Source organism: Paenibacillus eucommiae, assembly GCF_017874215.1.
In the GTDB taxonomy this organism is placed as follows: domain Bacteria; phylum Bacillota; class Bacilli; order Paenibacillales; family NBRC-103111; genus Paenibacillus_AI; species Paenibacillus_AI eucommiae.
Genome location: NZ_JAGGLB010000007.1, coordinates 173,015 through 230,685, shown reverse-complemented (window position 1 = coordinate 230,685; position 57,671 = coordinate 173,015). Strand labels below are relative to the sequence as shown.

Annotated in this window: 53 protein-coding genes and 1 pseudogene (2 of these 54 running past the window's edge); 42 read left to right on the top strand and 12 right to left on the bottom strand. The window is 45.5% G+C overall.

Annotated features, from left to right (window positions below; all coding sequences use genetic code 11):
- Together J2Z66_RS13085 and J2Z66_RS13080 are read left to right on the top strand one after the other, a co-directional pair.
- Positions 1-472 carry the end of a glucosidase family protein gene (locus tag J2Z66_RS13085; protein WP_209971849.1) on the top strand. It extends 2,180 nt beyond the left edge of the window, so 472 of the gene's 2,652 nt are visible here — the last part of the coding sequence; the start codon falls outside the window, past its left edge; the stop codon is at positions 470-472.
- A 119-nt stretch (positions 473-591) separates the two neighbouring features.
- Positions 592-756, top strand: a complete 165-nt coding sequence (locus J2Z66_RS13080) for a hypothetical protein (protein WP_209971848.1) — start codon at positions 592-594, stop codon at positions 754-756.
- A 147-nt stretch (positions 757-903) separates the two neighbouring features.
- Here the strand turns inward: J2Z66_RS13080 and J2Z66_RS13075 are convergent, their stop codons facing one another.
- Complete coding sequence (locus J2Z66_RS13075; RefSeq protein WP_209971847.1) at positions 904-1,485, bottom strand: type 1 glutamine amidotransferase family protein; 582 nt, start codon at positions 1,483-1,485, stop codon at positions 904-906.
- A gap of 106 nt (positions 1,486-1,591) precedes the next feature.
- Positions 1,592-2,056 carry a ClpX C4-type zinc finger protein gene (locus tag J2Z66_RS13070; RefSeq protein ID WP_209971846.1) on the bottom strand — a complete coding sequence of 155 codons (465 nt, stop codon included), beginning with the start codon at positions 2,054-2,056 and terminating at the stop codon, positions 1,592-1,594.
- A 217-nt stretch (positions 2,057-2,273) separates the two neighbouring features.
- Between J2Z66_RS13070 and J2Z66_RS13065 the strand changes: the two are divergent.
- A pseudogene (locus J2Z66_RS13065) lies at positions 2,274-2,540 on the top strand (multidrug ABC transporter ATP-binding protein); the annotation flags it as partial.
- A 33-nt stretch (positions 2,541-2,573) separates the two neighbouring features.
- Positions 2,574-3,440, top strand: coding sequence for a YitT family protein (locus J2Z66_RS13060; protein ID WP_209971845.1), 867 nt, complete (start codon positions 2,574-2,576; stop codon positions 3,438-3,440).
- A 103-nt stretch (positions 3,441-3,543) separates the two neighbouring features.
- Here the strand turns inward: J2Z66_RS13060 and J2Z66_RS13055 are convergent, their stop codons facing one another.
- Genes J2Z66_RS13055 through J2Z66_RS13045 form a run of 3 tightly spaced genes read right to left on the bottom strand, consistent with a single transcriptional unit; the run spans position 3,544 to position 5,397 of the window.
- Positions 3,544-4,155, bottom strand: a complete 612-nt coding sequence (locus J2Z66_RS13055; protein WP_209971844.1) for an ABC-2 transporter permease — start codon at positions 4,153-4,155, stop codon at positions 3,544-3,546.
- Complete coding sequence (locus J2Z66_RS13050; RefSeq protein WP_209971843.1) at positions 4,148-5,014, bottom strand: ABC transporter ATP-binding protein; 867 nt, start codon at positions 5,012-5,014, stop codon at positions 4,148-4,150. Before J2Z66_RS13050 ends, J2Z66_RS13055 begins: the two co-directional genes overlap by 8 nt.
- Positions 5,011-5,397 (bottom strand): GntR family transcriptional regulator, encoded by a 387-nt coding sequence (locus tag J2Z66_RS13045; RefSeq protein WP_209971842.1) that lies wholly within the window; start codon positions 5,395-5,397, stop codon positions 5,011-5,013. The genes J2Z66_RS13050 and J2Z66_RS13045 overlap by 4 nt, the downstream gene beginning before the upstream one ends.
- Positions 5,398-5,590: 193 nt before the next feature.
- Here J2Z66_RS13045 and J2Z66_RS13040 point away from each other — a divergent pair, with 193 nt between their 5' ends.
- The 7 genes from J2Z66_RS13040 (at position 5,591) to J2Z66_RS13010 (ending at position 12,693) form a co-directional block, all read left to right on the top strand.
- Positions 5,591-6,535: a helix-turn-helix transcriptional regulator gene (locus J2Z66_RS13040; RefSeq protein WP_209971841.1), complete on the top strand. Its 945-nt coding sequence runs from the start codon at positions 5,591-5,593 to the stop codon at positions 6,533-6,535.
- Positions 6,536-6,602: 67 nt separating this feature from the next.
- Positions 6,603-7,508, top strand: a complete 906-nt coding sequence (locus J2Z66_RS13035; protein WP_209971840.1) for a zinc ribbon domain-containing protein — start codon at positions 6,603-6,605, stop codon at positions 7,506-7,508.
- A 325-nt stretch (positions 7,509-7,833) separates the two neighbouring features.
- On the top strand, positions 7,834-7,974 hold the full coding sequence (locus J2Z66_RS13030; RefSeq protein ID WP_209971839.1) for a hypothetical protein: 141 nt from the start codon (positions 7,834-7,836) through the stop codon (positions 7,972-7,974).
- Between the two features lie 305 nt (positions 7,975-8,279).
- Positions 8,280-9,074, top strand: a complete 795-nt coding sequence (gene pdaA, locus J2Z66_RS13025; protein ID WP_312894544.1) for a delta-lactam-biosynthetic de-N-acetylase — start codon at positions 8,280-8,282, stop codon at positions 9,072-9,074.
- 96 nt (positions 9,075-9,170) lie between these two features.
- On the top strand, positions 9,171-9,788 hold the full coding sequence (locus J2Z66_RS13020; protein WP_209971837.1) for an NUDIX hydrolase: 618 nt from the start codon (positions 9,171-9,173) through the stop codon (positions 9,786-9,788).
- A 188-nt stretch (positions 9,789-9,976) separates the two neighbouring features.
- Positions 9,977-11,632, top strand: coding sequence for a ribonuclease J (locus J2Z66_RS13015; protein ID WP_209971836.1), 1,656 nt, complete (start codon positions 9,977-9,979; stop codon positions 11,630-11,632).
- A gap of 170 nt (positions 11,633-11,802) precedes the next feature.
- On the top strand, positions 11,803-12,693 hold the full coding sequence (locus J2Z66_RS13010) for an Rpn family recombination-promoting nuclease/putative transposase (protein WP_209971835.1): 891 nt from the start codon (positions 11,803-11,805) through the stop codon (positions 12,691-12,693).
- 78 nt (positions 12,694-12,771) lie between these two features.
- On the opposite strand, the gene J2Z66_RS13005 is transcribed toward J2Z66_RS13010, so the two are convergent.
- From J2Z66_RS13005 to J2Z66_RS12985, 5 genes are all read right to left on the bottom strand, one after another.
- A complete protein-coding gene (locus J2Z66_RS13005) occupies positions 12,772-13,989 on the bottom strand; it encodes an MFS transporter (protein WP_245375507.1) in 1,218 nt (405 codons plus the stop codon).
- Between the two features lie 263 nt (positions 13,990-14,252).
- Positions 14,253-14,642, bottom strand: a complete 390-nt coding sequence (locus J2Z66_RS13000; protein WP_209971834.1) for a VOC family protein — start codon at positions 14,640-14,642, stop codon at positions 14,253-14,255.
- A gap of 519 nt (positions 14,643-15,161) precedes the next feature.
- Positions 15,162-16,535, bottom strand: coding sequence for a HAMP domain-containing sensor histidine kinase (locus J2Z66_RS12995; RefSeq protein ID WP_245375506.1), 1,374 nt, complete (start codon positions 16,533-16,535; stop codon positions 15,162-15,164).
- Entirely contained in the window at positions 16,519-17,205 is a 687-nt protein-coding gene (locus J2Z66_RS12990; RefSeq protein WP_209971833.1) for a response regulator transcription factor, read from the bottom strand. The genes J2Z66_RS12995 and J2Z66_RS12990 overlap by 17 nt, the downstream gene beginning before the upstream one ends.
- A gap of 168 nt (positions 17,206-17,373) precedes the next feature.
- Positions 17,374-19,410 (bottom strand): serine hydrolase domain-containing protein, encoded by a 2,037-nt coding sequence (locus J2Z66_RS12985; protein WP_245375505.1) that lies wholly within the window; start codon positions 19,408-19,410, stop codon positions 17,374-17,376.
- A 255-nt stretch (positions 19,411-19,665) separates the two neighbouring features.
- On the opposite strand from J2Z66_RS12985, the gene J2Z66_RS12980 reads away from it, so the two are divergent.
- The 14 genes from J2Z66_RS12980 to J2Z66_RS12915 all read left to right on the top strand — a co-directional run bounded on the left by J2Z66_RS12980 (position 19,666) and on the right by J2Z66_RS12915 (position 31,236).
- Positions 19,666-20,418 carry a GntR family transcriptional regulator gene (locus tag J2Z66_RS12980; RefSeq protein WP_245375504.1) on the top strand — a complete coding sequence of 251 codons (753 nt, stop codon included), beginning with the start codon at positions 19,666-19,668 and terminating at the stop codon, positions 20,416-20,418.
- Positions 20,419-20,503: 85 nt separating this feature from the next.
- A complete protein-coding gene (locus J2Z66_RS12975; RefSeq protein ID WP_209971832.1) occupies positions 20,504-20,941 on the top strand; it encodes a PTS sugar transporter subunit IIA in 438 nt (145 codons plus the stop codon).
- A gap of 103 nt (positions 20,942-21,044) precedes the next feature.
- Positions 21,045-21,335, top strand: coding sequence for a PTS sugar transporter subunit IIB (locus tag J2Z66_RS12970; RefSeq protein ID WP_209971831.1), 291 nt, complete (start codon positions 21,045-21,047; stop codon positions 21,333-21,335).
- Positions 21,336-21,337: 2 nt separating this feature from the next.
- Complete coding sequence (ulaA, locus tag J2Z66_RS12965; RefSeq protein ID WP_209971830.1) at positions 21,338-22,609, top strand: PTS ascorbate transporter subunit IIC; 1,272 nt, start codon at positions 21,338-21,340, stop codon at positions 22,607-22,609.
- 55 nt (positions 22,610-22,664) lie between these two features.
- Positions 22,665-23,585 (top strand): phosphotriesterase family protein, encoded by a 921-nt coding sequence (locus J2Z66_RS12960; RefSeq protein WP_209971829.1) that lies wholly within the window; start codon positions 22,665-22,667, stop codon positions 23,583-23,585.
- A 9-nt stretch (positions 23,586-23,594) separates the two neighbouring features.
- Entirely contained in the window at positions 23,595-24,230 is a 636-nt protein-coding gene (locus J2Z66_RS12955) for a bifunctional 4-hydroxy-2-oxoglutarate aldolase/2-dehydro-3-deoxy-phosphogluconate aldolase (RefSeq protein WP_209971828.1), read from the top strand.
- Positions 24,227-24,976, top strand: coding sequence for a creatininase family protein (locus J2Z66_RS12950; protein ID WP_245375503.1), 750 nt, complete (start codon positions 24,227-24,229; stop codon positions 24,974-24,976). Before J2Z66_RS12955 ends, J2Z66_RS12950 begins: the two co-directional genes overlap by 4 nt.
- 2 nt (positions 24,977-24,978) lie before the next feature.
- Entirely contained in the window at positions 24,979-25,248 is a 270-nt protein-coding gene (locus J2Z66_RS12945) for an HPr family phosphocarrier protein (protein WP_245375502.1), read from the top strand.
- On the top strand, positions 25,248-26,993 hold the full coding sequence (gene ptsP, locus J2Z66_RS12940) for a phosphoenolpyruvate--protein phosphotransferase (protein ID WP_209971927.1): 1,746 nt from the start codon (positions 25,248-25,250) through the stop codon (positions 26,991-26,993). Before J2Z66_RS12945 ends, ptsP begins: the two co-directional genes overlap by 1 nt.
- A 558-nt stretch (positions 26,994-27,551) precedes the next feature.
- Complete coding sequence (locus J2Z66_RS12935) at positions 27,552-28,514, top strand: ferredoxin family protein (protein ID WP_209971827.1); 963 nt, start codon at positions 27,552-27,554, stop codon at positions 28,512-28,514.
- 208 nt (positions 28,515-28,722) lie between these two features.
- Complete coding sequence (locus J2Z66_RS12930; protein ID WP_209971826.1) at positions 28,723-29,376, top strand: TetR/AcrR family transcriptional regulator; 654 nt, start codon at positions 28,723-28,725, stop codon at positions 29,374-29,376.
- Positions 29,373-30,242 (top strand): alpha/beta fold hydrolase, encoded by an 870-nt coding sequence (locus J2Z66_RS12925; RefSeq protein WP_209971825.1) that lies wholly within the window; start codon positions 29,373-29,375, stop codon positions 30,240-30,242. The genes J2Z66_RS12930 and J2Z66_RS12925 overlap by 4 nt, the downstream gene beginning before the upstream one ends.
- A gap of 26 nt (positions 30,243-30,268) precedes the next feature.
- Complete coding sequence (locus J2Z66_RS12920; RefSeq protein WP_245375501.1) at positions 30,269-30,811, top strand: hypothetical protein; 543 nt, start codon at positions 30,269-30,271, stop codon at positions 30,809-30,811.
- On the top strand, positions 30,808-31,236 hold the full coding sequence (locus J2Z66_RS12915) for an N-acetyltransferase (RefSeq protein ID WP_209971824.1): 429 nt from the start codon (positions 30,808-30,810) through the stop codon (positions 31,234-31,236). The genes J2Z66_RS12920 and J2Z66_RS12915 overlap by 4 nt, the downstream gene beginning before the upstream one ends.
- A 244-nt stretch (positions 31,237-31,480) precedes the next feature.
- On the opposite strand, the gene J2Z66_RS12910 is transcribed toward J2Z66_RS12915, so the two are convergent.
- A complete protein-coding gene (locus J2Z66_RS12910; RefSeq protein WP_209971823.1) occupies positions 31,481-33,730 on the bottom strand; it encodes a helix-turn-helix transcriptional regulator in 2,250 nt (749 codons plus the stop codon).
- Positions 33,731-33,999: 269 nt separating this feature from the next.
- Here J2Z66_RS12910 and J2Z66_RS12905 point away from each other — a divergent pair, with 269 nt between their 5' ends.
- From J2Z66_RS12905 to J2Z66_RS12885, 5 genes are all read left to right on the top strand, one after another.
- Positions 34,000-35,697 carry an extracellular solute-binding protein gene (locus tag J2Z66_RS12905; RefSeq protein WP_209971822.1) on the top strand — a complete coding sequence of 566 codons (1,698 nt, stop codon included), beginning with the start codon at positions 34,000-34,002 and terminating at the stop codon, positions 35,695-35,697.
- Positions 35,698-35,753: 56 nt separating this feature from the next.
- Positions 35,754-36,650: an ABC transporter permease gene (locus J2Z66_RS12900; protein WP_209971821.1), complete on the top strand. Its 897-nt coding sequence runs from the start codon at positions 35,754-35,756 to the stop codon at positions 36,648-36,650.
- Positions 36,651-36,689: 39 nt separating this feature from the next.
- A complete protein-coding gene (locus J2Z66_RS12895) occupies positions 36,690-37,574 on the top strand; it encodes a carbohydrate ABC transporter permease (RefSeq protein ID WP_209971820.1) in 885 nt (294 codons plus the stop codon).
- 42 nt (positions 37,575-37,616) lie between these two features.
- Positions 37,617-39,809, top strand: a complete 2,193-nt coding sequence (locus J2Z66_RS12890; RefSeq protein ID WP_209971819.1) for a hypothetical protein — start codon at positions 37,617-37,619, stop codon at positions 39,807-39,809.
- A gap of 94 nt (positions 39,810-39,903) precedes the next feature.
- Positions 39,904-40,653, top strand: a complete 750-nt coding sequence (locus J2Z66_RS12885) for a gamma-glutamyl-gamma-aminobutyrate hydrolase family protein (protein ID WP_245375500.1) — start codon at positions 39,904-39,906, stop codon at positions 40,651-40,653.
- 185 nt (positions 40,654-40,838) lie between these two features.
- Here the strand turns inward: J2Z66_RS12885 and J2Z66_RS12880 are convergent, their stop codons facing one another.
- Positions 40,839-41,702, bottom strand: coding sequence for an AraC family transcriptional regulator (locus J2Z66_RS12880; RefSeq protein WP_209971818.1), 864 nt, complete (start codon positions 41,700-41,702; stop codon positions 40,839-40,841).
- 240 nt (positions 41,703-41,942) lie between these two features.
- Here J2Z66_RS12880 and J2Z66_RS12875 point away from each other — a divergent pair, with 240 nt between their 5' ends.
- From J2Z66_RS12875 to J2Z66_RS12820, 12 genes are all read left to right on the top strand, one after another.
- Entirely contained in the window at positions 41,943-43,025 is a 1,083-nt protein-coding gene (locus J2Z66_RS12875; RefSeq protein ID WP_209971817.1) for a hypothetical protein, read from the top strand.
- Positions 43,026-43,690: 665 nt separating this feature from the next.
- A complete protein-coding gene (locus J2Z66_RS12870) occupies positions 43,691-44,032 on the top strand; it encodes a hypothetical protein (RefSeq protein WP_209971816.1) in 342 nt (113 codons plus the stop codon).
- 315 nt (positions 44,033-44,347) lie between these two features.
- On the top strand, positions 44,348-46,525 hold the full coding sequence (locus J2Z66_RS43800) for a helix-turn-helix domain-containing protein (protein ID WP_209971815.1): 2,178 nt from the start codon (positions 44,348-44,350) through the stop codon (positions 46,523-46,525).
- Between the two features lie 183 nt (positions 46,526-46,708).
- A complete protein-coding gene (locus J2Z66_RS12860; protein ID WP_209971814.1) occupies positions 46,709-48,268 on the top strand; it encodes an extracellular solute-binding protein in 1,560 nt (519 codons plus the stop codon).
- Positions 48,269-48,297: 29 nt separating this feature from the next.
- Positions 48,298-49,959 (top strand): ABC transporter substrate-binding protein, encoded by a 1,662-nt coding sequence (locus J2Z66_RS12855; protein WP_209971813.1) that lies wholly within the window; start codon positions 48,298-48,300, stop codon positions 49,957-49,959.
- A gap of 131 nt (positions 49,960-50,090) precedes the next feature.
- Entirely contained in the window at positions 50,091-51,050 is a 960-nt protein-coding gene (locus tag J2Z66_RS12850; RefSeq protein ID WP_209971812.1) for an ABC transporter permease, read from the top strand.
- Positions 51,051-51,067: 17 nt separating this feature from the next.
- The gene (opp4C, locus tag J2Z66_RS12845; RefSeq protein WP_209971811.1) at positions 51,068-51,940 is read left to right on the top strand and encodes an oligopeptide ABC transporter permease; all 873 of its coding nucleotides are present in this window, start codon (positions 51,068-51,070) and stop codon (positions 51,938-51,940) included.
- A gap of 25 nt (positions 51,941-51,965) precedes the next feature.
- Positions 51,966-52,973: an ABC transporter ATP-binding protein gene (locus J2Z66_RS12840; RefSeq protein ID WP_312894531.1), complete on the top strand. Its 1,008-nt coding sequence runs from the start codon at positions 51,966-51,968 to the stop codon at positions 52,971-52,973.
- Positions 52,970-54,037, top strand: a complete 1,068-nt coding sequence (locus J2Z66_RS12835; protein WP_209971810.1) for an ABC transporter ATP-binding protein — start codon at positions 52,970-52,972, stop codon at positions 54,035-54,037. Before J2Z66_RS12840 ends, J2Z66_RS12835 begins: the two co-directional genes overlap by 4 nt.
- A 105-nt stretch (positions 54,038-54,142) precedes the next feature.
- On the top strand, positions 54,143-55,549 hold the full coding sequence (locus J2Z66_RS12830) for a hypothetical protein (protein WP_209971809.1): 1,407 nt from the start codon (positions 54,143-54,145) through the stop codon (positions 55,547-55,549).
- Between the two features lie 18 nt (positions 55,550-55,567).
- Positions 55,568-56,959, top strand: a complete 1,392-nt coding sequence (locus J2Z66_RS12825; RefSeq protein WP_209971808.1) for a hypothetical protein — start codon at positions 55,568-55,570, stop codon at positions 56,957-56,959.
- A gap of 15 nt (positions 56,960-56,974) precedes the next feature.
- A protein-coding gene (locus J2Z66_RS12820) for a hypothetical protein (protein ID WP_209971807.1) crosses the window boundary here: on the top strand, positions 56,975-57,671 show its start. It continues 785 nt past the right edge of the window; the window shows 697 of its 1,482 coding nt (coding positions 1-697); its start codon is at positions 56,975-56,977; the stop codon falls past the right edge of the window.

The window sequence follows — 57,671 nt, the reverse complement described above, 5'->3', positions numbered from 1 at the left end:
AAAACCTTTCCTCAAAGCTTACTATAATTCGTTTGCGGGCTTGGCGGACAGGGAGACCTACTCGTTCTGGGAGCATTATTATCAGGTCAGTCCTCATAAAACACATGAGGAGGCCTGGTTCCTTATGCAAAGCCGCTGGATGCTTTATATGGAAGAGGGAGATGTGCTGCGCCTGCTTCCAGCGATTCCACGCAAATGGCTTGAGCATGGCGAAGTGATCGAGCTGACCGATTTGAACAGCTACTTCGGCAAGTTCTCGCTGACTGTAAAGTCCGAACTGAACGATGGCCGTATCACAGCTAAGTTCACATGCGGGCCAGAAAGAAGGCCGGCCTCAGTCAAATTGCGGCTGCCGCATCCCGCAGGGAAGAAAGCCAGCCATGCAGTCGGTGGAGCCTATATCGAAAGCGAAGAAGCTGTCCTTATTCATATCGAAGAAGAGCAGACAGAGCTTACCTTGTTTTTTGAATAAATGCAATTATACCGAAAGACGAACTCAACCAAGAAATCCAGGAACTGCTGCGTAACCGTGGTGCAGTAACCAAGTTTAAGCATCCAACTTCCGTAGCTGGACTAGACACTATCATTAACATGGATCGCATTGTTGTCGATGATCCCAATGGACTGCAAACAACAAGTGAAGAAGAACTTCGCCAGCTAAAAGAACAGGCCATTCAGATCCTCAAAGAAGCAATGCAATCAGACGATTGCGAGCGTCGTGAGAGAGCGGCTGCGGCAATTCTTCAACTCCATTAATCAAACGAAAGGACTGACCCAGGCTGCATGATTAATGCTGGGTCAGTCCTTTTGAATTAGGCTTTGGCCTGCAGCAAAGCCTGCAAAACCGGCGACTAGGCAGAGAAGACACAGGGCATAAGCAGCGGGAACACAAGAGCCGGCGTCTTATGCCGGAAAATATCCATGTTTAAATATGCCGTACCATTCATCAAGGGCTTCGCCTTTTAGAACATTTAACTTCTCAAGAATATGCCTTGAAAATTCTACAGCACCACTGCCATTGGCAGTGATAAGATTACCATCCCAGACAGACTGGGCGTCTACATAGTAATCATCGCCCCGATAATCGGGTGCGCCCTGCTTCAGATACGGCAAGGTGTTTCCTGTATGCTTATTTGCATCAAGGAATCCATGATTGCCTAAAAAAGTAGTCGCGTCACAAATGGCTGCAACCGGAATATCGTGCTGCACACAATAGGTTACGATCGTTTTGGCCTGCTGATTGTCAGCATTTCTCCATGCGGTGCCACCTGGAATAATGAGCATTGCTATTTCTGTATGGCTGCAATGATCCTTCAGGTCATAATCGGGAAGCACTTTGAAACCGCCCATTGATACCTTGGGAGCTTTATCAATCGCAATGGTCTTAACTTCATACCCGGTCCCAGGCTTATTCAACTCTGCGCTAACATAGCTTGCTTCCCAATCTGCAAAGCCATCTGTAAGAAACACCAGTACTTTCTTCATGTACAATTCCCTCCACAACCCTTATTTGCTATCTGAATCCAGCATAACAGATAATCACTGTCACTTACTGTCAGTGTATTTATGAAAGCAGTGAAAAGTTTTACTGCTACTTCTGTTCATCAGGCACTTCCAAAAGCTGTTTGCCGAAATCCAGACAATGGTTACAAATCGCAACGTTTGGACCGTGAACAAGCTTTTGTACTTCATCTTCGGTTTTGCTGCAGAAGGAGCATGAGCGGGCAGCGTCAGCATTAATCTCAGCAGCTATTGCGCCTGTTGTCGCTTCCGCAGTGTAAGCTTGCAGCCCTTCCTTCATGTCCATCTGGATAACGGCTTGATAGATGTGCTCCGAGACGTTTTTATCTGTAAACTCTTTATAGTCGAAGTCATTCTTTAATTTCATGGCAATCATGGTGTAGGCAATAGTCATACCCTCAAAGAATCTTTGCCGCAAGGGATCGTCGGTTTTGACGATGTGCTTCTCGCTGTCCTGGATCATAGCTTCCAAATAATCGATCATATCTTCAATTTTAGCGCCGCGGAAATTTTTTTTGCGAAAATCTTCTGTCAAAAGAAAGCACCTCCAATTTTTATTGGTATATGTACACTTATGTACACCGATGTATACATATATAATAATCCATTTTTTCCTTCTTGTAAATAACAGAATTCGCAATGAATTTTATGTTGAAAAAAGGCGAAATTTTTACATTGTTTGTGTTAAAATACTAACACGGTATTGGTTTTCAAGTGAAAAACTTTAATATTGCATTATGAATCAACAGATATTGTTTCTCAAAAATCCGTCGATTCTAATCCTGGACGAGGCTGCCTCATCACTGGATACGGAGACAGAGTCAGCCATTCAGTCCCAGGCCGAGCTGTCGGTGGGACGCACCACCTTGGTTATTGCTCATAGGCTGGCCACCCTCAAGAATGCTGACCGGATCGTTATCGTTACGGAAGAAGGCATATCCGAGCAAGGCAAACATCAGGTTCTCCTCGCGGCAGAAGGCGTTTACAGCAAATTGCACCGGGTGCAGTTCAGAACTTGAGTTCATAGTCTAATTAAAAGAAGGAGATCAACCATGGAAAGAGTAAGTAAAAAGCTATCGAAAGCGGATATTTTCAAAAGGTTTATTTTTATCACACTAGGTTCTATCATGATGGGTGTGGCACTTGAAATATTTTTGGTTCCTAATAACATCATCGACGGTGGGATTACAGGTATTTCAATTATGCTATCCGAACTGACGCCACTTCCTCTGGGCGTGTTCATTTTTATTCTCAACATCCCTTTTCTGTACATCGGATACAAGCAAATCGGCAAAACCTTTGCCATCTCGACGCTCTACGGTATCATCCTGCTATCCTTAACAACCGTATATCTGCATCATTCTGTGCCGTTTACGAACGAAACGATTCTTGCTGTTCTGTTCGGAGGTCTTATTCTGGGACTTGGTGTAGGCTTAGTCATCCGCTATGGGGGTTCCCTGGATGGTACGGAAATCGTAGCCATTCTTTTATCCAAAAGAACAAGAATGCCGGTCGGCCAGCTGATTATGATCATTAACTTCTTTATTTTCATATTTGCCGGTTTTGTTTTTGGATGGGATTCCGCCATGTACTCCATATTTACATACTATATCGCTTCTAAAGTTATGGATATTGTAGTTGAAGGTTTGGATGAGTCGAAGTCTGTAACCGTAATTTCCAAAGATTACGAGGAGATTTCCGAAGCTATTGCTAACCGTCTGGGGAGGCCTACGACCTATATTTACGCCAAACAAGGGAGAACCAAAGAAGATACGCAAATGATCTACTGTGTGGTTACCCGTTTGGAATTAGCCAAGCTGAAGACCATCATTCAGGAAATTGATCGTAACGCCTTTATTTCGATTTCAAATGTAGCCGATGTTCTTGGAGGCAGCATGACCAAAAAGAGCATTCATTAAAGCCATTGACATTGATACCCTGCATACATAAAAAGAAAGACCTTCAATAAGCTATTGGGGTCTTCCTTTGTTGTAGGTTAAAGTAAACGGCTCGTTACAGCATTCAAGTGGCCATATCTTTACGGCGGAATATTGCTAGTGATAACCGAAAGGATAATCCAAGCAGAAGGAGTCCTACGACCGGAAAAAGCCAAGCAGTTGCAAGCTGCGACTCTGGCAGCCAGTCTATTTCCCGTTTAGGAAGGTTAGAAGCAGCAATAGTGAGGAAAACGAAAATGAATATAACAATCTGGGATCCTTTTGCACCCAACCAATAATAGATCGGAAAAAACAGGGATCCGAAGAGAAAACAAATACCTAGGGTTAATCCAATATCTGTCCCGGTAAACGAAGCTTCCCTTTGCAGCACATAGCGGTTAATCAACATCATAAGCAGGCCGGAGGCTAGACCAATAAGCAAATAAACAAAAAGAGTGCTGTATTTCGCGGATACGATTTGTTTTCTGGAAATAGGGAGGCTTCCAACAAACAATAAATTTTTATTTTTTCTTTCCAGGGAGCAGGAGAACATGGTGAGCATGACCGTAGGCAGTATGCCAAGCAGAAGGGAAGACCTCTCTGTAGGCAGCAAGAATCCGAAGAAAGCAATATAGAGCACAACGAAAAGAAAATAATAGCGGAGGATAAGGATGTCCTTACGAATTAAATTAAGCATGGGTGCGCCCTCCTTTTGCAGTGAAGTACATGATATCCTCAAGTGTCGGCGACACCATTTTTGCATAGGAACCGAACAACCGCTCAGCTTCGGACCGATTAGCAGACAAGCCCTCGAAGCCTATGGACGTTTCACGAATGCCGATAAAAGCATTGCGGAGATCGCGATCTAACAAAGCGGTATCACCTTTCACCAGCACGTAGCGATCCAGAATTTGTTCCTTCGAATCACTGAACACAAGCTTGCCGCGGTTCACAAAGGTTATAAAATCCGCAATACGATCCAAATCAGTAGTAATATGGGTGGAAAATAAGATCGTTTTCTTTTCATCGAGCATCAGCTCGCCCAGAATGTCCAGCAGCTCGCGGCGGAATACGGGATCAAGTCCTGCTGTCGGCTCATCCATAATGAGCAAATCGGCCTGGTGGGATAAGGCGCATGCCAACGAAAACTTCATTTTCATTCCTTTGGACAAGTTCTTGATCTTGGTTTTCTGTGATAATTCGAAGCGGTCCAAATAATTTTTAAATAAGGCTTCATTCCATTGTTTATAGAAGGGAGCTATAACATTTTTCATGGCTGCAATGGTTAAATGCTCATAGAAGTGGCTCTCGTCTGAAACGAAGCCTATCTGTTCTTTGATTTGTCCTTCCTGCTGTGGCATGGGCTTGCCAAAGATGCTGATTTCACCTTGCTCAGGTACGGCCATACCCATTAAGAGCTTAATCAATGTACTTTTTCCGGCTCCATTTGGTCCAATCAGACCGGTTATGAAGCCCTGTTTAATACCAAAAGAAACTTGATCTAACGCAAACTGCGAATATTTCTTCGTTACTCCGCGTATTTCAATGACATTCATCCGTTATCCTCCCCATCTTCATAGAGTATCTTGACCTGCTCGAGCAGCTCTTCCAAGGTAATTTGCAGTGATTTGCTTTCCATAACAATCTCGATCGTTTTATTTTCTAACAGTCTTAGCCGCTGCTCGCGGATAAACTGCTGATTGGCGCCGGATACGAAGGAGCCCTTGCCAACTACGGAATCAATGAGCCCTTCTTTTTCCAATTCCTCATAGGCGCGTTTTGTGGTGATTACGCTGATTTGCAAATCCTTGGCCAACTGGCGAATTGAAGGCAGACTTTGGCCGGCAGTAAGCTCCCCGTTAAGGATGCTTTCCCGGATTTGCTTGCAAATTTGCACGTAAAGTGGATCGACAGAAGCGTTGGATAAAATAATGTTCATAACTCACCACTCATTTTCAGATTTATCTGCGCATAGTGTATATATTAAGTATATACACTATGCGCGGTGATATGTCAATTTGTTGTACAATTTTGCTGCTCCATTTTTGCTTTATTGACACTGCAATAATCCGCATGATAAGTTCAATGCAGCTATCCTGGTTCGTAATTATGTATAGAAAAGAGAATTATTTATGAAAATTGATCGCTTGCTTTCCATCGTTATTTTATTGATGAACCGGAAAAGAATTCAGGCCAAAGAATTGGCCGATCTATTTGAAGTATCGGTGCGCACAATTTATCGGGATATAGATGTTATTGATCATGCGGGAATTCCGGTCATGACCTACCCGGGAGCGGGTGGTGGTATTGGTCTTGTGGAGGGGTATCGATTAGACCGCAATTTGTTGACGCATAATGATCTGGCAGCTATCGTTACGGCTCTTCGGAGCATCTCCACCTCGTACAGCAGCCATGAAAATCAAATGCTTTTGGAGAAAATCAACAGTATTATTCCGGCTTCAAAGAGCGATGACTTCGAATTCAAAACCAAGCAGTTCATTGTAGATTTCTCGTCCTGGGGTGACCAAGGGCTGATGGAGGAGAAGCTAAATAAGCTAAAGCAGGCGATAGAGCAGCTCCAGGTTGTAGCTTTTACCTATTGCAATGCTGATGGAGATGTAACGGAGCGCAGTGTGGAGCCATATACATTAGTATTGAAAAAACAAAGATGGTACCTGTACGCCTATTGCCGCCAGCGGGAGCAGTTCCGTTTATTCAAGCTGTTTCGGATGAAGGACGTTGTGATTCATGAGCTTTATTTTGTCCGTCAGCCCATTTCAATGGAAGATATGCCCTGGGCAAAATCGTGGCAGCCACCTGAGCAGGGGACCCCGCTGCAGCTTCGTTTTCATGCAAAGGTGCGGCATTTGGCGGAAGAGTGGTTCGGAGTGGAGAGTTTGCTGGAGGATGGCGAAGGCAGGTATACGGTTTCGGTCGCTTTTCCAGAGGACAATTGGCTGTACGGCTTTATTCTCAGCTTTGGAGAAGGAGTAGAAGTGCTGGAACCCGCTCATATACGTGAAAAAATAAAAAAGATCGCAGAAGGCATCGTAAATAAATATGAGCGTACATGCTAAACCTGACAGAGAGCTGTCAGGTTACTGCTTGTATACTGAAGCTATAACCAATTAGGAGGAATACACGATGAACTCATACGTATGCCAAAGCTGCGGAATGCCAATGCCTGATGAGGCTTTATACGGAACCGATAAAGAAAATAATAAAGTGACCGAATACTGCAAGTATTGCTATGAGGACGGTGCTTTTACACAGCCAGAGCTCACGCTTGGTGAGATGATTGAGGTTTGCGTCCCGATTATGGTTAAGGAGGGCATGGAGGAGCAGGCGGCAAGAACGATGATGCAGAGTTACCTGCCCAATCTGAAAAGATGGTCTTCTCCTGGGGACGGAGAGGATGGAGAGGGTGAACGCAAGCATGCCCAGCCCGATTATTTTGTAGAAAAAGCGGAAATTCACTTAATGGGCATAGCCGCAAGGACTACAAATGCTAATGAGCTTTCGGCCTCGGCAGAGGCACAGATTCCAAAGCTTTGGGAACGCTTCTGGCAAGAATCTGTACTAGAGAACATTCCTGGGCGGAGCGGGGCTGCAGTTCAAGTGGGTTCGGAAGGTAGTACTGATGGAAATGCGAATACGAATGCGAATGCGGATGCAAATACAAATGGAAATACGAATGCGGATACGAATGGAAATGCGATCTTCGGGTGCTACACGGATTATGAGAATGGAGCTTTTGGGGAGTATACAATCCTTTTAGGAGCGAGTGTCAGTTCGCTTGCCAACATACCAGAAGGAATGGCAGTTACTACATTACCAGCAGCAAGGTATGCAGTGTTTACAACAGCGAAGGGTCCGATGAATAAGGTTGTAATCGAGGCTTGGCAAGCAATTTGGCAGTGGTCGGCGGCCGTTACAGACTTGGAGCGTACTTTTACTGGTGATTTTGAATTGTATGATGAGCGCAGCTCGAATCCGGAGGATGCCCAGGTTGACATTTATATTGCGGTACAATCGCAGGATAAAAAGTGATGTTTAAATGTGGGCAGCTATCTTTAGGAGAGTGTTATGAGGGTAAGATGTTTGATTAATGAAAGTTGTAAGTAAATCCAAATTTTCATTGTCGTCACTATCCCTTTCCCTCAGGAAAGCAGCCTCTGCTGGCAGTCCGTTTGAGAGTGCTTCACTTAACGATGTTTTTCAACGTTAAACCAAATGTTTCCAGGCCAATCATCACTTTAATGATGATTTTCATCGTTAAAAGAGGTCGGATGGCCCCTTTGGTCGGTAAAAAGAGATTTTAACGATATTTTTCATCGTTAAGTAAGATTATGGAGAGGAACTGGTGCTTTTAACGATGAAAAACATCGTTAAAGTAGCAGTTCCTTCTCAGTTGCGCGCTCTCTTCATCCCCAGCGCCTGCGTCAGCTGGGAAATCTCCTCTAACCAAGAGAAAAACCCTAGCTTGGCTGTCCGTTTGAGCTTGGTGTTCGTGTGATTCGTGCGATTGTAGCTGAGAAGAGGGAAGGGCTGTGGGCGGAAGAGCGATAGCGTCCGCCTTTAAAGATTTGTTCCACCCCCATATCTATTCCATTCAAGGGAACAAATCTTTAACAGCGGCTGGAGCCCACAGCCATTCCCTCCACAACGCACCCAAGTCACAAATACGCTCCTCAAAGGACGCCCAAGAAGGGCGTTTTTCTCATTGAGAATAATCCGTGTACGGTAAGCGAAAGCTAAAATGTCTTACCATCCATTGTCTAAAAGGAGACTAGGAACATGAAGCGATTAGCCCCTGTAAGAATAAAAAGAATAGTACTAGTAACCGTTATGCTGGCTTTATTCGGACTGGCATCCAGTATGGTCCTATCGCCTGGTATCGTTGCTGCACAAGGAGGGAAGCCGTATCACTTCGGGTTCAAAAAAAGCAAAAACGGAGCGCTTCCCTCCATTAATGAAGAAGGCTTCAAGCAGATTCTGCAAAAGCATGACGCTATTTTTCTAGGCAATCCGGAGAAGAAAGAGCTGTTTCTGACATTTGACAATGGCTATGAGAATGGGTTTACTGGCCGAATATTGGACACTTTGCGGGATAAAAAGGTTCCGGCTATTTTTTTTGTAACAGGTCCTTATGCGAAGGAGCAGCCGGAGCTGATGAAGCGGATGGTGAACGAGGGGCATCTGATCGGCAATCACTCATGGAGCCATCCGGATATGTCGCGCTTGGATCAAGCAGCTATCAGGACCGAATTGGATAAGGTGAAGGAAGAAGTGGCCAATGTTACAGGGCAGCTGGATATGCGATATATGCGTACCCCACAGGGTGTTTTTAGTGAAAAGACGCTTGCCTTCAGCAGGGAACAGGGATATACGAATGTATTCTGGTCGATTGCCTATAGAGACTGGGAGACCAAGCAGCAAAAAGGCTCGCAGTATGCTTATCAACAGGTGATGTCACAGCTTCATCCAGGTGCGGTGATTTTACTGCATTCGGTGTCCAAGGACAACACGGAGGCGTTGGGACAAATAATCGACGATGCCAGGAAACAGGGCTATGAATTCAAAAGCCTGGACCAAATGGAAAGCAGACATTATTGATTGCCGGATAGTCTTCCTCATTGCAAAGTATAAATAGCTGCGGTATAGTTTGAAAATCAGGCTATCCTTTATTTTTACATGGCAAGGGGGAGACTTATGAACAGTAATTGGCTGGAATGGGCCAAGCGTATACAGGCTATAGCTCAGACGGGGATTACATATACCAAGGACGCCTATGATCTTGAACGCTATGAGGAACTAAGGCAAATCAGTGTAGATATTCTGGCTTCTTACACACAAGTGGATAAGGAAATCCTTACTCTTGCTTTTGCAGGAGAGACCGGCTATGCAACACCCAAAGTGGACATTCGTGGAGTTGTCTTCCAGGACGACAAGATTCTGCTTGTTCGTGAGAAGCTGGATGGGGCTTGGGCGCTTCCCGGAGGCTGGGCCGATATCGGCTATTCACCTTCAGAAATTGTTGTTAAAGAAATCATGGAAGAATCGGGCTATCAAGCTATCCCCATCAGGCTGCTGGCCATACTGGACAAGAAATTTCACGGTCACCCGCCGGAGCCTTACCATATATACAAATTGTTTATTTTGTGTCAGATCACTGGTGGAGAGGCTGCGGGCGGCTTGGAAACGAGCGAGGTTGGTTTTTTTGAGGAGGAGCATTTGCCTGTGCTTTCTGCTGAACGAAATACGGTGGCCCAGGTCAAAACCATGTTTGAATTTCTGCGAAATCCGGAAAAAGCTGTCATTTTAGATTGAAGCATTCAAAAATAATGATCCGCGGCGCTGAAAGCCGCACCTAACGGAAGCGAGTCATGCTGTGACTTCGCTTTTTTTTTGTGCTCACGATTTGTGGTGTTGCAGTCAGCTGATTTCGAAGCAAGCATAAAATTCTCTACTTATGGAAAAATTAATAAAAGTTTGTCATCGATAGGGGGACTCCTGACTTGAGCGCTGCAAAACATAAACTATCCATTTTCGCCCTAGGAGGCGTTAATGAAATTGGAAAAAATATGTATGTGATCCAATACGACCAGGATATTGTTGTTATCGATTGTGGATCCAAGTTTCCCGACGAAAGCTTATTAGGCATTGATTTGATTATTCCGGATATTACTTATTTATTGGAAAACAGCGACAAGGTCCGGGCTTTAATCGTTACACATGGACATGAGGATCATATCGGAGGCATACCGTATATTTTAAAACAATTGAATATGCCTATTTATGCGACGCGTTTAACTTTAGGACTCATTGAGGGCAAGCTTAAAGAGGCCGGACTTCACGGGGAAACAAAGCTGATTGAAATTAACTCTGAATCCAGCATTCAACTGGGCGATATCACTTCGACCTTTTTCAAAACCAATCACAGTATACCAGATTGCTTGGGAGTTGTTTTTGAAACACCAGAAGGTACGGTTGTGCATACTGGAGATTTCAAGTTCGATCTAACTCCTGTGAATGATCAATTTCCAGATCTCCATAGAATGGCTGATATTGGAAAAAACGGCGTATTAGCCTTATTGTCAGAAAGCACTAATGCCGGGCGCCCGGGCTTTACCCCATCCGAACGCAGTGTAGGGGAGCATATTGAAGAGTTATTCGGAAAAGCGAAGCAAAGAGTATTTATATCCACCTTCGCTTCCAATGTTCACCGCCTTCAACAAGTGGTTGACGCTGCATTTGCGACAAATAGGAAGCTGGCCTTAGTGGGCCGGAGCATGATAAATGTGGTGAAAATCGCTTCAGATCTTGGTTATATTCATATTCCTGAAGGCATGCTGGTTGAAGCAAAAGAAGCAAACGATATAGCTCCTGACAAGATTGCTATTCTCTGTACTGGAAGCCAGGGAGAGCCTATGGCTGCGCTGGCCCGCTTGGCCAGTTCAAACTTTCGCCAGCTGGAAATTTTACGGGGGGATACGGTTATTCTTTCATCGACTCCGATACCCGGGAATGAACGGAATGTCGCTCGTGTCGTAGACAATTTATTCCGGCTGGGGGCTAAGGTTGTTTTCGGTATGCATGTTTCGGGACATGCCAGCCAGGAAGAGCTGAAATTAATGCTTACGTTAATGAAGCCTAAATATTTTATTCCTATCCATGGGGAGTTCCGCATGCTGCATCAGCATGGTTTATTGGCAGAATCAGTGGGTGTGGAGAAGGATAATATCTTCATTGTGAATATTGGGGATGTTGTGGACATAGAGGACAAGGTGGCGCTTCAGCATAGAAAAGTACCGGCGGGCAACACACTTGTCGATGGTTGGGGGATAGGTGATGTTGGAACTGTCGTTTTGCGAGACCGGAAGCATCTTTCCGAGGACGGCATCCTAGTTGTTGTCATTACACTGTGTAAAGTTGAAGGCAAGATTTTGGCTGGCCCGGATATTATATCCCGAGGATTCGTATATGTGCGGGACTCCGAAAGCCTCTTTAATGAAGCGACTATTATCGTAACGAACACGGTTAACACCCTACAGGAAGAAAATATCAACCAGTGGAGCACGCTAAAAATTAGTGTGAAAACGGTTCTGGGCAAATTTCTCTATGAGAATACGGGGAGAAGACCAGTCATTTTGCCTATTATCATAGAGGTTTAATTAAAAACGAGAAAAAAGTGGAAAAGTAAAAAAAGTAAAAAAGTAAAGCAGGCTCATCGATTGAACTTTTCGGAGTACAGGCGGGGCTGCTTTTTTTGTGCTGCAGATCATGGGTTTTGTACGTGTGAAAAAGACGGAAAAATGGTATAATTATTACAAAAGATTAAGGGGTGACTTTTCTGAAAAGACTTAAACCCATCAATGATTTTATTTTCCAAAAGCTGTTTGGAGATTCTGAATCAAAGCAAAGTCTGATTGCTTTACTTAATGCTATTTTGCGCTTAGAGGGCTCAGAACGACTGGCGGATTTGGAAGTCATAGAAAATAAACAACTTACCAAAGAAAGAATCGATGATAAAACGGGAAGATTAGATGTTCGAGCGAAAACAATGGATGGCATGCAAATTGATATAGAAATACAGCTTACAGATCAACGAAATATGGCGAAACGTACTTTGTTTTATTTTAGCAAAATGTACCTCGAGACGATCAAATCAGGTGGAGATTATCAAGACTTAAAGAAAACCATTTTAATTAATATCTTGAATTTCAACATGCTATCTATAGAACGGTTTCATAGCACTTTTCATTTATACGAGGATCACGAAGAGCATTTTATGCTGACAGAAGATGTCGAGATACATTTCATTGAACTAACAAAATTTTTCAAAGTTAAAAAGAATTTTAATGATCCTCTGCACAGATGGCTTTTATTTATGGATGAAAAAATTTCAGATGATACGCTGAAGGAGTTGATGGAAATGGATCGTGATATCAAAATGGCGGAAGAACGTTTGGAATGGCTTAGCAGTGACGAAGAAACTCTGAGGCTTTATGAAGCGCGGGAGAATTCAATCATTGAACGCAACAGTCTGATTTCAGATGGCATCGCTCGAGGAAAAGAAGTAGGAAAAGCAGAGGGAAAAGCAGAAGGAAAAGCAGAAGGAAAAGCTGAAGTGGCGAGAGAAATGCTGCAAGAAGGTATGAAGATCGAGGATGTAGCCCGCTTGACAAAATTGCCGCTTCAAGAGGTCGAACGGATTGCGCACGAAAAAAAATAACTCGATCGAATCCAGCAATATTGGTAGTAAGCCTGAGGGACACCCAGTGATTGTTTGACTGGGCCCGTTTCTTTTTGATCATGCGTCTTTTTTATTTAGTGAAGTTGCCTCACCTGGTTTGATCGCCAACAAAGCTAGTAAGCCTCCAGCAGCACTACAGATTGTCATGAGGATAAACAATAAATGTTCGGATCGTGCCATGATCACAGAGGCGAGCGGGGGGCCAAGGGCCACTCCAACGAATCGCATGCTGCTGTAAAGGGAGCTGATAGTTCCACGCTGTTCTTTGTCGATACCCTCCGTAATAAATGCATCCAAACAAGGTAAAGCCATGCCGATGCCTAGTCCAGCAGTACTTAGACAGCTTATTTGTACATACATTTTATCGAAAAAAATACTGCCCCCAATTGCAACTACTGCAATGCAAAAGCTGGAAACAAGCAGCCACTTCATTAATTTCTTATGTTTGCCGATCATTTTTCCAGTGATAAATGAAGCAAGGCAAAGTATGGCTAAAGGAATAGCGAGAATAAAGCCTTTCACGATTCCTTTGATCTGTAATGTGTCTTCCAGCTTTTCAGATAAATAAAACAAGAGCCCAAACAAGACAAACATAGTAATTCCCCCGCTAATAAATACAGCAGTAAGCCACAGTGCCTTTTGTTTATAAAGCTGTAAAGTGTCTTTGAGAAATTTGCCCAGTCGAATCGGCGATTTCCCGTTCTGGGGAGCTTTAATCCTTAATATGACAAGTAGAAGGGACACCAGTGAGATAACAGGGATGGCTAGAAAGGGAGCATACCATGCGATCAAGGCTAAAGCTGAGCCGGCAATAGGACTTAATACTTTCCCGAAAGTGTTGGATGTTTCGATTAAACCCAAGCCATAGCTGATTTGATCATCGCTTTTGAGCATGTCAGCTACAAGGGGAAGGACGATAGGCATGGCTCCTGCGGCGCCTATTCCCTGTATGAGCCTACCTGTCAAGATCAGCCCGTAGGAGTTTTCCATGCCAATAGCGGCAAATCCACAAATGGCACCACCGATGCCGGTAATAATGAGGCTTGGTATAATAATTACCTTCCGGCCGTAACGGTCTGACAAATACCCGGCAATCGGAATCAATAGGATGGCCATAACCGAATATACCGTGATCAAGAGGCTAACCTGGAGGTTGCTAATATGCAGCTCATTGCGTATTTGTGGCAAAATGGGAATAAGCATGGAATTACCGAGTGTCATAACGAGAGGAATGGAGGATAAAACGAGCAGGTCCCATTTTTTTGAGCTTTCCAAGTTGATCCTCCTGCAATGATTTAGTGATAATGCTAGTGTAAGGCTATAGGTGATCCTTTTGGCTTTATAATGGTTTATGTATTTTATGTATAACTGTAATAATATTTACTTCTTACAGTCCAATTATCCAACTGTCCGAGGAGCATCCTTCAAACGGATCATTCTGAGAGCTCAGGGAGTAAGGGCTTATTACAGAGCAATTTGAACAAAAAAACCTCCATAACCACAGACTAGTGGATTGAAGGTTTTTTTTCGTTTCTATCTTATTTGGCCGTTACGATTTGCCAGCGGACGCCGTAAGGGTCTTGAATACGGCCGAACATAGTGCCCCAGAACATGCGTTCAAATGCCATTATCACATTTCCACCCTCAGCAAGCCCTGCAAATACTGCCCGGGCTTCTTCTTCTGTCCCATATTCAAGCGTCAGATCAAGCTGATTACCCGAAACAATGGATGTGGAGTCAGCCAAGAAAATTTGCAGCCCGCCGACCTGAAGCACAAGATGCATCACCTTTTCCTTCATTTCCTCAGGTGCCTTTGGTGCATCTCCGAAGGTCTGAACACTTACAATCTCGCCGCGAAGCGCTTTTACATAGAATTCGCCCTGTTCCCTGGCATTCTCAGAAAAAATATATGGAGCCAACTTTACCATAGAATATCTTCCCTTCTGCTAAGTTTTTTGGGGTGAGCAATCACCGTATCAATCTCATCAGACCTCATACCAGTCTCATACCAACCTCATACCAATCTCATATCAGATTGCCTCCCCCGAATGGGGCGTGTACTTCACTTTAACGATGTTTTTCATCGTTAAAGTAAGGTTGTGGAGAGGACCTGGTGCCTTTAGCGATGAAAAACATCGCTAAAGTAGCAAATCCTTCTCAGCTGCGCTCGCTGTGTTCCTAGAGTATTCCTCTTAGGGGATATCCTCCAGCAAAGAGAAAATCCTAGCTATTTGTCCATTTATGTTTGGTGTTTGTACGATTACAGCTGGAAGAGGGAAGAGGGAAGGGGTGTGGGTGGAAGAGCGTTAGCGTCCGCATTTAAAGATTTGTTCCAACCTTATATATTCCATTCAGGGAACAAATCTTTAACAGCGGCTGGAGCCCACAGCCATTCCCTCTCTATGCACCAACGTTATGAACAAAAGAAATAAGCTTAACAACATTAATCAACCAACAGGAGGAACAATCGGCAGTTTCACGATTATTGTGGTGCCTTGCCCAAGCGTGCTTTTCGCCTGGATGCTTCCTTGATGAAGCGAGACCATTTTCTTGACGATAGCAAGTCCCAAGCCGTTGCCGTTGTTGCTGCGATTTCGCGACTTGTCTGCTTTATAGAACCGTTCGAAAATGTGGTCAATTTCCTCTGGTGAAATGCCGATCCCGGTATCGGTTATTGAAACCTCAACTTCATTCGAAGTGTGACTGATACCGATTTGGATCATTCCGCCTTCTGGCGTGAATTTAATACTATTCCCAATTAAATTCATCCATATTTGATTAAGCAGGTCCGCATCGGCGGTTATTTTGAAAGCAGCAGGCTGCTTCAGGTCAATGTGAATGTTTCTGTCCAACAATTGAGGTTCGCATGTGACAACAATTTGTCTGATTTGCTCGACGAGGTTAAAGGTGACTGCTTCAAAAGGATGATGTTCCGAATCCAGAGAAGCGAGTTTAAGTAAATTGTCGCCAAGCCTGGACAGTCGTACGCTTTCGGCAATAATGATGTCCAGGTAATACATACGGTCGCCCTCTGCAACCAGATTGTTGTACTTTAAAGCTTTTGCAAAACCGGAAATGGACGTTAACGGTGTTTGAATTTCGTGAGATACATTTGAAACAAAATCCTGCCTCATCAGCTCCAGCTGCTTAAGCTCACTGGCCATCTCATTAAAGCTCTGAGCCAATTCTCCCATTTCATCCTTGCGTTTCATTTTTAATTCGACATCAAAGTCGCCCTTCGCCAGCCGTTTGGTCGCTTGCTTCAACATCTTGAGCGGGTTCACCAAATATCTGGCGGCAATGAGAATGCACAAGCTTCCCATCAATAGTGCGAGCAGCAGAATAATCAGCAGCATACGATTGATCAAATCTTCGTTTTCAGAGGAATACTGCAGAAACATAGCATGCCGCTTCCCTTCGAATTGAAAGGGGATACCGATGAACGTCTCTCCTTCCTTGACAGACGAGCGGTAATATTGGCCTTGCAGTACTTCTTGAATCGCTTCCTGTGAAATTTGAACGATACTATTATTATTTAGACCGTAGAACGTGGCTGCTCCAGCTTCATCGAATAAATGAATCGGATAAGCAGACAGCTTAACCATACGTTTGATGAACCTATCTGTATCCTCAGGCTTCGTCTGTTCATAAAGTTGAACGATTTCCTCGCCCACTGCAATCATTTCAATATGCCCTAATTCGTTTATTTTTTTCTTGAATAAACCGAGTCCGATCAGAGAGGATGCAAGCAGGCTAAAGATAATAACGGCCAGAAACGTTAGAATTATACGGGCATACAAGGTTTTAATCATGGGTATCATGGGTTACTAACCTGTACCCAAGGCTGCGGGCTGATTCAATATGAAAATGCTGCCCATCATCGGCGAACTTTTCCCTTATCCGTTTGATATGGACATCGACGGTCCGGTCATCGCCTTCATAATTCATTCCCCATATTTGTGTGATGAGCTGTTCCCGCGTGAATATTTGACCCGGCTGGCTGGCCAGCAAAAACAGCAGCTCGAATTCCTTTAAGGGCAGATTCAGCAATTCGTCCCCGCGAGTGACTTTATAAGCACGGCGATCCAGCAGTAACCCGCCCAATTGTATGGTCTGGGAGGAAACGATCATGGAACGCTTCAACAGCGCCCTGACTCTCATTACAAGCTCCATCGGGTCGAACGGCTTAGTCAGGTAATCATCGGTTCCAAGCTGAAAGCCCTTCACCTTCTGAGCGGCTTCTGCTTTGACGGTCACCATCAATAGTGGGATATTCGAATCCCTCTGACGGATCTCTTTGCACAAATCCCAACCGTTCATTTCCGGCATCATAATGTCAAGGATTACGAGGTCTACCCGGGAATTCTCCACGATGGAGAGGGCTTCGGCACCGTTGTTGGCTTCTACGAGTTCAAAGCCTTCATTACGCAGAAACAAGGACATCAGCTCACGAATGCGAGCATCATCATCCGCTATAAGTATTTTGGCCATGAGAACGTTACCCCTTTCGATGGATATAATTATACCGTTAATTGCGCTGCCTTGAAAACTCTCACTGTGAGTTGTGAATAGCGAGTTGTGAATAGTGAGTTGCCCGGCAGCGGAAGATGGCCATCCCGATAAAGAATGACCATCCTCTGATCTGCGAGCGGTTTGGAGTTAACCAAACTGCCATCCTATTAAGTTCCAGTGATAGAAAAACAGGCTCAAAGCTATTGCGGCTAGCACCACAAGGGTGTAATACACGCGCATGAAAACAGTCCAATACTTATCTTTCCAGGCCATGATTGCAGAAACAAGTAAGGCGACAGTCAATCCGAGAAAAATAATCGGCATGATCAGATAGATGTTCACGGAAGTGGAGGTACTGCTCAGCCGTTCCAATGTGTCCATGTTCATTAGCAAAGTAACTGTCAAAATGCAGGTTAACAGTACCCAACCAGCGGTGGCCACAGAGAGCCAGACTGCCCGCTTTTGAGGCCCATCCATCTTGTTAACAGTGCGGATACGGATGGCAAATCCGATCAAAACGGAAATAAATAAGACAACCGCTGCACCGAGCAGGGGAAACCATAACTTGGTTTGATCCATCAGCTTTGCGCGCTCGAGTGGCAAGTCTGGCATAAAGTCAAAGCCCATTTGAGTGATTTCTCCCGATGCATTGGTGCGGAAGCCAAGCTGGTGCGGTCCTCCAACTTGTTGGAACAAATTCGGTTCGATCAACGCGAACAGCATGCGTTCCTCTCCCTCTCCAATAGACAGCTGGTCATCGGAAATGGTTACTTTCATCTCTACCATAAAACTAAAAAATTTATCTATATCACTGAAGTTGCGGCGGGTGAATTTATAGGAACCGGCATATTTCTGTAAGGTTTCCGCGATGTTGGAAGGCAAAGGCGGGATTTGGATTTCCGGTGCCGGGAAATAGTGATCGAAAAAGGCTTTTGCCAGATTTTCCGCAGCCCCTCCGCCTTCACCGCCGCTATACGATACAAAAATGCCGATTTGCTTATCTGGAACAAGATAAAGCTGAGTATTGAACAGCGTGTCGGCGCCGCCATGAGAAATCACACGCTGTCCGTTCATATTTAGCTCGTAAAAGCCAAGAGCCATGCCCGGTAATTGTTTATGAAGCTGGAAAGCCGTCGAATGCATTAATTTCGCGGTTTCCGGATTCAGAATTTGCTTGTTTTTGTAGCTTCCTTTATTGAGATGGGCAATCATGAAATGGGCCATGTCGATTGCAGAGACCGATCCTGATCCGGCGGGACGGAATCCGCCTTCGAACGTAGGTGGCTCGTTGACAAAGCTATCGTTCTTACTTGCGTAGCCAAGGACTGAATAAGGTTCTAATGACGCTGGTACAGGCTCCTGTACGGTCGCATATTTCATGTCGAGTGGGTCGAAAATATGTTTTTGAATATAGTCGTCGAAAGGCAGGCCGCTAACCTCTTCCACAATCAATCCTGCCAAGGCAGCGCCATAATTGGAATAAGAGACTATTTCGCCGGGCGGCCTCACCCTCGCCAGCATATGTTTGTCAAGAGTCTCGGAAATCGACACGGGCAATTTCTTAGGATCTGTGGTGATTTGATAGCCAACGCCCCCTTCTTCGAACCCTGCAGTATGGGTCAAAAGATGGCGCATCGTAATGGGCTGCTCATAGGTATCTGGTATCTTTACTGTTTTCAGGTAACTGTTGATGTCGGTATCGAGGTCAATTTTGCCCTGCTCGACCAATTGCATCACCGCTGTCCAAGTGAACAGCTTCGTTGTCGATGCGATCCGGAATAGGCTGGTCTCAGGGTCGATCGGGCTTCCTTCTTCAATGTTGGAATGTCCATAACCTTGGGTGAACAGGAGCTTGCCATCCTTTACGATCGATATGACCGCCCCTGGAATTTTGAACGTATTCATGTTCGATTTCATCACTTTGTCGATAAACGCTGCAACTGCGGCAGGGTCGTTCAGATCTGCAGGTGCTGCATCCGGCTCAGCAGCTTGCGAGGATGTTTCGCCAACTGCCGCAAAGACAGATCCCTGCACCCAGAACAAGCTTGATCCCGTTCCCGTTACCAGAAACGCCAGTAAAATCAACCCGGCGACAAGTTTCTTTTTCATAGCTGCTGCCATTGTAAACATCCCGGTTTTGGCATGTCTTGTACGATCATGTTTCATTTTCTTAGTTGTCAGCATTAGGAGCCCCCACATTTCAGCGTATATTTTTGATCCAGCTGTTGTCTCGATCTTTGGTAAGCTTATCAAAAAGTTATGAACGGAGAGTGAACTATCCGTATTTTCTTTTTGTATCAAGTATGGGGAAGTCAACTGGAAATAATATTTTCATTATAATGAATAAATATTTATTTACATAAAGGGTATAATGATATAATATAAACTCAAGAAAACGAATTCAAACGTCATAGATCATAATGAATACATGGGGGTGGAATGGTGAAGCAATTAGACAGGGAATCGGGGATGCCGCTATATCTTCAGTTAAAGGAGAATTTGAAGGATTACATCAAAGCCAATTTTAGTCCAGGGGATATGATCCCCATTGAATCCGAAATCGAAGAGATGTATCAAGTTAGCCGTATGACTGTTCGCAAGGCGATTGATGAATTGGTTGATGAACAAATCGTCATGAAGCAGCAAGGTCGTGGCACATTCGTGCAATCCCCCAAAATAACGCAGGATATGAGCCGGATTTTTAGCTGGACTGAAGAAATGCAGCAGTTGGGGAAACAAACCGAAACCAGAGGATTGGAAATCCAAGAGGTGAGACCCTCACGTAAGCTAGTGCAGCAGCTTCAATTGGCGGCTAATGAAAAATTAGTATCCATTAAACGTATTCGTTATGCCAATGGGGAACCTATTGCGGTTATGATTAATTACCTCAGGGCATCCTATATACCTGGGTTTGTGGAAACAGGTTTGGAGTCAGAGTCCTTATATGATGATCTCGAAAAAAAGTATGGAATCCGTTTCTCGGACGCCGAGGAGATTGTCAGTGCTCGTGAAGCCACGGATCTTGAAGCGCTGGCTCTTCGTATAGAGCAATATTCTCCAGTTATGCATGTGGTCCGTACGTCCTATTTGGCGGATGGGAAGCCTATCGAGGTCGTGGATTTGGTTGCCAGAGCGGACCGTTATCAATACTCTATTCGCCTTTCCGGAAATAGCCGTTCCCGCAGTCTTTAATATAGTTAACAACTTGTAACATTAAGTATGAGGTATGAGGTATGAGGTATGAGGTATGAAGTATGAATGAAGGGAGGAACTAGTCATGCTGCCGTTAAGTGAAAAGGTCATTCAACTGGACGTTGATGTGGAATCACCGATTGATGCGATCCGGATCGCAGGCGATCTGTTAGTGAAGGAAGGCAAGGTAGAGCAGGCATACGTTGAAGAGATGGTTAAGGCCTTTCATGAGCTGGGAGCGTATTTTGTTATAGCTCCTGGTATAGCTTTGCCTCATGCACGGCCCGATCAAACCGTTAAAGAAGTATGTTTGTCGTTAGTCCGGTTGAAGGAGCCCATTGTTTTTGGACATGCCAAGAATGATCCTGTGAAATTGGTTTGTGCGATTGCTGGGGTGGACAAGAAAGCCCATATTCAAATGCTGCGAGCCCTTGCTTCTATTTTGTCAGACGAGGTGAAGCTGAAAGAAATATTAGAGGCGGAAAACGCCGGGCAAGTGCTGTCAGTCGTGCAGCAGTCCTAAATTTAAAATTACAAATATTACCAAATATGATTCTTGGCGGATTCATTCTGGATTCGTCATAGAATTCACCCCAAACATATATTGAAATGAGAGGATGATAAAAATGAAAGTGGTAACCGTGTGTGGAATGGGATTTGGGACAAGCTTGATGCTGCTGATGGAGATTCAGGATATGGCTGCAAAGCATGGGATTAAAGTGGATGGGGAAGCCGTCGATCTTGGTTCAGCCAAAGGCAAAAGCTGCGATTTGATGGTAGCCTCAAGCGAAATTGCCGGAGAGCTCCAAGATGAAAGTGTGCAAGTGATATCGATTGACAATTTACTGAACAAGGCAGAAATTCAAGACAAAGTGCTGCCTGCACTTCAAGCTATTGAAGCTGGAAAGGATAAATAACGATGCTGACTTTCATTACTTCCATTCTGAGCAACCCGGCCATTATTCTTGGCATTATTGCTGCTGTCGGGTTGATTGCGCTTCGCAAAAGCGTATCTGATATTATCAAAGGAACGTTGAAAGTTTTGTTAGGCTTTATTATTTTGCAGCAGGGCTCGAATATCATTGTATCTACATTAATTCCATTCAGTACAATGTTCACGGAAGCGTTTCATTTAACGGGTATTGTGGCAGAGGACAACTCACTGGTTGCTGCTGTACAGACATTATTGGGAAGAGAAACAGCCTTTATTCTTATTTTCTCGTTTATCATTAATTTAATTATTGCTAGGGTTACGAAGTGGAAATATATATTTTTGACAGGGCATATGATGTTTTCCTTTGCCGGTACGATGGCTATAACGCTCGATCAGATGGGAATTACGGGATGGACAGCTATCGCCATTGGTTCCGTCATTCAAGGGATTTGTATGGTTCTGTTCCCGGCCATTTCGCAGCCATTTGTACGTAAAGTAACCGGGAATGATCATGTTGCCATCGGATTCTGGGGCAGCTCCTGGATTTCCTTGTCCGGCTGGTTAGGCGGGCTTGTTGGGAACAAGGAGAAATCCACAGAAGATATTAAAGTACCGAAATCGATCGATTTCTTGAAGGACATGTCCGTTCTTATGGGACTGGTGATGATCGCAATTTTTATCATTACTACTGCTTTTGTGGACAGTGCAACAATGACAGAGATTACAAAGGGTCAGAATGCTTACCAATTCTCGATCATGACAGCATTGACTTTTGTGGCTGGGGTTCTGGTATTGCTGCAAGGTGTTCGTATGTTTCTGGGTGAAATCATCCCTGCATTCAAGGGCATCGGTGAAAAAATCGTTCCAGGCGCCAAGCCGGCACTGGATGTTCCCGTTTTCTACTCATTTGCTCCGGTTGCCGTAACACTTGGCTTTATCGCAGCTATGGTGGGCGGCTTGATTGTCACCTTTATCTCAGGTTTCCTCCCGGTTGTCGTGCTGCCTTCTGTAATTGGCCTGTTTTTTATGGGCGGTGCTGCGGGCGTGTTCGGAAATGCGGCAGGTGGCTCACGTGGTGCCATTTTCTCCGGCTTTTTCCTAGGCTTTACATGGTCTTTATTAGTTGCCTTGGCTTATCCGCTTGTCGATATGAGTAAATATGGTGTGCAGGGCTTGTGGTTCGCTTCCCCTGATGCAATTATTGTTGTGATTATTATGCGGTTGGTTGGAATGATTTTTGGTGTGAGTGCGGGTTAATCAGAATTAAGATCAGAATTAAGATCAGAAATAAATCGGTATAGGAGTGGTAGAGATGACAAAAAAAATTAGAACTGTACTGGGAGATATCACACAAGAAGAGCTTGGATTTACTTATAGTCACGAGCATTTATGGTGCTGTCCGCCTCCAATGCAAAAGGATCGCGATTTGGAGCTGACCAATTACGATGCCTCGCTGCAAGAGCTGCAAAACTTTAAAGAAGCTGGCGGTCAGGCACTTGTCGACGCAACGACGTTAGATTATGGCAGAGATGGTGGTAAGCTGAAACAGATGGCGCTGGAAACGGGCGTTCACGTTGTAGGAACAACTGGCTTTAACAAGCATATTTATTTTCCGGATTGGGTGGAGAAGGAAACGATTGAACAAATCGCTCAGCGGATGGCGTCTGATGTAACGCAGGGAATGGATGGAAGCGACGCTAAGGCGGGTATCTTAAAGTCAGGTTCATGGCTGCAGATGATTCATCCTTTGGAAGAGAAGACAACCCGTGCCTTAGCGCTAGCGCAAAAAGAAACACACGCGCCAGTCTGGCTGCACACAGAAGTTGGAACGATGGGCATGGAAATGCTCGATATTTTGCAGGAAGAAAACGTCGATTTGACCAAAGTGGCTGTCGGACATAGCGACCGCAACGCGGATCCTTACTATCACTTGCAGCTGGCTAACCGCGGGGCTTATGTTCAATTCGATGGTGCAAGCAAAGTTAAATATTATCCGGACAGTACACGTGTCATGCTGATCAAAAACATGATAGATCATGGCTTTATCGAACAATTGCTGCTTTCAGGAGATATGGGGCGTCAATCCTACCTGCATGGGTATGGCGGAGGTCCAGGCTTCAAGTTTATTATTCAGAAGTTTATACCCCGTCTGCTTTCGGAGGGGATTACACAGGAACAGATCGATACTATTTTTGTGAAAAACCCGGCTCGTTGGCTGGCGCAGTTTGAGTAGGTGGGAATTATGAGACAATTACAAAAAGGTTCTATGATGAGTATCGTCCGTGGCGTTGATTCCAATGAGATTGTTCCTATCGTGGCAGCGTTGATGGACGAAGGCATAGAGTGGCTGGAAGTTAGTTTGAGTGAAGAGAAGCAAGGGCTGGACAACATAAAAATATTGACTGAGACATTCGGCGACAGGCTGCGGTTAGGCGTAGGAACTGTAGTTCATAAGGAACAAGCGGACCGGGCTATTGCAGCTGGAGCCCAATATGTGATCACTCCTGGCTGGGAGCGGGAGCTGGTGCGATATGTAAAGTCCCTTGGCGTAGAGATATTCCCAGGCGTATATTCCCCGGCTGACATGATGCAGGCTGTACAAGAAGGTCTGCAAATCGTCAAGCTGTTTCCAGCTGGAAGTGCCGGGGTCGACTTTATCAAAAATTTACAAGGGCCGTTTCCGCATCTCCACATTATGGCTGTTGGGGGGATCAACCTGGGCAACATCCGCTCTTTCTATGAGGCAGGCTGCTCCTCCTTCGCCATCGGTAACGACTTGGTGCCTCGCGGTGCCACACAGCAGCAAATTCCAACCATTCGTGAGCGGGCCAAACAATACATGAACATACTTCACGAAAAAGGGTTGAACGGATCATGAATAAACTGAATGAATTGTTATATATGACAAGAGATGAGGCGGCCGAAGCCCTGCAGCACTATCCCGTAGCTGTTCTGCCTCTTGGAGCTACCGAGCAGCACGGTCATCATCTTCCTAATGGGGTGGATGTATTTCTGGCCGAAGCCTTATCACGGCGGTTATGTGAGCAGACCGGAGCGACAATGCTCCCGGCGGTTCCTTTCGGATATTCATGGGTATGGCGGGATATTCCGGGCACCGTATCTTTGCAGCAGCATCATGTCGAAGCGGTGATTAAGGATGTGGCGCATAGTGTAGCGCGTTATGGCACTAAACTGCTTGTGCTCGTTAATGGCCATGATGCCAACAATACTTCAATGAAATATGCAGCACGCGAGCTGGAGGACGAATTGGATATGCAGGTTATTTATTTGTTTTATCCTAATCTGTCCGCCATCATTGAGAAGTATTGCGATTCAGGCATGTGGCACGGCATGATTCACGCCTGTGAATTTGAAACGTCACTGATGCTGGCGGTCAAGCCGGAATGCGTCCAGATGGACAAGGCGGTTCGTGAATATCCGGAAAAACCGAATTTGTATGGAAAGTCGACCCTGTCTCTCGGTGATTTAAGCCAAAGTGGTGTGTATGGCGATGCGACGTTGGCTTCCAAGGAAAAAGGAGAGCTTATGCTCCGGCTTTTTGTAGAGGAAATGACTCAATTGGTGGAAGAAGCTTACCGGCAAACAATCAGCAGAGAGAGGTGAACATGATGATTCGTCAAACAGTAACAGTTTTATTTGAAGAAGGCATGCATATCAGACCGGCGAATGATTTAGTGCAGATTACGGCTCAATTCCAGAGCGACATTCAATTTGAACGGGACGACGAAACAGCAGATGGCAAAAGTGTGATGGAAATTATGATGCTGGGTGCGGAGCAGGGGCATGAGCTTCAGGTGACGGTTGAAGGGGAAGATGAGCAGGCGGCGATGGATGCGGTCACGGCCTTTTTCAATGGGAAGGACGGACAGTCGTGATGGTGGAGACAGGCTCGGTTCGCCTGCAGGGCATTGGGGCATCGGAGGGCATTGCCATCGCATCAGTCTCGATCCAAACAAAGGACGAGCTCACTGTGCCGCAGCGGAAAATCGAGGATGTGGAAGCCGAAAACAAGCGCTTGGACAAGGCGATCGCCGAATCCCATGCTGATTTGCAGGCAATCCACACCGAAGCAAGCAAAAGACTTGGACCTGAGGAAGCAAAAATTTTCGAAGGGCATATGGCACTGCTGCAGGATCCTTCCCTGAGAAAAAAGGTAGTACAGCTTATCGAGCGTGAGCGGGTAAATGTTGAATACGCATTGGAGCAGCATTTCGACATCATTATCACCAAGTTCGAAAATATGAAAAATGAGTACATGCGGGAACGTGCAGCGGACGTACGTGATGTGAAGGAACGGTTATTGAAAAAAATGCTTGGCATCGCAGAGACGTCATTCTTGCAGCAAGCTCAAAAAGCTCCATGCATTCTCGTTGCCCACGATTTGACACCAGCAGATACTTCAAGTCTTACCGCGGGTAGCACAGCCGGGTTTGCGACTGAAATCGGCGGCAAGACCTCACATACGGCTATTATCGCCAGGTCATTAGATATCCCGTCAGTCGTCGGGGTAACCGGTCTAACCAAGGTGGTGAATCCGGGAGATATGATCATTGTCGACGGCATAGACGGTATGGTAATCGTTCGGCCTACTGAGGAAGAAACGATAGAATATGAGCGCAGGCGAGAACAGTTTTTGGCTGACAAAGCTGCATTTCATGCGCTGATCCATGAACCAAGCATAACCAAAGACGGTAGGAAGATCGAAATCGCTGCTAACATCGGGTCTCCTGCAGAGGCGGAAGGTGCTTTGGGTGTTGGTGCGGAAGGAATCGGTTTGTTCCGTACTGAATTTTTATATATGAACCGCAGCTCGCTGCCTGATGAGGAAGAGCAGTTCAAGGCCTACAGGGAAGCAGCCGAACGAATGTCGCCTAAACCGGTCATCATCCGGACTCTGGATATTGGCGGAGACAAATCACTGCCTTACCTGCCGATGGATCCGGAAATGAATCCATTTCTCGGTCATCGTGCGATCCGGCTTTGCTTGGACCGGCAAGATTTGTTTCGTCCCCAAATCCGGGCGATTATGCGGGCCAGCGCGTATGGCAGCGTTCATATGATGTTTCCGATGATCGCTTCAGTTACCGAACTGAGGGAAGCAAAGGCTCTGGTTGAAGAGGAGAAAGCCAAGCTGCAAGCGGAAGGGATTCAGTTCGCAGCACATATTCCCATCGGCATCATGGTTGAAATCCCGTCTTCTGCTTTGATCGCGGATCAGCTGGCCAAAGAAGCCGATTTTTTCTCGATTGGCACTAACGATCTGATTCAATATACGCTTGCTTGCGACCGTATGAATGAGAAAATCTCACATTTGTATCAGCCGTTCCACCCCGCGGTGCTCAGGCTGATTCAAATGACCGCGGACGCAGCACACCGCGCCAACAAATGGGTCGGTGTATGCGGGGAGATGGCTGGAGATGCGCAAGCGATCCCGCTGCTTGTCGGCCTTGGCATCGATGAACTAAGCATGAGTGCATCCTCTGTGCTCAAGGCAAGACATCTGGTTCGCGGCATGGATTATGCAAAGCTGCGGGAAATCGCCCAGCAGGCGCTGGGGCTGGATACACAGGAAGAGGTACTACGCTTGCTGGAGAAGTCGCAGGACGCAGACAATAATTAGGCTGGCGATAGCATTTGTATAGGGAATGGATTTCAAGGAAAACAGAGCTGGAGCATACTAGAATAAGAGTTGCCCCTTAAGTCGTAATGACGGGGGGCAGCTTTTTTTTATGGTTTTATAATTTATTGCTGTAAAGCTGTAAGGTGTTGTTGTGTTAATACATTAAAATCGGGGAATCTGTAAGGGATTCTAGATTTTCATTATCATCACTATCCCTTTCACTCAGGGAGGCCGGCTCACGTTTGATCGGGCCAAATCGAAGCTGCTTAGAAGAGTTTGGTGCATCAATCATTTGCTTAAGGGAGCTATATGCGGCAGGGGTATCTTTTTAACGGGCTTTTGTTTACAATAATGTTTAGATTGATAGGAATTCTCATCAGCTGGGTGGCACAAATAGCAGTAAATCGTATACAAGATTGTACATAAGATCATACATAAGATCATACATAAGATTATACATAAGATCTTACGTAGCATTGTCCAAAATGCTGTGAAAAATTTATGACACAAACATGATGCAAAAATAACGCAAATACGCGAGCACTGGAGATACTTATCATGACCTCAAGCGACGCTAATACAGCTCTTAAAGATCAATATTGTGCAGTTATTTCTAGGCAAAATGAAGAAGATCCGATAGGATCCGCTAGCCCGCAAGGACAATACCTGCTAGTTGAATTGCAGCTGCCCTGGGCAGATAATTTGAGGGACTCCAAACATATCCCCGCGGGGCTGTATGAGGTGTTGAATGAATACAGCAAGAAGGGGAGCATGTTTCGCTTTCTGGCCTTCTTTTCGGAGTCGCACCGATCCCCTGATGGATTTGTCAGGGTTTTTCATATGTACAAGTCTGCTTCTTCGAGCACATTTTTTGAGAAACACGAATACATCGTTCCGCATCAAGATTTGATTGCCCTCACCGAGGCCATTCTTCAGAATGGGAGCCAATTGTCACAATTCGAGGGCTATGTGCAGCCAACTTCACAAATAAGAGATTTCTTCGTGTGTACACACGGAAGTCATGACCTATGCTGCGGCAAGTTTGGATACCCGATCTACAAGGAATTGGATGAGAAGTACACGTCAGAGGGGCAAGTCAGAGCTTGGAGAGTCAGTCATTTTGGGGGGCATCGGCATGCACCGACCTTGATTGATTTTCCGGAAGGGCGCTGCTGGGCGCAATTGACTTCTGCTGCACTTGATAATCTGGTCCACAGAAGCGGGACGTTCTCTGAAATGAGCCGCAACTACCGCGGCTTGGGGGGAATAGGAGCTTTCGAACAAGTAGCAGAACGTGAGCTTTTTATCCAAAAAGGATGGGACTGGATTCATTATGACAAGGTTGCTAGCCATGACCTCAAGGACGAAAGCACGGCTGTTGTCAAAATCGATTACGTTTCTCCGGATCAAAAGGATAGGGGGACGTATGAAGCTGAGGTTTACGTTAAGGGTACTGTGATTTCGGGTGGCTGCGGCAGTGACGCGAGAGAAGCCCAGCAGTATGGAATCCGTCCTGTCTAGATGAGTGTGGGGCTGCACACCATACTCACTTGTCCATTCCCATATCCCATGTGCATGCCGCGTATAACAGACTGCCTGGTTGTCATTGACAACTAGGCATAGTTCAGTTAAATTATGAATGAACGTTCATTCATAAACATCTCATTCATTCTTTCAATCAATATATTAGTTAATCAATTCACTCATTCATTCAATGGAGGCATGTATTATGACTCAGCAAAATAAAGCAAGCAAAGAAAGCAAAGAGCTGGAGAAAAGGTTCAATGAAGGTTTTGAGGAAATGGTTCCGGACCAGGGAGCGAGACAAATCATCCTGCATGCGACAGAGGTTTTTGCCAAAAAAGGGCTTGTCGGAACAAAGATCAAAGATATAGCAGCCAAGGCGGGTTTTAGCCAAGGGTATATTTATAATTATTTTAAATCCAAGGATGATATTTTCACGAAAATTGTTGAACTGGCAGCAGAAGGCGCCGGAAATTCAGTTAAATATGCAGCCGAGCTTCAGGGAACTCCATATGAGAGAATATATTGGCTTACAGAAGCTTTCTTGTCACCTGAGAGTATAGCGATGCAGCACTGGAGATTGATTATGCTTCAAGCGACAACTTCGGAGGCTATACCTGAGGAAGCAAAACGAATATCCAAGGAGCTGGCGAGAAAGCCTTTTGAGTATTTTATACCGATGTTAATAGAAGGGCAGCAAGCGGGTGAAATCGTGCAAGGTGACCCGATGATGCTGGCCATCACTTATTTTTCATTTATCCAAGGGCTTGGAATCACAAGGATGCAAAACGGAAAGCATATTCCTTTCCCGCCGGTGGAAATCGTGCTGCGCTTTTTACGGGAAGAGGAGGGACGATGAAAAGGTTTAAAAAGGAAGAGGGAAAGCAGCTTATCTATCAATCCTATGAGAGGCTTGTCGCAGCATGGGGCGAAAGCGTTGAGGAATTGGATATTGAAACCAGGTATGGGCGAACCCATGTGATTGTTGCGGGCAGACGCGAGTGCCCTCCTTTGCTGCTTTTTCACGGCGTTGGCGATAACTCGGCTCTAATGTGGATTTATAATATTCAGGAGCTGGCCAGGCATTTTTGGGTAATTGCTGTCGATACGATGGGGGGACCTGGGAAAAGCGAGCCTAATGAGCAGTATATGAAAAATTTCGAGCAATCTTTGTGGATGGATGACATCTTGGAATCGCTGGATATAAACAGTAAAATTCATCTGGCAGGAGTATCGAACGGCTCCTATTTGGCATGTCATTACACGATAAAAAGGCCGGACAGGGTCAATAAAATCGTCAGTATGGCCGGTGGAATTACTTTGAATATGCTTAGAATGCTCATGATTTTTATGCCGGAGGCTTTATTTCCCAGTGAAAAAAATACAGCAAGGCTGCTAAAGAAGCTAACCGCGCCTGGCTCTGATGTGTTTCAGAAAAATAGGGAGCTCATGCTGCACTGGAATTATCTGCTGAAATATTTTAATAACAGGTCCATGATGCATCATACATATAGGAAGTTCACCCATGAGGAAATAGGTATATTAAAAGAAAAAGCCTTATTTCTAATTGGCCAATATGACCAGCTCAGCCATTATCCGAAGTCTATTCAAAATTTGGAAAAACATCAAATCTACTATAAAATAATAGAGAACGCCGGACATGGCATTAACCATGAGCAGCCTGAGGTCATCAATGAGGAGATCGTTCGTTTTCTTCAAGCCTGAGGTTGAACAATACTGGAGGAGAAGCAATGATGAATATTCCTACTGAGAAAGAGTTAGCCTTCTTGTTTGAAGGTGATCAGCTGCAGTTGAATGCGTTTATATTGGAGCATAATGCTCACTTGGCATCGAATGGCTTGGAAGAAGATGATTTAGCCGAGCTGGCGGATGATTCGCTTGAAGAGCAGATTCGCCAAATATTTGATTATGTATACGGGGTAGTTGTCGATTGGAGAGAGTACGATGATCAAATTGTTAGCCAATTCGGCGAGCGCATACCTGAGGAAGTTGAAGTGGAGTGCACGGATGAAGGATTGACGGTCACTTATGATCATACAGTTTATCCGGTTAAGCTGAGTTTTTCTCCAAAGGACCGCTACATTACAATCAGAGCTTTCAAGGAAATTATTAAGGATAAATACGAGATGCGCCTTTTTGAATATTCATATTTGTCGGATACCCATGATTTCTTACTGCTGCCAAACGAGACTTGGGTGAAGCTTGAGGAGAAATATGGCTCAAAAGTTGCTGATATTTTCAGGGTCATTGATGACAAGTTGGACTTTCCATGAACATAAGGGCTTGCAATTCTAATGATATGGATCAGTTAGTAGACATTTGGCTGGAAGGCTCGAAGCGTGCCCATGATTTTATAGACAGTGAGTATTGGGAAGCGAATAAAAATGAGATGAAAATCAATTACATCCCAAACTCAGAAACGTATCTGTCCGAAGCAAACCAGCAAATAACAGGCTTCGTTTCCATGGTGGACGACTATTTGGCCGCACTGTTTGTAGATCCCGGTCAGCAAAGCAAGGGATATGGGAAAGCGCTGCTCGATTACATCAAGCAAAAGCGGGATAATATTCAATTAAAGGTATACGAGCAAAATGCCCAAGCGGTCCGCTTTTATTTAAAAAATGATTTTAAGATTGTTGAAGAGGCTCTAGATGAACAGACGCAAGCCAAAGAATATGTAATGGCGTGGACCAAGTAAGCCAGACCCAGGAGGAGGAAAGCCTGGCTCACTGTCCGTTTGAGACTTTTTTATGTGTGTTCTATGCTTGGCAGCTGAAAGAGGGAGCTTGCTATGGGGTGGAAAGCGGCAGCGTCCGCCTTTAAAGATGTGTTCTTACCGTCAAATCCATTCAAGGGAACACATCTTTAACAGCGGTGGAACCCATAGCAAGCTCCCTCCACATGCACCTACGTCTTGAACACGCTCCTCAAAAGACACCGAGCTAGGCATCCTTCTCCTTGATTGTATGCATCCTTTTGTATTCACCAGGAGGGGTCCCGGTAATTTTCTTGAACATGCGGATGAAGGAATTCGTATTGAGATAGCCGACTTTTTCGGAGATTTCCTGGATTCGCAGGTCGCTATGAATAAGCATCTCTTTGGCTTTCTGAATACGAAGCTCGGATAAATAATCGGAGAAGTTCATGCCGGTTTTGTCTTTGAAATATTTAGAAAAGTAATTGGCGGACATGTTGGCTTTCTCGGCCATCATTTCCAAAGAAATATCCTCATTATAGTGGGCATGAATAAACTCGGTCAGGAATTTTTTGACGGGTTCGGTCCCTTCGCGTTTCTCCACAATCATTTGCACGGCCTCAGACAGAAACCATTCGAACAATTCCGAATAATGCTGCAAAGAGGTGCATTCCTTGATGCGCTGATAAGGGGTATCCGTGGTGAAGACCAGGCTGATATCCAAGTTGAGCGAGATCATTGTTTTCAGCACCTTGGCGACCACATCTTTGGCGAAATCCGTAAACTGGCTGACACTGGCCTCTTTTTTCTCCATTTTGCCCAGTATTCGCACGACCATCTCCATAACAATGAGCCCGTTGCCTGCCTGTAAATTAGCCAGAAACTCCTTCTCTTGCGCTGCTGAAAATCCGCAATCCGCAGGCTCTAGGTTCATTTCTGTAATAATTTGGGTCTCACTATTCAGCTTTCGACTGCCCGCCATCTCCAGAGCCTGCTGATAGGAAGCGGTAAATTCGGCTGGATGCCTCAGCGTCGGCTGAACGGCTACCGTCAAGGAAAAGTAGTCCCGATCCTGGTCGAATACACGCTTCAGCCGGTGCAGCGTATCGATCAGCCCGCCGGCTTCCTTCTCGGTAAAAATTAACGATAATATTTGATCATGCTCCACCTGGAACGTGATCGTGTCCGCATAGCTGTCGGATAACGCGATGCTGATAAATTCTCTGAGAAAATAAGTGGCGCGCTCCTGCTCCGCGGGTATAAGCTGGCGGAATTGCCGGGTGATCGTCAGCTGGAAAAGAATAAAGTAGTGAGGTTTATTGGGTTCTTCTCCGTCATGAAGATTACTGTAAATGTTTTTCAGCTTGTTCAAATAGCCCAGATGCCTGAGCTGCGATTTCTTTTGATCCAGATCGACTTGAATTTCCTGATTCGTCTGCATAATATGGTGGATCTGGTTATAAATAAAGTTGTACTCGTCAATTTTGGTCTGCAGCGGCAGATGGGGATTGTAGCGCTGCACAGCATGCTTCATTTGCTGAATGGGATGATTAAATTTGACACTCAGGATGATGGAGATGAGAATACTTAAAGAGACGGCCACCACCAATAAAGTAAGCAGAATCATATTCAGGCGGGATACCTGGGCAGCGATGTTGCCTTTGGGAATGACAGTTACATAGGTAAGGCCGGTCATCGTCCCTTTTTTGTAAAAGTAATATAGCTCGTCATGCTGGGCATAAACTTCCCGGTCTTCGGCTTGCGCAACAGCAATGGCTGGCAAAGGCTCTGCCGTTGATCCGAACAACTGCTGGCCGGTGCTGTCTATAATGTAGAATTTGCTCTGATTGGAGTTCCGGAAGGCTTGGTGCAGCTTGACAGGATTAAGCAGGACAGCGATATAATACTGATTATAAATATCATTTTTAAAAATAATAGGAAGTAAGGAACCGAAACGTCTGTTCCCTGATTTTTCCTTGAAATCGGACTGCTTGAACATTCTCATCGGGTAAGCTTCATACAGCTGGTCGCGCCAAAACTCCACATCATAATCCGTGCTGACATAATTATTGGAAAAAAATTGATCGGTACTGCTCGGACCATTTTTTTCGAGTACAAAGGCATTTTTGTTAAATTGAAAAATGATATTATCTACATACAATAGATCGTTATCTGTAATTTTCCTGATTTCTTCCATAACCTGCTTCACCGGATCAAATAAATGGCCACTGCCCAGCTCGTTAAGTAGAATAACCCGTTCATCAAAGTACAGCCGGATCACCGCGGCCTGAATAATGCGGATATGATTCTCATACCGTTCCACGGTATTGGACAGGTTTTGCTGATTATTATCGATAATCTCCTGCTGGATGTTGCTCTTAAAGAAGGAGTACGAAAAGAAGTTGAAGGAGAGCAGCAGCACAATAATGCTTAAAAAGCCGGCAAGTAATTTATTGAACAGGGAGTTTCGTTGAAGTGAAAAAGGTAACGGTTTCAAAATAGCTTCCTCCGAGTGCTTTTATGGCAAATAGGCAAAATGTATGGTTATTATAGCACAGCAGAGATTGGACTGTCTGTATAGGGCAGATATGCAATTACTACGAAGATATTCTCATTTAGCGATTCTTCAAAGCTGCGTGTTTTCTGTGAATTTGCAGCTTTTGGAGGCGGTGGGAGGCGGGTAAGATAAAGGCATGCCGCAGCATACAGCCCTTAGGTGGCTGAAGTCAGCAGCAAAAAAATAGCATTGGGGAGCGTGTGAACAGAATGAAGCGAATGGGTGGTCTTGTATTAAGCATCATCATATTATTGGCAGTAGTACTTGCAGGCTGCGGTACAGGTAAGGAGAAGTCGGCTGGTGAAACGGCTAGTCCATCGGCATCTGAGGCTGAAACAAGTCAGCCCAAGGATACGCCAGACTCAGGAAAAGGGGATGGAGACGGGGTTTACGATCCGCCTATTGAGGTCACAACGGGGAAATACATTTACGGCTTTCCCATCTATGGAGAAGGCGAAGACATGAATAACAATTCCTGGACTCAATATTTGAAGGAGAACCTGGGAATTCAAGTGAAAACATTATGGGAAGTGCCGATGGACGATCTCGAGCAGAAAACGAACCTAATGATCGCTTCACGCGACCTTCCCGATTTTTTTCTTGTGACAGATGCCCAACTGGCCCAACTCAATAAAGCAGGCATGATTGAGGATCTGACCGATGTGTATAGAGAGCATGCTCCAGATAATGTAAGGCTTTTCATCGAGCAGGCGGGCCAGGAGGTTATGGATGCAGCGACATTCAACGGCAAGCTGATGGCGCTCCCCTTTACGGGAGTTTCTAAAGAAAATGCGCCTATGGTTTGGGTACGGGAAGATTGGATGAAAAAGCTGAACCTGCCTGAGCCTAAAACGATGGATGATTTGCTTGCTATTTCTGAAGCGTTTACCACACAGGATCCTGACGATAACGGAAAGAATGATACATTTGGTCTTGGTGTGGATATGAATCTGGAGTATGTGAGCGGTTTTATGAACGGGTTTCACGCTTACCGGGACATTTGGGTTCAGGATCAGAACGGAGGTCTCGTGTACGGCAGCATTCAGCCGGAAATGAAAACCGTCCTTGGCAAGCTGCAGGATATGTATAAAACCGGACAAATCGATAAAGAATTCGGTGTCAAAAATACAGGCAAGGTAAATGAAAGCATTAGCAACAATAAGATAGGCATGTACTATAACACGCTTCCTGCCGGGATTGGCCTGTCGTTGTCGCAGGATCCTGAGAAGGAGAACACCAGGTGGATTCCTTACCCCGCGCCTTCAATCGATGCTAGTCCAACACTGTTGCAGCATGATAGAAATACGTTTCACGGATTTTGGGTAGTCAAAAAAGGAGTCAAGCATCCGGAAGCGATGTTGAAGCTGGCGGATGCATGGATCAAATTGTTCTATCTCAACATGTCCGACGATATATTCAAAAAGTATAACTTTGGCGACGACGTTTCTCACTGGATGAATGCGCCGATCAAAATGTTTAAATCTTACAAGAATGCGGAGATCTCTGTCCACTTGGAGCCGCTGCTCAAGAGCGACACCAAAGCAACTGCAGCCCAACTGGCTGAGCTAATCCCGGAAGAGCGGGATGAATACGATAAAATTCTTAAATATAGGAACGGTGATTTCAGCCAGTGGGGATGGGCCTCTCGGAGCGACATCGGGGGTTCAGGAAGCATTGTAATGGGTTATGTGAAAAACAATCAGTTTAAGCCTAACCAATTTTTGGGCTCTTCGACACCGGCCATGGTACAGAAGAACGCGACTTTGGCCAAAATGGAGCTCGAGGTGTTTACGAAAATTATTTTAGGCGATTCGCTGGACCGCTTTGATACCTTTGTTAAAGATTGGAATAAACTGGGTGGGGATCAGATGACCAAGGAAGTGAATGACTGGTACAAGAACAAGTGAGAGAGGGGGAGGGGGAGACTGTCTCCCCTTTCCACTTCGGGCGGAGGATTTTATATATGTATAAAAATTTTAAGGCTGAGCTGCCGCTTCATCTTCTGATTTTGCCCGCCTTTGTGATCCTGGTTATTTATCAGTATGGCCCTATGGTCGGAATATTGATGGCTTTTCAGGATTATGTGCCTACGCTGGGGCTTTGGAAATCAGATTGGGTAGGCTGGGACAATTTTACTTATGTGTTTAGCTTGCCTGACACGGCCAAGGTGTTCCGTAATACCCTGGTGATCGCGCTTATGAAGATTGTACTGGGTCTTATCGTACCGATTGTAACCGCTTTGTTGCTGAACGAGGTTCGGATCAAAGTGTTTAAACGGGGCGTTCAGACACTGATTTATTTGCCCCATTTCCTGTCCTGGATTATTACGGGCGGCATATTGATTGACGTTCTGTCCCCCTCACAGGGAATTGTCAACGTGATATTGTCATCCATCGGGATTGATCCCATTTATTTTCTTGGGGACGACCGTTGGTTCCGTTATGTGCTTGTGCTGTCTAACGAGTGGAAGGAATTTGGCTTCAGCACCATCATTTATTTGGCGGCGCTAACCGGCATTAATCCAACCCTATATGAGGCATCTGTTATGGACGGGGCTAGCCGCTGGCGACAAACCTGGCATATTACCCTTCCGGGTATCCGACCGATGATTGTTCTGCTGATGACGCTTAGTCTGGGCAATGTGCTTAATGCCGGCTTCGATCAGGTATTTGTTCTATACAGTCCGCAGGTGTATGAAACCGGGGATATTATCGACACGATGGTTTACCGGATGGGGTTGTTGGAAGCTCAGTATAGCTTGGCCACCACAGTTGGTTTATTCAAGTCAGTGATCTCGCTTATTCTCATCAGCGTGTCCTACTGGCTGGCTTACCGGTTGGCTAATTACCGTATTTTCTAAAATTTTGCATCGTGGCAGGATTATGTAGGAGGGTAGCGAATGGTAGTTAAGACTGACTTTTCGAGAAAATTGTTTATCATAGCGAATTATGCGTTTTTATTGGCGATATCGCTCCTATGCTTGCTTCCTTTGATTCATATATTGGCGATTTCACTGAGTTCAAGCTCAGTGGCAGATGCGGGACTCGTTAAGCTTTGGCCAGTCAAATTCAATGTTAGTGCTTACGAATATGTATTGCAGAATAAGCAATTTCTTCATTCTCTATTTATTTCTGTAAAAAGAGTGCTGCTTGGCACATCGTTAAATATGCTGCTGACCATCATGGCCGCCTACCCATTGTCTAAAGAGGTAAGTGCCTTTAAAATGCGGACAGTCTATGTCTGGCTCTTTTTTCTTACCATACTGTTTGGTGGCGGTTTAATTCCGACCTATATGGTTGTTCAAAGCACGGGCTTGATAGATTCGATATGGGCGTTGGTGATTCCGGGCGCAGTTCCTGTATTCAGTGTCATTCTTATGCTGAATTTTTATCGGAACCTGCCGAAGGAGCTGGAGGAATCAGCTTTCATCGATGGAGCGAGCCATTATACGATTTTATGGAAAATCTTTGTTCCGCTGTCTGTTCCGGCAATCGCCACACTTACGCTTTTTTCAATTGTTAGTCATTGGAATGCCTGGTTTGACGGAATTATTTATATGAATTCATTTGATAAATATCCGCTTCAGAGCTACCTGCAGAAAGCTGTCATCCAGAAGGACCCGTCTTCCTTGTCGTCGATCGATCAGAAGCTGCTGAAGGAGATTTCGAGCAAAACCATGAGTGCCGCGCAGTTGTTCCTGGGGGCACTGCCGATTCTGCTTGTGTATCCATTCCTGCAACGGTTCTTTATAAGTGGAATTGCTTTGGGCAGTGTAAAGGGGTAGAGATTAGGCCGATTAATAGCCGGTCAATAATGGAGGTTAAATATGTTTCATAAAGTTGAACAGTCATATGATTTCAGGAAGCGCCTTACCCAAATCCACCGGGAAGGATTACGCGTCGAGTCTGCCAGGGTGTATAAAGATGAGCGGTTTGAAGTGAGTGAAAACACCAGGATTGTATTGCCGAGCGACCCGTCTGCAGTTATTTTGCGTGCAGCCAAGGACTTGCAAGAATACCTTTCTGTTTCTATGGGAATAGATGTTCAGCTGGAGCGCTCAGTCAACCTGGGGCCTCCAGGTAACCCGGGGGGTTCAAATGGTTCGGAGCCGGAGCGGCAAAACTGCATTATTCTGACGACCCGGACGCACCAGCCTGTGGATCTGCTCAACGGCAATTGTCCGCGTGGCTACCGCATCGATTGCAGTACATGCAATGCCGTGATTACAGGTTATGATGATGAAGGCGTTCTTCAGGGGGTATTCTATCTGGAAGAGTGCATGAGCATGTTCCGCAGCCCTTTCCTAGAGAGCGGAACTACATCCCGTGCCCCGCTTTTTTCACCGCGCATGGTTCATTCCGGATATGGCCAGCAGCAATACCCGGACGCTTATCTGGGTGTCATTGCACACGCCGGTTTTGATTCGATACTGGTGACCGTAAAGGATGTAGACATCACGCACGCCGGACCCCTGGATTTTAATGATATCTGCCAACGTGCTGCACAGTGGGGCTTGTCAGTCTATGCGTACAGCCACCTTGGCAGCAGTATACATCCGTCCGATCCGGGTGCTGAGGAATATTACGACCAAACATACGGCTCAATCTTTAAAGCTTGCCCTGCTTTCAAGGGGATTGTGCTGGTTGGAGAGACGTTGGACTCGTTCCCTTCAAAAGATGAACGGACGACCGGCAGGCCTTTATTTGCACCGAACCCGGACGGGTTTCAGGATAGCAAGCCGGCACCCGGCTGGTGGCCGTGCCGCGACTACCCCGAATTGGTTGGCATTATTAAAGCCAGTGTGCAGAAATTCAGGCCTGACGCGGACATTGTTTTTTGGACCTACAACTGGGGTTATGCGCCTGAGAAGGAACGCATCGAGCTAATCGACAGCCTACCTACCGACATATCCCTGCTGGCGACCTTCGAGATGTCGGAGAAGGTGCAGCGCGGTGGTATGGAGGAGTTCTGCACTGACTATACATTGATGTGTGAAGGACCCGGAAGCTACTTTCTGAGTGAGGCGAAGGCAGCAGCTCGGCGCGGGATCCGGTTGTACTCCATGACCAATACGGCCGGCTTGACGTGGGACATAGGCGTCATTCCTTATGAGCCGGTGCCGGGCCAATGGATGAAGCGTTACAAAGGTATCCTTGAGGCGCGGGAACGGTACGGGTTGTGCGGCTTGATGGAAAACCACGACTATGGTTTCTATCCTTCCTTCATCGCTGACCTTGCAAAGGCTGCCTTTACAAAAGGCGCACCGGGCATGGAGGAATCTCTGCGGATGATCGCGGCTCGCGAGTTTGGTACAGCCGGTGCGGAAGCTGCGCTGGAAGCCCTCGCATCGTACAACGAAGGCATAGCCAACTATGTCTGTACTGACGCTGACCAGTACGGACCGTTCCGGATCGGTCCGACATACCCGCTTGTTCTATTCCGTAAAGTTACAGTACCGACATCGCCCGATGCTCTTGCCGGTTTTGGCCAGGCTGCGTATATGCCGGATATGCCGTGGCTCGTCGCCGCTCAGCCGTTCCCAATTAGGCTGAAAGCGCATGTTCGGCTTCTGGAGTCTATGGAAGCTTCATTTGCCAAGGGGGCGGACATTCTGGAAAAGTCTCTTCCGTTCCTGGCGGATGACAGCTTTGCTCATGATAATGCGGTCTCACTGATGAATCTGGGTCGCTACATAGCATGCTGCACGCGGACTACAATCCATGTGAAGCTGTGGTGGCTCCAGAAGACACGCTTGATGGCTGCGGAAACACAAGAGGAATATGCAGCGGCTATAAAGGCGCTGCAGGAAATAGCAGCAGATGAGATTGCCAACACCGAAGCGGCTATACCGCTGGTGCGGGCGGACTCGCGGCTTGGTTGGGTGACATATTATGAATACATTGGTGACGAGGCACATCTGCGCTGGAAAATCCGGCAGGTGAGGGGCGTAATGGAAGACGAGCTTCCCATTTTTCTGAATAAACGAGGCAACTGCTATCCCTATACATTCCTCATATGAAAGAACGAAAATATGAATTCCGCAATCGTTTGAGGTGGTTCATAATAATTATACCTTAACAGGTAAGGGTGGGCTTGGAGCCTGATTGATATCCATGGAAATGCCAGAAGGAGTGTATGGTTTGAGGCCTATTATCGGTATTACCTCTAACATCAGTGAAGAGCGGCTGCTCACGACAGGCTTAAGCAATATCCAGGCTATTGTCAAAGGGGGCGGCGTGCCTATCGTATTGCCTAATCTGGCGGATGAATCATCGATAGAACAACTGGCAGCGTCGATCGACGGTTTATTGGTAACCGGTGGCAATGATGCTGACCCGGCTCTTTACGGCGAGGAGCCCCATCCTAACCTAGGTGAGGTTTGTCCGGAAAGGGATTACTTTGAAACGACCCTAATAGCCAAATTTTTGGAAAAGAACAAGCCCATTCTGGGCATTTGCCGGGGATGCCAGATGATTAACATCACTGCTGGTGGCGAATTGTTTCAGGACATTTATGCACAGATTGATAAACCGCTTCTGCAGCACACCCAGAAAGCACCGCGCTCTCATCCGTCCCACTTTGTGGAAGTGAAAGCAAATTCCTTACTGTATGAGGCTGTTCAATCCACTCGATTCAAAGTAAACAGCTTTCACCATCAAGCGGTAAAAAGAATAGCTGATGGGTTTGAAGTCAGTGCCTTGGCCAGTGACGGCATCATTGAGGGCTACGAAAGCAAGCTTCACCGTTTTGTTCTGGCTGTCCAGTGGCATCCTGAAAATCTGGCACAAAAAGATGATGAATTTTCATTGAAGCTGTTCCGTAGATTTATTCAAGCTTGTCAACAAGGTTCTGAAACCATTTAGATAACTGAGGCAGTAAACCTTGCAGGTATGATGCACTAGAGCGCTAGTATGAAAAGCGGCTTAATGCGAGCATAACGTGAGCATAACAAATAATCTTTTGGAAAGTTTGAGAGTCTGCCAATAGGCAGGCTCTTTCGTTTGTTATGCCAAGATTATGCCAAGCTCCCTCACAAGCTCAAAATGCTTCATAATTTCTCCCGAAACTTATTGGGCGAAATGCCTGTGAATTTTTTGAAGAGGCGGGAGAAATAAGCGGCGTCATCGAACCCGAGCTTATATGCAATGTCTTTAATTTGCAGGGACGTATAGGTGAGAAGCTTCTTCGCCTCGGAGATTTTAAGCCTGTTTACGTATTCGTTTAAGGAGTAGCCGGTATTTTGATGGACGATCCGGCGCAGGGAGGACCGGGAGAGGTGGTTTCTTTCCCAAACCTGCTGTTCATTCCACGGCTGATAAAGGGAATTGGCGATATCATCGAGAACATGGAGGACATATTCCGGCTTTTGACTAGGATAAAAGCTTGAGCGGCTGGCATTCACAGCATAGAATTCAAAGATAAGCGACTCCACCATCAAGGCCGCACGGTCGGCATTGTCCGGAATACCGCTCTCCAGCAAAGCGCCGATAGTTTCAATTTTGTGAATCCACCTGTTGTCCAAGCCAATCTGCATAACGGAGTCTGGCGATATGATGCCAGCTTCCAGCCATTCATTCACGCGGGTCCCTTCAAAGCTGACATAATATTCATCCCAGCTCTCATTGGGATCAGGACCATAGTCGAAGGAGGCCCCCGGCCATTCCCAATACAAACTTCCGGCTTCCAATCTCTGAAGCTGCTGGCCATCTACCTGGAAACTACCCTTTCCACGGACGATGTAGCTGAAGGCCCAACACTCGTAAGAGGCTCCTTTCCGTTTGGATATTCTCCCGGGTAAGTGGCCGAACTGCAGGACGGTAAAGCCTTTAAGCTTTAATTTGGAGCGCTCAATCTTCAAATCTATGACCCGAATGGGAAGGGGGCTAATCATAAAATCCGTAAACTTGGCCATGATAAAGCACCTCCGTGTGTCTGTGCAAGATTGGGTTTCTTGGGCTACTTGCGTTACCTGCACAATAAAAAGAAAAACAAAAATCTGCTGTCTTCATTATACGCTGACCTGAATATATAGTCCAAGCGCATAAATATATGTGACATTCCCTTCATAAGGCTGAATGGGTACATTATATCTAGCAAGCTCTTCACTTAATAAAATTATACAGGGGAACGCTGCCCGGAAGAGAGGGAAAAAGTGATTAAACAAAACGAAAGTAAATTGGTAAAAGGCGTGGCCTACCACGGGAACCGTATATTGCGGCATGTGGAGACAGATATGAGGGGTATTGTAAAGCACCATTTCAACCTGGTCGTCCACATGTTCTCGCACAATGACTGGGATCGTCATCTGAAGATCATGAAGGAAATCGTTCAGATTACCGAGGGGCATGGACTAGATGTATGGATTGATAATTGGGGGCTGGGTGGGCCTCCGGGTGATAAATCCCACTTTCTGGCCTATTCGCCAGGCAGCCATCAGGTATATTCCGATGGAACGGTTGATCCCGTCCGCTCCTGCTTGAACAGCCCGGATTTCCGTAAATTTACCCGGGAATGGATCGATGCCGTGAAAGAGATTGGCGGCAAAAGTATTTTTTGGGATGAGCCGCATCTGGCGGCGAAATCGCTGGACAATGGCAAACCGAAGGATTGGACCTGCTTCTGTGAACGCTGCAAGCTGTTGTTCTTGGAGCAATATGGCAAACCAATGCCCACACAGTTTACAAAGGAGGTTGAGTCTTTCCGTGTATGGTCCGTTGTCGATTACTTCCGGGAAGTTACGAAATACAGCAAAGATAAGCACATGGAAAATATCGTCTGCGTGATGCTAGGTGCTACATTTGGTATCAATCTGGCCACGATCGATGAAATTGCCAGCCTGGATACAGTTGATAACATTGGCTCGGACCCTTACTGGCTTGGTGAAGAGAAAGTTAGTCCGTATGAGTTTGTTTATAAAGCAACTGCGAAGAATCTGCGGATCTGCGAACAATACAACAAAAGACATAATATTTGGATTCAAGGATATGCAACTCCAAGCGGCAGGGAGGAGGAAATTGTGTCGGCGACAGATGCGGCGTATGATGCTGGAGCGCGGACAATACTCGTATGGGGATACCGGGGCAGTGAATCGAACGACTACAGGGCGGAGAATCCCGATATGACCTGGAAAACAGTCGGTGATGCGATGCTGCGCATTACTGAACGGCACCGGGAGGAGAAACGCCAACAAAGCCTGGCTGCTGTCATCAATGATAGTAATAGTAGTGATAATTAACTCGTTTATCGAAAAAGTAGGGGTAACATGTTAGCAAAAACATTTAGCTGGAAAGCTCAGCGAGATGCTTACGGACATCACAGACGCTATTAGGGGCAAAATGATATAATTTGAAATGCTTACGGACACAGAAGCCCCTAATTAGGTTGTTTTCTCCTGTTTTAGCCGTATTCAGGGCCTCATGTCCGTATGTTTTAGAAAAGGCCACATTTCGGCGAAATAGCGGATCTCATGTCCACAACGATTTCGCTCAACTTTCAATGACCTGTCTCAGCTCTATTTCATCATCGGGCTTCGGCCAGAGCTGCTCTGTGTACTCACTCCAACTCCAATTTTCCTCCACTTCTGCTCTATTTCATCATGCACTTACACGGGAGTCTGCCAAAAGGCAGACTCTTTCGTTTCGCCGAAATGAGCGTGTGCTCTACTTAACGATGTTTTTGTGGCTGTCGATTAACTGTGGCCAAAAAATAGATGTGCCAAGCCCTGTTGATTAACATAAATGTTTATTTCCACTACTCTCTTTCCCTACCTATAGCATACATGCCAATAAGAACCAACCATAGGGGACAAAAAGATGCAAAAGTACATCATTTTTGGACCTGAATGCACCCGTACAAGGAAATTGCTGCAAAAGTACAGGATTTTAGGCGTCTCTTGTCCGTTTGAGCGCTCCAAGTGACTATTTTCCTGCACTTTCGCTTTTGCATCAATTCTTGGCCAATATCCGATTTCAGGTGAAAAATCCTGCACTTTTGCAGCATTTACTATGTGTAGAGTCCAAGGCTTTGGCCTCCAAGGCAGGGGGAGCCTCCAAGGCTGCTGATAGGCGAGTTTGGATCGATTTCAGTGGGAGCTTACGTTGTACCCAGTTAATCGACAGCCTCTTTTTCATCGTTAAAGTAGCAGGTCCTTCTCAGCTGCACGCGTTCTTCATCCCCAGCGGCTTGGCCCAAGGGGAAATCTCCAACAATCCAGAGAAAAACCCTTGCTGGCTGTCCGTTTGAGCTTGGTGTTCGTGTGATTCGTACGATTGTAGCTGAGCAGAGGGAATGGCTGTGGGAGGAAGAGCGATAGCGTCCGCCTTTAAAGATTTGTTCCTACCTCCTCATCCTTTCCACTTCAGGGAACAAATCTTTAACAGCGGCTGGAGCCCACAGCCATTCCCTCCGCAACGCACCCAAGCCATGAACACGCACCTCAAAGGACGCCACAAGGCGTCTTTCTTATACCTTGTATGCTGCTTATAACATTGTCCGAAAACAGCGATAATGCTATACTGAGAGCACTTACAAATCAAGGTCAGAGAGGGGGTTATTCTCGTGAAAAGCCGCTATTTTTATCAATTGTTTCTTATTATTTTGTTGATTTCAATCCCTCCATTAATGCTATGGAATATCTATGCGACGAAATCCTTTGCGACACAATCGACTTCACTGATCAATGAGAAGAATGAGAATGAATTGAATCGAACGGGATTTCTTATGAATCGTACCATTAATCAGATCAAGGAAATGGCTATATCGGGGCTGAATGTCGATATTGTGGGCGACCCAAGCGATCCTTCTATTGTGGATCGTTTGAATACAATGGATAAGCTTTCCAAGCTCGTCGCAAGTAATGAATATTTGCAATCGGTTTATCTATACAATGCGTTAGATGGGTCCATGCTGGCTTCGGATTATGGCATTGTGTTTCAGCTCGACCGGTCGGGATACCGATGGATTAAGCAGCATATTCAGAACATGGCGATCAACAAGGATTTACAGATGACGAATACCCGTATGAACAAAAAAGAAAATACATACACCGTATCGTTAGTACTGAATATTCATGCAATTAAGCAAAGGCATCAGTACTTGATCTACAACATCGATATTGAAAAGTTATACCGTGATTTTTTCAGTCGCTTGAATGTTGATTCCACGATCTACAATTATTATATTGTGAACCAACAGGACGAAGTGATTTTCCCACTACCGCCTGAAGCAAGTGACAGTTATGCATCAGACCAGTCTATTCAATATGTGAAAATGAAGTCAGAGCGTTATGTTTCTACGACAAGATATCGGCTGCCAGGATTGCAATGGACTTTAGTTGGTGAAGTCGATACGCGAGCGTTATACCAAGGTGTCGATACATTCAAGAAACGGATGTATTTCTTAACGGTCGTCATTGTCGTTGCTCTGGCAGGACTTGTATTTATAGGCTCGAGACAGTTATACAAACCGATCCTATATTTGACGAAGAGATTCAGACAAGGCTGGCAGCAAGAGTTGGTGGATGTCAGACAGGCGGTAAGGGAGGATGAATTTGAATTTCTTCACTCTACATTCGATCATATGGTCGATACGTACACGGAATTGAACCAGCGGCTTGCGAATAGCCAGAACTTGCTGAACCGGACACAGCTCTACTACATAATTAAAAGTCGGAATCAAACAGCAGATTATGCAGGTATCGGAAAAGCTTTTCAATTGGAAGGCTCTTTTGTTGTTTTCATCTTTAAATTGAATGTAAAAGCGGAATGGTCGCATGAAATGCTTCGTGAAGATTTAGAAAAGCGTTTTGCTATTTCGGAGCATTGTGAGATTTTCAGTGATGAACAGGAGTGCTTCGCGGTTATCCAACTGCCGGATGAGGACTTGAATGGGCTATTGGTACGCGTACTACTACTGATGGATGATGAAATGCTGCAACGAACTTCCATTAGCGTAGGGAATGTTTATCAAGACCTTTCACAGCTGCATGAGTCATACACAGAAGCCAAATATGCTTATCAGGTTGGGCGGATGTACGACACTGAGGAGCATTTTTATTGTTTTAATAAATTGCCGATGGATTATCATAAGCCGGTTATGGAAGAGCTATCGATGGATGTTCTGGAGCATGCCATCCGTCAGCAACAGATGGATGCCTATGCAGCGATGTTGAATCGCTTATTCCGGGATGATACGGGAATCATGGAATACAATACGAACTTCTATATGGTGCTATCCATGCTGCGCAGGATGCATGATCAAGAAGAGGTCAGCTTCCTTCATGAAGTGAATGAGCTAATTGCAAATAATAGCATCATGAATAATGTCACTTTAAAAAGCTTCTTTATGGATCAGTTCAAGCTGTTTGCTCAAGATTCTAAATCTGCAGCTTCCGAGAAAGATCAATATATGAAACGAATTGAGCATTATGTAGAAGTGAATTATCCGGTGAACTTCTCATTGGACGATATATCATGTGATGTTGGCATCTCGAAGCAGTACATTTGTCAGCTTGTTAAGCAACAGTACAACATCACCTTTATTGATTACTTAAATCAATACCGGATCGATCAAGCCAAACTTATTTTGGAAAGGGGTCCAATGAAAATATCAGAGGTATATGCGAAGGTCGGATTTAATAGTTACAGTTATTTTTCCAAAGTTTTTAAGCAGTATACAGGCTTGGTTCCGAGTGAATATCGTGAATTATCCATGAGTCGGGAACGGACAACGAGCTGACGATAACCTGCAATGTAACCAGAAACCCGCGTCATATCAACGTTTTTTAATATAGTGTTGATGATTTTAACATTGTGTTGTTGAAAGATTGAGGCGTATAAGGCATTGTAAAAGTTATGTCGCACCGTTATCCGTTTCATTCTGCAGAGGTTTTAGGTTATTGCAAAGGACGGTGAAACGAATATGAAAAGCAAAGCTTTTAGCATCATCCTTTTGTTGTTATTGCTTATCACTTTATCCGGTTGTCAAATTGGTAAAGGAGTAAAGGGAGGGTTGCCTGCAGCAACTGGCCCAATTATGAGTCCATCGCAATATGGCGAATCTACCGTTGTAGCAATGGCAGTGGCGCATGAATTTATTGCCAACAAAGAATATACCGATCAAGTCCATAAGCGCATTATGAAGGAAACGGGTATAGATCTTCAGATGGTTTATGCACCGCGTGCACAAGCAGCGAATCGGGCAAAGCAAATTATGTCCAAGGGTGAGCAATTGGATATTCTTTATCAAATGACGATTGATGAGGCAGTAGAGTGGTATCGCAGCGGAGGTATTCTCGGTTTGAATGACTTGATTGAGGAAAATGGGCCGAATCTGAAAAAAAATCTGGATCCGCGTCTGTGGGAAGAAGTGACAGTGAATGGACAGATTATCGGTATTCCGGGAGATGCTCCGGTATCATCTCCGCGTATTCTACAAATTCGCAAGGACTGGCTGGACAACCTCGGAATGGACGTGCCTGAAACAATCGATGAATTCGAAGCCGTGTTGGATGCCTTCATCAACAAAGATCCGGATGGCAATGGTGTTCGGGATACAGTGGCTTTAATGGCCGGCAAATCCGAGATTACGGATTTGGAAGCGGTCTTCGCTCCTTATTTCATGCCGCAAGCAATGGAATGGTGGGTAGACGAGGATGGGACATTGCTTCCTCCTGAGCTGCATCCAAGCTATAAACAGCTGCTCTTAACATTACAGCGCTGGTACGACAAGGGGTATATATATCCCTACGAGCTCATTTCTAAACTAGACCAGAAGAAAGAAAGGCTGGGGAAAAATCAAGTGGGTGCAACTGCAGGGTGGTTCTCCGATATGATCTTTGGCGCAGGAGAATTATTACACTTGACTAGACCCAGTGCGAATTATCTGCCCATCATGCTGAAAGGAGAAGGAATCAACCGTGCTCCCAAAGGCAGGCCGCTAGCCACGGTGACGCCGATTTCTTCACATACGAAGGATGCCATTGCCGCGATTAAGCTATTGGATTATCATGCGACTCTGCAAGGGCATGAGTTAATGAGCTTCGGAATTGAGGGAGAAACCTTCGAGAAGCTGCCGGATGGCAGCTATCAATTTCTAGGAAAAGAGAAGGACGAGCTGAAGAACGTACTCTATTATGGTGACTATTCCTTGTTTGATATTCACTATAAGAAAGAGAAGCGATGGCCATTTAGTTCTTGGGTACACCGAACGTACACTAATATCGTGAACATTATCGAGTCTTGGCCCTCCTTCGAGCCAGTTGATGCAGAGGTCCACTATGACGTATTACAGTGGAAGGCTTTGGATCGGCTGCCAGAGATGAAACGATATTTTTGGGAACAAAAGGTACGTATTTTAGTGGGTGAGCTTCCAATTGATGCATGGGACCAAGTTGTGGAGAATTGGCTTAAGATCGGTGGAAATCAATGGATTGCAGACAAGAACAAACAGTTCGAGGCAGTTCGTCCACAACATAAATGATAACGATTACAAAAAAGGGAGGCACTTCCATGAAACGTTGGATGATGACCATGTTATCCGTTGTTATGGTAGCTACATTACTTATATCTTGTTCTTCTAAGCCTAACACTAATCAGAGTCCATCTCCTGATGCTTCTGTGAAGCCAAGTGATAGTCCTGATGGAGGGAAAGCATCCGATGGCATTTTGCGAATTGGAGGCGGCCCACAAGAGAAGTTCCAATCTGCTTGGGGTGACTATGGCGGATTTGTACGTACGAGTCTTTTCCGCAGATTATTGATGCTTGATACAAATATGCAGCCGGTTCACAAGGATTTGGCAGCGGATTACACCATATCCGATGATCAAATGACGTATACCTTCACAATTCATGACGGTGTCAAATGGCACGACGGAGAGCCCTTCACTGCTGAAGATGTTCGCTGGAGCATTCAGACAGCGATAAAATCGGTTTCGATCAACTCCGTATTTGCCGGTGCATTTGGTAAAATTGTCGGAGCAAAGGAATTCAAAGAAGGCACATCGAATGAAGTGCCAGGTCTTTCGGCGGAAGGTAACGTTGTTACCATTAAGCTGACAGAGCCCGTAGGGGCATTCCTGTTGACGATGGCTCAATGGCCGCCATACCCGAAGCATTTGCTTGAGAAAGAAGATCCGCTGACCTTGCATCTGGCAGCATTCTGGGAGAAGCCGATTGGTAATGGGCCTTACAAGCTGACAGAAGTCGTTCCAAACAATTATGCGATTATGGAAATTAATCCCGATTTCTATGGCGACAAGCCGCAAATCGAGAAAATCATGCTTCAAACGTTAACCGAGGATCAGATCGTGACGAAAGCGCAAGCACAAGAGCTTGACTACTATTCCGTTATGGACTTGGCTCAAATGAACGAAATCAAGAAAACAGGCAATTACGATATTCATGAAGTGGATGTTTTGTACATTCGTTATTTGATGGCGAATCTGCAAGGCCCTGCCGAAAGCGGCAAGAAGAATGAGAAGATCGCCGATCTTCGTTTGAGACAAGCCTTGCTGTACGCCATTGATCGCAAGTCCATGGCGGATCAATTATATCCCGGGCAGGCAACAGCCATTCAAACCAAAGTTCCGAATGCATTGCCGGAATTCAATAAGAACACGCAGCCTTATGACTATGATCCGGAAAAAGCGAAACAGCTTCTCAAGGATTCCGGTTACGATGTGAAGGTCCCCCTTAGTTTAGCTTACTTTTATACGGACCAAGCAACGATCGATTTGATTGATACAATAAAATACTACTGGGAGCAAATCGGCTTGAAGATAGAGACGACCCTGCTGCAAGGCAACTTGGTAGAGCTTATTTACGCCAAACGTGATTATGACTTTATCTATGCTGGTCTGTCCGCAATGGCGATGGAAGAAGTTTATGGGATTTTCCACTCGGACAATGCTGCGGCTGCAGGCGTAATGGGCAACAACAAGGAGGCATGGGATTCGGCAGTGGATGCTTTGCGTCGTGAGTCCGACCCTGCCAAGCGTCAGGAAGCGCTAAATAAACTGCAAGAAATGGAAGCGGAATACTTGTGGCAGCTGCCGTTGTTCGCCATGAAGCAATATACGGTCGTGAACAAAAACCGTCTGGAGACAGCCGGTGTCTACGGTAACGAATGGACGAACTATGATCGAAAATTAGGGGATTGGAAAATGAAGTGATTAAGCCCGATACGGCAAGGCGCGGGTATGCCCACGCCTTGCCGTATTTATATCGATGAGAGAATGCTCGCAATGGATAAGCGGGATATTCGCGCCGGAATTTGAATTATGGCCGAGGAGATGATTGACTGATGATGAAGTACTTTACGTTCCGGTTTTTATCCATTATCCCAATGCTCCTGCTTGTAACTGTTATTATTTTTGCCGGCCTGCAGCTTACACCAGGAGATCCGCTTTCTTATATGATCCCGCCTGAACTGCTTAGCTCAGCTGAATTTGACATCGAAGGCTACAAGAAAGCAATGGGACTGGATGCTCCGGTTTATGTGCAATTTTACAATTGGTTCACCGATTTAATGAAGGGTGAACTGGGATATAGCTTAGTGGATGGAACGAATATTGCAAAGATGATCGGGAACCGTCTGCCTGCAACGTTCGAGTTAGCCGTTGCGGCATTGATTATTTCTTCGGTGTTAGGAATTGTGCTTGGCCTATTGTCGTCCATTCGTCAAAACTCCATGTTGGATTATGGGAACACGACCTTCGGAATCCTGGGCATATCGATTCCAGAATTTTTCATTGGTATCCTGGCGATCCAAATCTTTGCTATAAAGCTTGGCTGGCTTCCAGTTAGTGGTCGAATTGGATACGGAGATGTCACGTTCATCGACCGGATCAAATACATGATCATGCCGGCATTGGTACTTGGCATTTCCTTAACAGCGGCGCTTATGCGGTATACGAGAGGCACAATGCTGGATGTACTGAATAAAGATTATGTGAAAACAGCAAGAAGCAAAGGAATACCAGAGTACAAAGTCATTATCAAGCACGCCTTTCGTAATGCGTTGATGCCTGTTGTTCTGCTGCTTGTCTTCCGATTGCCAATGCTTATTGGTGGCACCGTAATCATTGAAAGTGTATTCGGCTGGCCTGGCATGGGAGGTATGATCCTGAATGCAGTATCAGCAAAGGATTATCCTGTCGTAATGATCAGCACAATGTTGGTTGCATGCATGGTTTTGTTAGCCAGCTTTTTGGTTGATTTAATTACGGCCATAATTGATCCACGCGTTCGCTTTGGAGACTGATGAAAAGGAGGAAAGCAATGGAACAGGTTGTGCAATTGAGAAAGCAAAAATCTAGTCTTGCACTTCGAAGCTGGAACAAACTGCGCCGGAACAAACTGGCCATGGTTGGTTTCTCTATTGTTGTGATGATGTCATTGGCTGCCATCCTGGCACCATTGTTAACGAGCTATAATCCGAACGATATCGATCTTGCGAATCGCGCCAAGGCTCCTTCGTGGGAGCATTGGATGGGAACAGACAAAATTGGCCGAGATGTTTTTGCTCGTTTACTGTACGGCGCTAGAATTTCGATTTTGATCGGACTCAGCGGTGCCTTGGGCGGAGCAGTAATCGGCTGTATCCTTGGCTGCTTTAGCGGTTACTTCGGTGGGTGGTTCGATAAGATTATGCTGCGAGTGTCAGAGATTTTCATGACATTCCCCCAAATTGTTTTAATTTTGATCTTGGTTGTCTTTTTAGGACAAGGTTTGTTTAATTTAATTTTTATTTTTGCAATTACAGGATGGACCGGAACATACCGGTTAGTGCGAGGGCGTTTCTTTTCCCTTAGAGAAGAAAGCTACGTTGAAGCCTGCAGGGCATTTGGAATCGGAGAGATGTCGATTATGTTCCGTCATATTCTACCTAATACAATGAGCCCTGTTATTGTATCGGTCACGTTAGCTACAGCTGGATTTATTCTAGCAGAATCAGGACTTAGCTTCCTTGGTTTGGGTGTACCTTCTGGTATTCCAACTTGGGGCAACATCATTAATGCAGCAAAGTCTGTTGATGTGATACAGAATAACCCTTGGCTATGGCTTCCCCCAGGTCTTGCGATCTCTCTGTTCGTTCTTGGGGTTAATTTCTTCGGAGATGGTCTTCGTGACGCACTAGATCCGAACCAATAAGGCATACAGCGAGGGGGATGCAATTGTGAGTGAACAGCATGATTTGATATTAAAAGTAGAAGAGCTAAAGACATCGTTTGACCTTGGCAGTCGTGTCGTTAATGCCGTTAATGGCGTTTCCTTCACAGTGAAAAAAGGAAAAACCCTTGGTGTAGTTGGGGAGAGTGGTTGTGGCAAAAGCGTAACCGCTCATTCTATTCTGCAGCTATTACCGCGTCTCGGTAAAATTAATGCAGGCCAAATTACGTATTATGGCGAAGAGAAAGCTGTCGTCTTGAATCAATTAGAACGCAATGGGCGCAAGATGCGCAGCATTCGGGGTAAAGAAATCAGCATGATCTTCCAAGATCCGATGGCGTCATTGAATCCTGTTTATACAATTGGCAATCAACTATGTGAACCATTATTGCACCATGAGTCGATCAGCAAGAAAGAAGCGGTAGATCGCGCTGTTGAGATGTTGTCATTACTTGGTATTCCAAGTGCACTCACTCGATTGAAGGATTATCCCCATCAATTCAGTGGGGGGATGAAGCAGCGTGTCATGATCGCCATGGCGATGGTTTGTAATCCCAAGCTGTTAATTGCAGATGAGCCGACGACCGCTTTGGATGTAACCATTCAAGCGCAAATTCTGGAGTTGATGAAGAATGTACAAAAGCAATTCAATACGTCCGTCATATTAATTACCCATAATATGGGCGTCGTATCCGATATGGCGGATGAGGTTGTGGTTATGTATATGGGGAAAATTGTAGAGTTCGGTACGGTTGAACAGGTATTGAGTTGTCCTCAGCATCCCTATACCCGTGCTTTGCTTCGCTCTGTACCTGTATTGGGCATTGGAAGGAGTAATCGACTGGAAACGATTCGCGGCAACACACCTGATCCATCCGAGATACCGGAAGGCTGCGCCTTTGCTCCACGCTGTGATTTTGCAACCGATCAATGCCGCACAGCTCCTTCGCAAACGGATGAGGGTCAGGGTCATCTCGTTCGCTGCTGGAACTTGGAGGAGGTGCGTAAAGGATGACAACTGAACAATCAAAGCACACCGAACAGAAAAACCAATCGGATCCTGAGACGTCCAAGCAAGATGGAATCATACTCGATATTCGCAATTTGAAGAAATACTATCCGGTCTACAAAGGTTTCCTGAAAAAAGTAGTTGGATATGTTAAAGCGGTTGATGATGTTAGCTTGATCGTACGTAAAGGAGAAACGCTTGGTCTCGTTGGCGAGAGCGGGTGCGGGAAAACAACACTAGGTAAAACGATTGTGCGGCTGCATCAGCCTACAGCAGGTGAGTTACGCTATCGTTTCAAGAATGGTGAGATGCGAGACATTCTAAAGCTGAATCGCGAGGAGAGCTTCCAAATTCGTAAGAAGATTCAAATCGTGTTTCAGGATCCCTATTCATCATTGAATCCGATCAAAACGATCTATGAATCTTTCGATGAACCGCTTCGCAAGCATAATATGGGGAATATAGCAGAGCGCAAAGCGATTATATCCCGCTTGCTTGAATCTGTGAATCTGCGACCTGAATATATGTATCGCTATCCGAATGAATTCTCAGGGGGGCAGCGTCAAAGAATTTGTATCGCAAGAGCGCTATGTATTAATCCAGATGTCATTGTTTGTGACGAACCCGTTTCTGCGCTAGATGTATCCATTCAAGCACAAGTGCTTAACCTGATGAAGGATCTGCAGCAGGAATTTAAGCTGACGTATATTTTCATTGCGCATGACTTAAGCGTCGTGGAATACATGAGCGACCGCATTGCGGTCATGTATCTTGGGCAAGTAGTAGAGCTTGCAGAATCAAGTGCGTTGTACTTGACACCGAAGCATCCTTATACCGAGGCATTGCTGTCCGCCGTGCCAACGCCTGATTTGAACAAGAAGAAGGATCGCATCGTACTTAAGGGGGACGTGCCGAGCCCAGTGAATCCGCCTAGTGGCTGTCGCTTCCATACACGCTGCCACTTGTGCCAAGACATATGCCGAACTGAAATGCCTACCTTGCGTAAAGTTAAAGGCACGGACGATCACTTTGTATCCTGTCATTTGGTAGAGACGGAAGATGCGACATAGTAATTTCGAGGAATAAGAACGAAGAAAGAAAAATATAAAAGTTACATCAGCAGTTGTATCAGGAAACAGAACAACAATTTGAGAGATCATTCTGGAGGGATAAACATGAGTAATAAAAGACCAGCACCGCTTATGATTGGACAACGGGTAGAAATGTTCGTAGATGATTTCTTAATTGGAGCCATGAATGATGTTTCTCTGAAAATGAATCCCCCGCAGAAGCGAGGAGTAGTACTGAGTAATGATCAGCCATGGGAGGGCTTGGCAAGTGGTATTTATTCCTGTGTATTCAAAGCAGAGGACAAGTATCGGATGTATTACCGTGCTACGTTTCCTAATACGTTAACAGATAAATCGGAAGGACAGGCTTGCTGTTATGCCGAGAGTACGGATGGAATTCATTGGGAACGCCCCCGTGTCGGTTTGCATGAATTTGAAGGCTCCAAGGACAACAATATCGTCATGGTTGGATCTATTGCCCATAACTTCAGTCCATTCATGGATACGAATCCGAATTGTCCGCCGGACGAAAGATATAAGGCGGTAGCCGGCTATGCTCCTGAAGGTTTGTTCGCCTTCAAATCGCCGGATGGCATTCACTTCACACCATATCAGGAAGAACCCATTATTAAAAAGGGAGCTTTCGATTCCCATAATCTTGTATTCTGGGATACTGAAGCGAATCATTACAAATGTTATTCCCGCTACTTTGCCTCTGCGACAGAACCGAATATTCAGGCGCCAGAAGATTCTGCGATCTTCATGGGAGTTCGGGCGATTCAACTCAGTGTATCAGAAGATTTCGTAAACTGGTCTTTACCGCAGCCAAACCAATACAAGCATAACGTACCCTTAGAGCATTTCTACACGAATGCTACCATTCCATGCCCGGGTGCAGAGCATATGTATATGTCGTTCCCGATGCGCTTCATGCCTGAGCGTCAGAAAGTGGAAGGCTACTTCAAAGTAGGTGTCTCAGATAATGTTATGATGTCCAGTCGTGATGGTGAGCATTGGGATCGCACGTTCATGGAAGCCTGGATGCGTCCTGGACTCGATCAGCGCAATTGGACGCAACGCTCGCTAATGCCGGCATGGGGTATTCTCGAAACAGAAGGTGATGAGTTTTCTTTGTACATTAACGAACATTACCAATGGGATGATTCCTTCGTTACAAGGGTAACAGTTCCGCGATTCCGCTTTGCTTCAGTGAATGCAAATTACAAGGGCGGTGTCATGACGACAAAGCGCATCGTCGTAGAAGGTAATCACCTCGTTCTGAATTATAGCACTTCTGCGCCAGGATCCATTCGTGTTGGTTTGATTGATCAGGATGGCTGGCCAATTCCGCATTTCAGTACAGAAGATTGTGAGGTGATTTATGGGGATAAGTTAAAACAGCAAGTGAGTTGGAGAGGCAGCTCGGATTTGTCTCAATTCCGCGGCAATGCGATTCGCCTGAAATTCGAATTAAAGGATGCAGACTTGTATGCGCTGCAATTTACGGACTAAGTGAAGGAGGCGATCGGAATGTCAGAAGCAATCGCCATAGGGAGTCGATTAGAACTGTTTATCGATGATTTTTTATTGGAGAAAATGGATCAGGCTTCCTTAAAACCCAATGTACCAACACCCAAGGAAATTACACTTACAATGAATCAGCCTTGGGAAGGAAACAGCAGCGCAGCTTATCCGACTGTCATACAAGATGGTGAAGTCTATCGTTTGTATTACCGTTCTAATGCTGTCATAACAGAAGCGTACGGCAAAGATCAGGCGCAATGCACTTGTTATGCCGAAAGCAAGGATGGGGTGGAGTGGTTTCGCCCCAACTTGGGCTTAATGGATTTCCATGGCTCCACCAACAACAATATTATATTGCAAGGAAGTATGGCTCATACGTTCAGTCCATTTCTTGATCTGAAGCCTGGGATTCCTCCTCAAGAACGGTTCAAGGCATTAGCTGGCAATTGGCCGGAAGGATTAGTGGCGTTCAAGTCCGAGAATGGCGTGAACTGGACGAAAATGCGGGAAGCTGCTGTCATTACCGACGGTGCCTTTGACTCCCAGAATCTGGTTTTCTGGGATCGTGAAACTGCTCAGTATCGCTGCTATTCCCGCTATTTCGACCGCTCCTTCGATATATCAAAGTTCTGGGACGGCATTCGCGCCATCCAAAGCTGTAAGTCGAAGGATTTTGTTCAATGGAGCAGGCAAACGCCTCATCAATATGATGACGAGGTTCCACTGGAGCATTTTTATACGAATGCTACGATACCTTGCCCGGGAGCGGAGCATATGTATTTATCCTTCCCTATGCGCTTTATGCCTGAACGCTACAAAGTGGACGGTTTTCCGAAATCAGGGATATCAGATAGTGTTTTGATGTCCAGTCGAGATGGTGTTCATTGGAGTCGTCCCTTCATGTCATCGTGGATCCATCCAGGAACCGATCAGCGTAATTGGACGGCGCGAAGCTTGATGGTTGCTCATGGCATAGTGTCTACAACGCCTGACGAGTTCTCGATCTATGTTGTAGAGCATTATGAGTGGGAGGATGCCTATCTGCGTCGTTATGCATTGCCGCGGCATCGTTTCGGCTCTATTTATGCGGATTATGCGGGTGGGAATGTATTAACGAAGCCATTCACTATGGAAGGCGAGCGATTGGTGCTAAATTACAGCACGTCTGGCGCCGGTTCCATTCAGATCCAGCTGGAAGATGACACTGGACAGCCGTGGAACGGATTTACTTTTGCAGATTTCGGATCATTGTACGGGGACGAGCTGGATTATGAAGTGGAATGGAAAAGCGGCCGTTCTGTCGCAGAATTATCAGGTATTCCGATCCGATTGCGTATAGAGCTCAAGGATGCAGATCTCTATGCGCTACAGTTTGCATCTGGCGGAAAAACACAATAAGCGAGGAGTTTGGTTATGAGACAAGAGGAGCAAGTCAAGTTCAGTTTTTTTGACAATCGTACGTATGAATACTTGAAAGGTTATCAAAGGAAGAGCGGGAAAGCATTCAAATCGGAAGCGAACCCCGTCATAAAGCCTGAGCTGGCACATGAATACAAGCGTGTACATTATTACGGATCCGCCGCTTTTGATTCCAAGGATCAGCTGTATAAAACCTGGTACTCGACTCATTATTATGGGCCTTCGGTGCAGGAGAATGACCCCAAGGCTTACTCTTACTTGTGCTATGCCACATCGCATGATGGCATTCACTTCGATAAGCCCAAGCTTGATGTTGTGCAGGGCACGAACATTGTGATGGATAACGATCAGCGTGTACATGGGCCGACAGTGATTATTGACGATCTTGACCCAGATCCTCAGCACCGTTTCAAGTGTGCAATGGGACCTTATACGAAAGGCTGTGCGGTCCATCTTTATTCTTCGCCGGATGGTATACATTGGAAACCGATGTTCGATGGTCCTGTACTAGATGTGCATAGTGATTGTCATATTGGCTTCTACCGTGATCCGAAAACGCTGCATTATCGATTAAGCTTCCGAGTAGCGATTCCGGATCGTCGTGTATGGGTTTCGGAAAGCATGGATTTGAAAAACTGGTCACGGCCTGTGATGAGTATCGAGCCTGACCAATATGATTTCTGTGAAACAC

What these genes read in the sequence shown, in the direction of transcription:
- J2Z66_RS13030 (WP_209971839.1), top strand. Translation starts at nt 7,834, where the DNA reads ATGAAAAACATCGTTAAAGTAGCAGTTCCTTCTCAGTTGCGCGCTCTC.
- J2Z66_RS12905 (WP_209971822.1), top strand. Translation starts at nt 34,000, where the DNA reads ATGAAGCGAATGGGTGGTCTTGTATTAAGCATCATCATATTATTGGCA.
- J2Z66_RS12955 (WP_209971828.1), top strand. Translation starts at nt 23,595, where the DNA reads ATGAGACAATTACAAAAAGGTTCTATGATGAGTATCGTCCGTGGCGTT.
- J2Z66_RS12920 (WP_245375501.1), top strand. Translation starts at nt 30,269, where the DNA reads ATGATGAATATTCCTACTGAGAAAGAGTTAGCCTTCTTGTTTGAAGGT.
- J2Z66_RS12975 (WP_209971832.1), top strand. Translation starts at nt 20,504, where the DNA reads ATGCTGCCGTTAAGTGAAAAGGTCATTCAACTGGACGTTGATGTGGAA.
- J2Z66_RS12960 (WP_209971829.1), top strand. Translation starts at nt 22,665, where the DNA reads ATGACAAAAAAAATTAGAACTGTACTGGGAGATATCACACAAGAAGAG.
- J2Z66_RS12990 (WP_209971833.1), bottom strand. Translation starts at nt 17,205, where the DNA reads ATGGCCAAAATACTTATAGCGGATGATGATGCTCGCATTCGTGAGCTG.
- J2Z66_RS12850 (WP_209971812.1), top strand. Translation starts at nt 50,091, where the DNA reads ATGATGAAGTACTTTACGTTCCGGTTTTTATCCATTATCCCAATGCTC.
- J2Z66_RS12830 (WP_209971809.1), top strand. Translation starts at nt 54,143, where the DNA reads ATGAGTAATAAAAGACCAGCACCGCTTATGATTGGACAACGGGTAGAA.
- J2Z66_RS13000 (WP_209971834.1), bottom strand. Translation starts at nt 14,642, where the DNA reads ATGGTAAAGTTGGCTCCATATATTTTTTCTGAGAATGCCAGGGAACAG.
- J2Z66_RS13040 (WP_209971841.1), top strand. Translation starts at nt 5,591, where the DNA reads ATGAAAATTGATCGCTTGCTTTCCATCGTTATTTTATTGATGAACCGG.
- J2Z66_RS12925 (WP_209971825.1), top strand. Translation starts at nt 29,373, where the DNA reads ATGAAAAGGTTTAAAAAGGAAGAGGGAAAGCAGCTTATCTATCAATCC.
- J2Z66_RS12825 (WP_209971808.1), top strand. Translation starts at nt 55,568, where the DNA reads ATGTCAGAAGCAATCGCCATAGGGAGTCGATTAGAACTGTTTATCGAT.
- J2Z66_RS12860 (WP_209971814.1), top strand. Translation starts at nt 46,709, where the DNA reads ATGAAAAGCAAAGCTTTTAGCATCATCCTTTTGTTGTTATTGCTTATC.
- J2Z66_RS13035 (WP_209971840.1), top strand. Translation starts at nt 6,603, where the DNA reads ATGAACTCATACGTATGCCAAAGCTGCGGAATGCCAATGCCTGATGAG.
- J2Z66_RS12970 (WP_209971831.1), top strand. Translation starts at nt 21,045, where the DNA reads ATGAAAGTGGTAACCGTGTGTGGAATGGGATTTGGGACAAGCTTGATG.
- J2Z66_RS12900 (WP_209971821.1), top strand. Translation starts at nt 35,754, where the DNA reads ATGTATAAAAATTTTAAGGCTGAGCTGCCGCTTCATCTTCTGATTTTG.
- J2Z66_RS13075 (WP_209971847.1), bottom strand. Translation starts at nt 1,485, where the DNA reads ATGAAGAAAGTACTGGTGTTTCTTACAGATGGCTTTGCAGATTGGGAA.
- J2Z66_RS13055 (WP_209971844.1), bottom strand. Translation starts at nt 4,155, where the DNA reads ATGCTTAATTTAATTCGTAAGGACATCCTTATCCTCCGCTATTATTTT.
- J2Z66_RS12855 (WP_209971813.1), top strand. Translation starts at nt 48,298, where the DNA reads ATGAAACGTTGGATGATGACCATGTTATCCGTTGTTATGGTAGCTACA.
- J2Z66_RS12930 (WP_209971826.1), top strand. Translation starts at nt 28,723, where the DNA reads ATGACTCAGCAAAATAAAGCAAGCAAAGAAAGCAAAGAGCTGGAGAAA.
- J2Z66_RS12885 (WP_245375500.1), top strand. Translation starts at nt 39,904, where the DNA reads ATGGAAATGCCAGAAGGAGTGTATGGTTTGAGGCCTATTATCGGTATT.
- J2Z66_RS12835 (WP_209971810.1), top strand. Translation starts at nt 52,970, where the DNA reads ATGACAACTGAACAATCAAAGCACACCGAACAGAAAAACCAATCGGAT.
- J2Z66_RS12890 (WP_209971819.1), top strand. Translation starts at nt 37,617, where the DNA reads ATGTTTCATAAAGTTGAACAGTCATATGATTTCAGGAAGCGCCTTACC.
- J2Z66_RS12995 (WP_245375506.1), bottom strand. Translation starts at nt 16,535, where the DNA reads ATGATACCCATGATTAAAACCTTGTATGCCCGTATAATTCTAACGTTT.
- J2Z66_RS13080 (WP_209971848.1), top strand. Translation starts at nt 592, where the DNA reads ATGGATCGCATTGTTGTCGATGATCCCAATGGACTGCAAACAACAAGT.
- ptsP (WP_209971927.1), top strand. Translation starts at nt 25,248, where the DNA reads ATGGTGGAGACAGGCTCGGTTCGCCTGCAGGGCATTGGGGCATCGGAG.
- J2Z66_RS13045 (WP_209971842.1), bottom strand. Translation starts at nt 5,397, where the DNA reads ATGAACATTATTTTATCCAACGCTTCTGTCGATCCACTTTACGTGCAA.
- J2Z66_RS12950 (WP_245375503.1), top strand. Translation starts at nt 24,227, where the DNA reads ATGAATAAACTGAATGAATTGTTATATATGACAAGAGATGAGGCGGCC.
- J2Z66_RS12985 (WP_245375505.1), bottom strand. Translation starts at nt 19,410, where the DNA reads ATGCTGACAACTAAGAAAATGAAACATGATCGTACAAGACATGCCAAA.
- J2Z66_RS12945 (WP_245375502.1), top strand. Translation starts at nt 24,979, where the DNA reads ATGATGATTCGTCAAACAGTAACAGTTTTATTTGAAGAAGGCATGCAT.
- ulaA (WP_209971830.1), top strand. Translation starts at nt 21,338, where the DNA reads ATGCTGACTTTCATTACTTCCATTCTGAGCAACCCGGCCATTATTCTT.
- J2Z66_RS12915 (WP_209971824.1), top strand. Translation starts at nt 30,808, where the DNA reads ATGAACATAAGGGCTTGCAATTCTAATGATATGGATCAGTTAGTAGAC.
- J2Z66_RS13020 (WP_209971837.1), top strand. Translation starts at nt 9,171, where the DNA reads ATGAACAGTAATTGGCTGGAATGGGCCAAGCGTATACAGGCTATAGCT.
- J2Z66_RS13060 (WP_209971845.1), top strand. Translation starts at nt 2,574, where the DNA reads ATGGAAAGAGTAAGTAAAAAGCTATCGAAAGCGGATATTTTCAAAAGG.
- J2Z66_RS12980 (WP_245375504.1), top strand. Translation starts at nt 19,666, where the DNA reads ATGGTGAAGCAATTAGACAGGGAATCGGGGATGCCGCTATATCTTCAG.
- J2Z66_RS12880 (WP_209971818.1), bottom strand. Translation starts at nt 41,702, where the DNA reads ATGGCCAAGTTTACGGATTTTATGATTAGCCCCCTTCCCATTCGGGTC.
- J2Z66_RS12895 (WP_209971820.1), top strand. Translation starts at nt 36,690, where the DNA reads ATGGTAGTTAAGACTGACTTTTCGAGAAAATTGTTTATCATAGCGAAT.
- opp4C (WP_209971811.1), top strand. Translation starts at nt 51,068, where the DNA reads ATGGAACAGGTTGTGCAATTGAGAAAGCAAAAATCTAGTCTTGCACTT.
- J2Z66_RS12935 (WP_209971827.1), top strand. Translation starts at nt 27,552, where the DNA reads ATGACCTCAAGCGACGCTAATACAGCTCTTAAAGATCAATATTGTGCA.
- J2Z66_RS13050 (WP_209971843.1), bottom strand. Translation starts at nt 5,014, where the DNA reads ATGAATGTCATTGAAATACGCGGAGTAACGAAGAAATATTCGCAGTTT.